A 56,718-nucleotide genomic window follows, 5' to 3' on the forward strand; every position below is an offset into this window, starting at 1 on the left:
GCCCGTGCGCATCTCGGCGATCTCGCCACGGTGAAGCACGACGCCGCCGATCATCTGGACGTCGAAATGGCGCATGCCGAGCACGCGCACCGCGGCTTCGCGCACGGTGGCAAAGGCTTCCGGAAGGAGTTGATCGAGCGTCTCCTCTGCCTCCAGTCGCTCACGGAAACGGGTCGTCTGGGCGGCGAGTTCCTCGTCGCTTAGCGCCTGCATCGCGGGCTCAAAACCGGCGATCTGGGTTACGATCTTGTCGAGCGACTTGACGTAACGGTCGTTGGACGAACCGAAAATGGCTTTGGCGATGCCACCGAGCATGGATATTCCTGTCTTTATGATCTGGGAGCGGGCGCGCCGCGAAGGGGCGACCGACCGCAAGGATGCGTACATGATCGAAGGCGGTCCGCGCGACAGCGCCGGCCCGCCTTTCAGCGAGCTATTCCAGCCTGCGCTCGTTTACGCGGCGGGGGTCCGGCGTCGGGAAGGCGACAGAGCCAAGCCCATGGGGCGGGGCCTGCGTCCGCGTCGAGACGGGCGGGCTGAGCGGCCGAATCGACGCATGAAGCGTCGGCGCCACGGCGTCGGCCGAAATCTCGGCCACGACGTTCACAGCGACTTCGGCGGCACTTCTCTGCATCTGCGCTGGCTCAGCCTTGCGCTCACCGGAAATGACTCCCGTGAGGCCGGTCAGCAGCGCAGAAAGGAAAAGCAGCAGTTCCAAAGGTCGTTCCCGTGGCGTCGAAGGCACCGACATAGTTATTGTCATGCCGTTCGTCTAATCAAAAGCAGCCCCTCATCGCGTGGGGGATGCAAATTGCCTGCTGCATGTCGCGCGATATTGCGATAACCGCGCGCCATGACGATCGCCCGTTCCCCGCTCGCGCCGCAAGGCTTTCCCGATCTGCCGGCAATCCAGGGCGTCGCGCCGCGCGTTGCGCGCGCGCGCTACAAGACATGGGACCGTTGCGACCTGACCTTTATCGAACTCACCCCCGGCACCGCGGTTGCGGGGGTAACAACGCAAAGCAAATGCCCCTCTCCCGAGGTTGAATGGTGCCGCGCTGCTCTGGCGCTGGGCCAGGCGCGCGCTCTTGTCGTCAACGCAGGCAACAGCAACGCCTTTACCGGCAATCGCGGCCGTGCGGCGGTCGAGGCGATCGCGGCGCGCGTGGCCGGGCATCTCGGCTGCCAGCCTTCGGACGTGTTCGTCGCCTCGACGGGTGTGATCGGCGTGCCACTACCCATCGACAAGGCCGAAGCGGGGCTTGATGCCGCGTTCGCAGCGCCCGCGTGCGACTGGGAAGACGCTGCTGCCACGATCATGACGACGGACACCTTTCCCAAGGCGGTACTGACGCGCGCGGTAATCGGAGAGAAGACGGTCAATCTGGTGGGCATCGTCAAGGGTTCGGGGATGATCGCGCCCGACATGGCGACGATGCTGGGCTTCATCTTCACCGACGCCGCGATCGAGCCCGCCTTCCTCCAGAAGACGCTATCGGCCGCCAACCGGACGAGCTTTTCGTGCATCACCGTCGATAGCGACACGTCTACCAGCGATACAGTGCTCGCCTTCGCCACTGGCCATGCTGGTAACGCCCCCCTCGCCTCATTTGACGACGCCGGGGCCGACGCCTTTCAAGCCGCGCTGGGTGACATGTGCCTTCAACTCGCGCACCTGGTCGTCCGCGACGGCGAAGGCGCATCGAAGTTCATCGAGATACAGGTCGAAGGCGCGGTCTCGGATGAGAGCGCGCACCGCATCGCTCTGTCGGTCGCGAATTCGCCGCTGGTGAAGACTGCGATCGCGGGCGAGGATGCCAATTGGGGCCGCGTCGTCATGGCAGTCGGTAAGGCCGGCGAACCCGCCGAGCGCGACCGGCTGGCGATTCGCTTCGGCCCGACGCAGGTCGCACGGGGCGGGCTTGCCGTTGACGGCTATGACGAAGCGCCCGTGACGGCGCACCTCAAGGGACAAGAGATCGAAGTCGGGGTGGATCTGGGCCTGGGTTCGGGCCGCGCGACCGTTTGGACGTGCGACCTGACCCACGGCTATATCTCGATCAACGCCGATTATCGAAGCTGAAGCGCGGTCACTCGGCCTTGGTTGCGCCCGGCGGGGGTGTCGTCGATTTGGCCGTCAGCACCTGCGGCGCAGGTCCGCGCGCGATCGTCGCAGAAAGCGCGACCTGCTCGGCACACCGCGCCACGCAGAGCTTTTCAATGCGCGCCAGATTTTCCTTGGCCTTTTCGACCGCGCCCTTGGCGACGAGTGCTTCGCCCTGCCCTGCAAGCGCGTTGACATCGTTAGGCTCGATCTTGAGCGCCTCGCGATAGAAGCGGATCGCCTTGCCGTTCAGTTCCTGCTTCTGCGCGACCTTGGCCAGCGCGACATAGGCGGCGCGGTTGCGGGGATCGAGCACGAGCGCGCTTTCGATGGTGTCGTTGGCGCCCTGATAATCGCCGGTGGCCGCAAGCGCTTCGCCCTTCTGCACCAGTTCGACCGAGCGCGGGTCTATCTCCGCATCGGGTTTCTGCCCGTTCACACCGCTCGAAAAACAGGCCAGAGCCAGGGCAAGCGCGCAAGTTACCGGCGTATAACGCATAATCGTCTCCAAGAGCGGGGAGCGGCTTTGGGGTGTCACGGCCGCCGGATCCTCGCGACGAAAAAGCCGTCGGTCTGATCCCTGGCGGGGGTGAGCAGAGTACCGTCTCCCCATATACGCCCAACATGGGGCAAAGCTCTTTCGGGCGTCAAGGATGAATGCCGTCTGAGCGCCGCGGCCACCTGATCCCTGCCTTCGCTGTCCAGCACCGAACAGACAGCGTAGACCAGCGCCCCGCCCGGCCGCAGGAGGGGTACGGCCAAGTCGATGATCCGCGCCTGAAGCGCGTTGAGCGCGGCCAATCGTTCTGGCGTCAACCGCCAGCGTGCCTCTGGGTTCCGTCGCCATGTTCCCGTGCCCGAACAAGGCGCATCGACCATGACGATATCGGCCTGCCCCGTCAGATCGACGAGCTTCTCCAGCTCTCGGCCGCCGTCTAGCAGGCGAAGCTCGATGCCCGACGCCCCCGCGCGTTCTGCGCGCGACGGCAGACGATCGAGCCGTGACTTGACGGTGTCGCACGCGATGAGACGTCCCTCCCCCGCCATCGCGGCTGCGAGCGCAAGTGTCTTGCCCCCTGCCCCCGCGCAGAGATCGACGACGGTCATCCCTGGCGCCGCCCCACAAATTTCGGCGATGAGTTGGCTGCCCTCGTCCTGGATCTCGATACTGCCGTCATGCCAGAGCGGGTGCGACTCGACCGCAAAACCCTCGGGCAAGCGGATGCCGTCGCGGGCATGTGCGGTGGCAGTCGCTTCAGGGAGCGCCGTCAGGACGGCGTCCCGCGTGTTCTTGATCAGGTTGACCCGAAGATCGAGTGGCGCACGCTCCAGGAGCGCCACGCCTTCTCGCTCGCCCAATGCCGCGATGGCATCGGCAAGCCATGCGGGCACGACGCTTGCCGGTGGGCCCATCTCCTCAGCGTCGATCGGCGCCGGGCCATGCGCCGAGCCATCGAACAGTGCGGCGAGCCCGTCATCCTCCAGCGCGAGCCCGACCATCGCCGCGCGGCCCGAGGCGGGACGATCTCCGCTGCGCCGGATCGCGGCATAGACATGCTCGCGTACCGCGCGCCGATCCTTCGATCCGGCATAGCGTCGCGTCTTGAAATAGCGCGCTATCAGCGTGTCGGCGGCCGCCCCACCGTCGCGCGCGGACACGATGATCTCGTCGAGCAGCTCGATCGCTGCCTGCACGCGCGCCTGCGGTGTCATCGGGCAGCCCTAGCGCGTCGGATAGTTGGGCGCCTCGCGCGTGATGGTGACGTCATGGACATGGCTTTCGCGCAGGCCCGCATTGGTGATGCGGACGAAACGGGCACGCTCCTTGAGTTCGGCGATCGTGCGCGAACCGGTATAGCCCATCGCTGCCTTCACGCCACCGACGAGCTGGTGGATGACATCCTTCGCGGGCCCCTTGTAAGGAACTTGTCCTTCAATGCCTTCGGGAACAAGCTTGAGCTGATCCTTGATATCCTGCTGGAAATAGCGATCGGCCGAACCGCGCGCCATCGCGCCGACCGAACCCATGCCGCGATAGGATTTATAGGCGCGGCCCTGATAGAGGAAGGTTTCGCCCGGTGCTTCCTCGGTGCCCGCGAGCAGCGAGCCGACCATGACCGAGCCCGCGCCTGCTGCCAGCGCCTTGGCGATGTCGCCCGAAGTCCGCAGGCCGCCGTCGGCGATTACGGGCACGCCCGACTTCGCGGCCTCCTCGGCCGATTCCATGACCGCGGTGAGCTGCGGTACGCCGACGCCTGCGACGACGCGGGTCGTGCAGATCGAGCCCGGCCCGATGCCGACCTTGATACCGTCGGCGCCCGCCCCGATCAGCGCACGCGTCGCCTCGGCGGTTGCGACATTGCCGGCCACGATCTGGACCGAGTTGGAGAGCTTCTTGATCCGCTCGACCGCAGCCGAGACCATCTTCGAATGGCCGTGCGCGGTGTCGACCACGATCAGGTCGCATTCGGCGTCGATCAGCGCCTCGGTGCGCTCGAAGCCCTTGTCGCCAACCGTGGTTGCCGCGGCAACGCGCAGCCGGCCCGAACCGTCCTTGGTCGCGTCGGGATAGTTGACCGCCTTTTCGATGTCCTTGACGGTGATCAGCCCCACGCAGTGATAGGCGTCGTCGACGACAAGCAGCTTCTCGATGCGACGCTGGTGGAGCAAGCGTCGCGCCTCTTCCTGGCTGACGCCCGTTGTCACCGTGGCGAGATTTTCATGCGTCATCAGCTCGGAGATCGGCTGAGCCGGATTTTCGGCGAAGCGGACGTCACGGTTGGTCAGGATGCCGACGAGCCTGCCGCCGGCTTCCACGACCGGTATGCCCGAGATCCTGTGCCGCGCCATCAGCGCCTGCGCCTCGGCGAGCGGCCGATCCGGCGCGATGGTGATCGGATTGACGACCATGCCCGACTCGAATCGCTTTACCGCTCGCACCGCATCGGCCTGTTCCTCGACCGACAGGTTGCGGTGAAGCACGCCGATGCCGCCAAGCTGCGCCATCACGATCGCCATGTCGGCCTCGGTGACGGTGTCCATGGCAGACGAAAGGATCGGAATGTTGAGCCCGATCTCGCGCGTCACCCTGGTGCGCGTATCAGCCTGACTGGGCAGGACTTCGGATTCGCCGGGGCGAAGCAGAACGTCGTCGAATGTGAGACCGAGGGCGATGTCCATGCGGTCTAGACTCCTTTGGCGGGGGTTTGGGCGGCTCTGTAGACAAGCTGCGCGGGGGATGAAAGTGGGTTCACCGGCTGAACTCCTTCGGATCGGCGAGCAGCCGCGCCAGCACGACGTGGAAAGTCGCGTCCTCGGCAGCACCGCCAAGCTCGGTGGTGTCGGTCAGCTCGTCATCGGGTCCATGGTAGCGGCTCGAAAGATAGGCATCGAGCCTTGGCTTGTCGCTGAAGGCGCTGACCAGCATTACGGCGGGAATGCCCTTTTCGGCAAAGACCGCGCCGTCCTGACGGCTCAGATATTCGTCGGCTTCGTTGTCAGGGTCGATGGCGCGCCCGGTTATCGCGGCGGCACGCGCGATCGGTGCATCCAACTTGCCGCCGCGCCCAATGACCGCGATCGGTGTGCCCTTGGGGGCAAGCGCGACGGTGTCGACATTGAGCACCGCCTGAATCCGGTCGAGCGGCACCGCCGGACGCTCCACGAAGGCGCGTGCGCCGAGCAGCCCGTTTTCTTCAGCGGTGGTCGCAACGAAGTAAATGTCGCGCACCGGTTGGGGGCCGAAGCGCAGCTTGCGGGCGACCTCGATCATCAGCGCGATGCCGCTCGCATTGTCGACGGCGCCATTGCAGATGCGATCGGCGGCACCCTCAGAACGGCACAGGCCCAGATGATCCCAGTGCCCGGTGACGAGCACCGCGCCCTTCTCGGGCGCGCTTCCCTCGACCTTGCCGATCACGTTGAAGCTGTCATAGCGCCTGAGCGTCATTTCAACGGAAAGATCGGCCTCGAGGCCGATTGCGCGGCCCTTGTAGTCGGGCGTGCCCGCCTCCTCCACCAGCGCCGCGACATCGATCCCGTCGCTGTGGAAAAGCGCGGACGCCGCCTCGAGCGTCATGACGCCGTCAATGCCGGGAGTGACGGCCGAGGCGAGCGCCGTGCCGCCACGCCGATAGCCGCGGCGCAGCGATTCGAATGCTGTCTCACCGCCCGCAATTCCGATGACCGCGGCGGCGCCGCCTCGGAGCAATGCATTGCGCCTCGTCGCGAAATCCGGAATTTCGCCGCTGCCCTGTGGTGTATCGCGCAACAGCAGCACGACCGCGCCTGAAGGATCAGGCAACGCGTCGGAAATGCCATAGCCGAAGAAAACCACGGACGCGGCCCTGACTGCCTGCAACGGTTGCCACCCACGCAGCGCGATCTGACCGGGGTCAAGGGCAAGTGGCTTGCCATCGCGCGTGAAAATCGCCGACGACGCTGATACGGAGCGCTCGACCAGTGTGACAGTCTGGAACCAGGGGCGATCGGTGGCGGCAGAGACAAGCCCGGCCTTGCTGAACTGGTCCGCAATATAGCCGATCGTCCGTGTCTGACCTTCGGTGCCGGGCGCGCGGCCCTGATAGGCATCGCTTGCAAGTTCGGCGATGTGCGCGCGCAGATCGGCTTCGGCGATGATGTCCCCCGGAGGGGCGCCTGCGATCAGGAGCGGCAGCAGACCCGCGAACAACAATGACTTCATCGCGGGCCATTGGCAGCGAATTGACATGCCCGCAACCCCCTGCCCCAATTCTGCTTGGCGCGCGCGCGATCTCAAGGCAGTATCCGCGCGTCATATCCGGGGGGATGGAATGAGCCTGTTCTTTATCGTTGTCGCCGTGCTCGCGATCGCGTTCGTCTTCGCCGGCGTCACGGTCGTGCGCCAGGGTTACATGTATACCATCGAGCGCTTCGGCCGCTTTACCCACACCGCCGCGCCTGGCTTCAACCTCATTGTGCCGTTCGTCGATCGCGTTGGTCGCAAGATCAACATGATGGAGCAGGTGCTCGATATCCCCGGGCAGGAAATCATCACCAAGGACAATGCGATGGTCGCGGTCGACGGCGTCGTGTTCTTCCAGGTGCTCGATCCCGCCAGGGCCGCCTACGAAGTGTCCGAGCTCTATGTCGCGATCCTCCAGCTCACCACGACCAACCTGCGCACGGTGATGGGTTCGATGGACCTCGACGAGACGCTGTCCAAGCGCGACGAGATCAACGCGCGGCTGCTCTCCGTCGTCGACCACGCAACGACAAGCTGGGGCGTAAAGATCACACGCGTAGAGGTGAAGGACATCCGCCCGCCCGCCGATATCGTCAACGCCATGGGTCGCCAGATGAAGGCCGAGCGCGAGAAGCGCGCGGTGATCCTTGAGGCCGAGGGCAGCCGGGCGTCTGAAATCCTACGCGCGGAGGGCCAGAAGCAATCGCAGATCCTCGAGGCCGAGGGCCGTCGCGAGGCGGCGTTTCGAGACGCCGAGGCGCGCGAACGCTCGGCCGAGGCCGAGGCCAAGGCGACACAAATGGTGTCAGAAGCGATCGAAAAGGGCAGCGCGCAGGCAATCAACTATTTTGTCGCGCAGAAATATGTCGACGCGGTGAGTCAGTTTGCCACGTCACCCAATGCCAAGACGATCCTCTTTCCGGTGGAAGCGACGCAGCTCATCGGCACGCTCGGCGGGATTGGCGAGCTTGCTAGAGAGGCGCTGGGCAGGGACAGTGGCGACACGCCGCCAGCCCCACCACGCGCCCGCCGCCCCGGCCCCTTCGAACAGGCCTGACGGGAGAGCGCGATGCTGGATGTGCTGCCGCTCGAAGCGCACTGGATCTGGATGATCCTCGCGGCGATCCTCGGCACCGCCGAGATATTGTTGCCCGGTTTCTTCCTGATCTGGATCGGCCTGGCCGCCCTGCTGACGGGCGTGATCACGTTGCTGACGGGTATCGGCGAACCCGCGCAATTTGCGGTTTTCGCTACGCTTTCTGTCGCCGCGGTCTATGCGGGGCGTCGCTGGTTCGCGCTCAACCCGATCGAGACGAGCGATCCGCTGCTCAATGACCGCACCGCGAGGCTGATCGGCGAAACCGTGACCGTTGTGGAGGCGATCGAGGGCGGCACAGGGCGTGTGCGCGTGGCCGACGGTGTCTGGACTGCGACCGGTGCCGATGCCCCTGTCGGCACGAGGCTGCGCGTCAAGGGCGCGACCAATGGCCGCCTGATCGTGGAACCTCTGCCGTGATCATCCTGCGCCGCTGGACCGGCCGCATTCGAACCGCTGATCGCGAGGCCTATGTCCGCTATATCGAGGGTACGGGCGGAAGCGACTATCGCAACACGCACGGCAATCTGGGCTTTCAGATGCTGATGCGCGACCTGGGTGACGAGACGAGCGAGGTCACCACGCTGAGTTGGTGGATCTCGCTCGACGCGATCAAGGGCTTTGCGGGCGAAGACATCACCCTTGCACGCTACTATCCCGAGGATGACCGCTTTCTTCTCGATCGCCCTGAGCATGTCGAGCACCACGAGGTCATGGTGGGGCGGATGATTCTGGGCGGTTCGGCAGCGGACTGAGATCGGGTTCGACGAAGCCGCGCCGCGCAGCCACCGAGAACAGTCGCTCGCGGCTGTAGAAGCGAAGCGGCCAGTCGCGGCGCCCCTTTTCCGAAGACAGCAACATATTGACCGCGTCTACAAGGGGGATTTCCTGTGGATGTGCGTCCAAATGCAGCCGCACGCCAAGCACGAAGCACTGCGTGATTGTCTCGTGATAGCCGTTGTGATCGTCGTTCACGCCCCCGACGCTCTCGTTGAAGCGCGCGATGATCGTCGGCAATGCGCGTTCGGCATCAATATCGGGTCGTTCGCGAACCAGCCAGGTGCAGGCCGCCAGATGCGCCTCATGCGTCCATTCGGGGCGCGTCAGCGTACAGGCGAGCAGCCCCTCCCCAATATGGCGGATGACGGCATCGTTCTCGAACAGTCTTGGTAAGTGGTCAGTCATTTCCGGGCTCTCATTTCTTGGCTGAGAGCCCGGAAATTTCCTCTCCGAACCCTCTCAGGCGGCCTTGGGCGCCGCCTGCCTTACGCCTTCATCGACATGGCTTTCGAATTCCTCGAAATTGTCGATGAATTGCTGCACCAGCTTTTGTGCGGTGGCGTCATATTCGTTCTTGTCCGCCCATGCCGAACGCGGATCGAGGATCGCGCTGTCCACGCCTTGAACCGCCACGGGTACCTGGAACCCGAAATTGGGATCGGTGCGGAATTCTGCGTCCTTCAGGCTGCCGTCGAGTGCGGCGTTGAGCAGCGCGCGCGTCGCCTTGATGGGCATGCGGCTGATCCCCGGCATCGTTGCCTTGCCACCCGTCCAGCCTGTGTTGACCAGCCAGCAATCGACGCTACCCTTTGCGATCCGCTCCTTGAGCAGGTTGCCGTAGACCGACGGGTGCCGTGGCATGAAAGGGGCGCCGAAGCAGGTCGAGAAGGTTGCCTCAGGCTCGGTGACCCCGATTTCGGTACCCGCAACGCGCGCCGTGTAGCCCGAAAGGAAGTGATACATCGCCTGATCGGGCGTCAGCTTCGCGATCGGGGGCAGCACGCCGTAAGCATCAGCAGTCAGCATGATCACATTCTTGGGCACGGGGCCCATATTGTGCTCCGAGGCGTTCGGAATGAAGTCGATCGGATAGGAACCGCGGCTGTTCTCGGCGAGGCTGTTGTCGTCAAGGTCGAGCTCGCGCGTTTCAGGGTCGATCACGACATTCTCGAGCACCGTCCCGAAACGCTTGGTGGTGGCATAGATTTCGGGTTCCGCTTCTGCCGAGAGACGGATCATCTTGGCGTAGCAGCCGCCTTCGAAGTTGAAGACCGCGGTGTCCGACCATCCGTGTTCGTCGTCGCCGATCAGCGTGCGGCTGGCATCGGCCGAAAGCGTCGTCTTGCCCGTGCCCGAAAGGCCGAAGAATATCGCGGTGTCGCCCTTGGGGCCAATATTGGCCGAGCAGTGCATCGGCATGATGCCCTCAACGGGCAGCTTGTAGTTGAGGATGCCGAAAACCGACTTCTTCATCTCGCCCGCATAGGCGGTGCCGCCGATCAGGATCAGCTTCTCGGTGAAATTGACCGCGATCACGGTTTCCGAACGGGTGCCATGGCGTTCCGGATCTGCGCGGAAGCTCGGCAGATCAATGATCGTAAACTCGGGAGCGAAATCCGCGAGCTCGCTTGCCTCGGGACGCACGAGCAACGTGCGAATGAACAGGTTGTGCCACGCGAACTCGTTGATCACGCGAACCTTCACGCGGTGCTCGGGCTGCGATCCGCCGAACAGATCCTGGACGAACAGCGTTTCCTTTTCGGCCACGGCTTTGAGGAAATCGGCCTTCAGCGCCGCAAAATGCGCCGGCGTCATCCCGACATTGGTTTTGCCCCACCAGACGGTGTTTTCGGTTTCAGCGTCGCGGACGATGAATTTGTCCTTGGCCGAACGGCCGGTATGCTTGCCCGTGGCAACGACCAGCGGGCCATCCTTGGCGAGAACGCCCTCGCCACGATTGAGCGCAAATTCGACGAGCGGCGCAGTACCGAGGTTCCAGTGCAGTTCGGCACCCGTTTCGATCCCCTGCTGTGCGAGCGTGAATTTGGGTGCGCGATCGGCCACCTTGTGTCTCCTGAATACCGAACTGATGCGACGCAGCGCCGGGCGCGCGCGCCTTGAACTCTTCTCGGCGCATATCGCAGCAGCGTCCCAGCGCAACAAGACAACGCTATCAGGGGGATTTGCCCCGGCTCGCATGTTGTTTTAGAGCGGCAAAGGGCAAACGGAGCACCATCATCATATGTCTGCAACCATCGCGCTCGTTGATGATGACCGCAACATCCTGACCTCGGTGTCGATCGCACTCCAGGCCGAAGGCTTTGTGACGCGGCTTTACACCGATGGAGAGAACGCGCTGAAGGCGTTGACCGAAAATCCGCCCGACCTGGCGGTTTTCGACATCAAGATGCCGCGCATGGACGGTCTCGAGCTGTTGCGAAGGTTGCGCGAGAAAAGCAATCTGCCCGTTATCTTTCTGACATCGAAGGATGACGAGCTCGACGAGGCATTGGGCCTTGCGATGGGTGCTGACGATTACATTTCAAAGCCCTTCTCACAGCGGTTGCTGATCGCGCGCATCCGCGCGATCCTCAGACGCGCCGAACTGGCCGCGCAACCCGCTGGCGAGGAAGAAGAAGAGGTCGAATTGCTGGTGCGCGGTCGCCTTGAAATGGATCCTGCGCGCCATCGCGTGATGTGGGGCGGCAATGAGGTAACGCTGACCGTTACCGAATTCCTGATCCTCGAATCGCTTGCGCGCAGGCCAGGTGTGGTCAAGTCGCGCGATCAGCTCATGGACGCGGCCTATCAGGAGGACATGTATGTCGACGACCGCACCATCGACAGCCATATCAAGCGCCTCCGCCGCAAGTTCCGCCAGGTCGATGACCAGTTCGATGCGATCGACACCCTTTACGGCCGAGGCTACCGTTTCACCGAAGAATGACGAAAGCGACCTTTCGCTCCGCTGGTCGGGGCGACTGTCGCTCACGCCCCGCATACTTGCGGTCAACATCTTTGCGCTCGCTCTGCTTGCAGGTGGCTTCTTCTATCTCGACAGTTATCGCGCGCGCCTCGTCGATGAACGCAGCCTGCAGGCGGTGCGAGAAATTGAACTGATGGCCAGGGCGATAGGAATCGCCGCGCCCGATGCCCGTGATCCGCTGATCCTGGCCTTTGCCGAGGAAAGCAACGGGCGCCTGCGCCTCTATGCACCTAGTGGTGCGCGCGTCGCGGATAGCTGGCAGCTTGGCCCGCCCAATTATTCCCTGCGCGATCCCGCGAGCGAACCGTGGCAGCGTCACGTCGCGCGCTTTCTCGATCGCCTGATCGACCGGGTCGTCTGGGCCGATCGGCTCGAGCGCTTTGCCGAGCCGCGCGTCGACAACGCCGCTGCCTGGCCCGAGATCGTCGCGACACGCGCCGAGCATCGCCCGACAACCCGGCTGCGCTACGCCCCCGACCGCACTCCGATGCTATCTGCGGCGATCGCTCTTCCAAAAAACGGCGGCTGGCTGCTGTTGACCGAGAATACGCGCGACATAACGCGGATCGTTCGCGCCGAGCGCTTTCGATTGGGCCTGGTGATCGCTGCGGTTGCGCTGGTCTCCATTCTGCTGTCGCTCTTTCTCGCGCGCACCATTGTTCGACCGCTGCGCCGACTCGCGCGCGCCGCGGTGCGCGTCCGCCTCGGCCGCGCACGCGATGTCGAGGTGCCCCGACTTCCCGAGCGTCGCGACGAGATCGGGATGCTGGCGCGCGCGCTGGCCGATATGAGCCATGCGCTCAATGTGCGGATCGACGCGATCGAACATTTTGCGGCGGACGTGACGCATGAACTCAAAAACCCCCTCGCTTCGCTTCGATCGGCCGTCGAAAGCCTGCAAGCGGTAAAGGAGCCCGCGCTTCAAGCGCAATTGCTCGACATTGTCCGCGATGACGTGTTGCGGCTCGACCGGCTGATCACCGATGTAGCGGACGCTTCGAGGCTCGATGCGCAACTGTCGCGCGCTGCATTTGAGCCCGTCGATCTCGGCCCCATGATCGAGCACCTCCTCAAATCGCGTGAACAGCGGGGCACTGACCGTGACGTCCACATCGCGTTCGCCCGGCCGCGCAAAGGCACCGCTGTGGTCCCGGGCGATGCGTCGAAGCTTGTGCGTGTTGTGGAGAACCTGCTCGACAACGCGGTTTCCTTTTCTCCCGCGGGCGGACTGGTGCGCATTGATGCCACGCGTGATGGCGACGCGATCCTGCTTGCGGTCGAGGATGAAGGACCGGGCGTGCCATCCGACATGCGCGATGCGATCTTCCGACGTTTTCACAGCGACCGTCCCGAAAGCGACGGTTTTGGGCGACATTCCGGGCTCGGTCTCGCCATAGCCAAGACCATCGTCGAGGGGCATAGTGGCACGATCACGGTTCATGACCGGCCCGATTCGCACCGGGGGGCGCGTTTCGTGGTCACTCTTCCAGTCGCGGAGCTCTAACCCATGGCGTCGCTGTCATCCGAAATGCTGCACGCGTCCACCGTCGAGATCGGCGGGCGCGCGGTGCTGATCGAGGGACTTTCGGGCTCGGGCAAGTCCGATCTGGCGCTCAGGCTGATCGACCGCGGGGCGCGGTTGATCAGCGACGACTATACGCTGGTCAAGCGCGAAAAAGGTGGATTGCTGGCCACCGCTGCGCCCAATATCGCGGGCAAGATCGAGGTGCGCGGACTCGGGATCATCGAATTGGGCAATGTCGAGGATGTGCCCGTCGGGCTCATCGTGACGCTTGGAGAGCCGGTCGCAAGAATCCCCGGCGCCGAAATGACGCGCAAGATCGCCGGGGTCGCGGTGCCGGTCGTGGCGCTCAACGGTCTCGAAGCATCGGCCCCGGTCAAGGTCGAGCTCGCGCTGCGCCAGATCGGGATGCCGGCTTCGGCATGAGCGACGACGCGCGCCCCAAACGAATTCTCCTTGTCACCGGCATGTCCGGCGCGGGCAAATCCGTTGCGATGAATTGCCTTGAGGACATGGGCTGGGAAGCCGTCGAGAACCTGCCGCTGGGCTTGCTCGACCGCCTGCTTGCAACGCCTCAGGCGCTGGGGGCCACCGACAGTGATCGGCCGCTTGCGCTTGGCATTGACAGCCGCACGCGCGGTTTCGACGCCGACCGCATCATCATGCGCATCAAGCAGTTGCGCGAAATTCATGGCCATGTGGTCGAGACGTTGTTCCTCGATTGCAGTGGTTCCGAGCTCCAGCGGCGCTTTTCGGAAACGCGTCGGCGCCACCCGATGGCGCAGGACCGGCCCGTTTCCGACGGGATCGCGCGCGAGCGTGAGTTGATGGCGCCCCTGAGACACTGGGCCGAGCATGTCATCGACACCACCGAAACCAGTTCCAACGAGCTGCAGCAACGGATCCGGGCGCGTTTCGGCGGCGCGATGGGCGAAGAGCCGACGCTGACCGTTATGTCCTTCGGCTATGCCCGCGGTGTGCCCCGCAGCGCTGACCTCGTCTTCGACATGCGCTTCCTGCGCAACCCCCATTGGGTGGAGGATTTGCGGCCGTTGAGCGGGCTCGACGAACCTGTTGGCGCCTATGTGGCGCAGGACCCGGCCTATGATCAGGCGCTCCGCCAGATCGAATCGCTGCTGTTGCTGCTGCTTCCGCGATACCGCCATGAAGGCAAATCCTATCTGACCATCGCTTTCGGCTGTACCGGCGGGAGACACCGCTCGGTCCATGTCGCCGAACGTGTGGCGGCACGGTTGCGCTATGAAGGATTTTCGCCCACGGTCGCCCACCGCGATCTGGCCTCGACTCCATCCGATGCGATGGAGGGAGGTCCGGACAATGGGTCGTAAGACAAGGATACGGGACGTTTCATGATCGGTTTGGTGTTGGTTACCCATGGCCTTCTGGCGAAGGAATTCGTGGTGGCCATGGAGCATGTGGTCGGACCGCAAGACGCCATCGCGCCGATATGCATCGGGCCCGATGACGACATGGACCTGCGCCGGCAGGACATCGCCGACGCCATCGCCAATGTCGACAGCGGCAAGGGCGTGATCCTGCTCACCGACCTCTTTGGAGGAACGCCTTCCAACCTCGCGATTTCATTGATGAAACCGGGTCATATTGAAGTGATCGCCGGTATCAACCTGCCCATGCTTATCCGGCTTGAGGGCGCGCGCCGCACGATGAACGTCAAGGATGCAGTCGCCGCCGCGCGCGAGGCGGGCCGCAAATATATCAGCGTCGCATCCGAGGTTCTGGGGGAATCGGTTTGAACGGGGTCTCGCGGACGGTCCAGATCACCAATCGGCGCGGCCTGCACGCGCGCGCCAGCGCCAAGTTCGTCACGCTCGCGGCGCAGCAGGGTGCGATGATCGAGGTCGAGAAGGACGGCTCCAGGGTAACCGGCACATCGATCATGGGGCTGATGATGCTGGGCGCGGCGATGGGCGATCATGTGACGATCAGCGCGCGCGGCGACGGCGCCGATCAGGCAGTCGCCTTGCTTGCGGAGCTCGTCGAGGCCAAATTCGGCGAGGAATGAGCGCGTGCCGCGCGAAATCACAGGCTTTTCCAATCCGCTGATCAAGCGCGTCCGGAGTCTTCGCGACAAGAAGCACCGCAGGCGCGAGGGGCTGTTCCTGGCTGAGGGGCTGCGCATCCTTGCGGAGGCCGAAGAAGCAGGCTTTCTGCCCGAAATGCTGTTCTACGCACGCGAATCGGCCGAACATCCGATCGTTCGACGCCTCGTGCGGGCGACCGAGGCGGCCGGTGGCGACGTCATCGAGACGATTCCCGATATTCTCCACAAACTGTCGGGCAAGGAAAACCCGCAGACCGTGATCGGGGTCTATCCCGAACGGATCGTTCCCCTGAGCGCCCTCGATCGCAGTTCTGCGGATATCTGGATCGTCGCGCAATCGCTGCGCGATCCCGGCAACCTCGGAACGATCCTGCGCACGGGGGACGCCGTCGGCGCGGGCGGGCTCATACTGATTGACGACTGTGTCGACCCGTTTTCGGTCGAGGCCGTGCGCGCAAGCATGGGTGCACTGTTCACCCAAACCATCGCGACCGCGCGCTGGGATGAATTCGTCTCCTGGCTGCGCGCGGGTCCGGGGCAGCTCATCGGCACTAGCCTCAATACCGATCAGGACTACCAGATGCCGACCTACCAGAGACCGTGCTTTCTGCTGGTTGGCAATGAATCCCAAGGTCTTCCGACAACATACGAGAAAGACTGCGATATCCTTGTAAAAATTCCGATGCTGGGCAAGGCGGACAGTCTCAACGCCGCGGTCGCGACCGCGGTGATGGCCTATGAATTGCTCAACCAGAGACGCGCCCGGTAAGGAACCATCGCCAGGTTTCGTTGTTGAAGCGACATGAAAACCGCGCTTCCTGTCGCAGCTCTGCTGCTCGCCGCCTGCTCCCCCACCCCGCCTGCGGGTGATGCGCCCCCGCCTGTGGTCGGAAACTATCGCGCGATTGGCACGGAGCCGGGCTGGACGGTGACGATCACGCCGGGACAGATCGAATATCTGGGCAATTATGGCGAAACGACGATCGTGACCCCACGCCCCGAGCCACGCGCGACCTTCAATGGCCATCGCTACGAGGCCAAGACCGAGGCTCACTCGCTCGTTGTCGACATCACGCACGGCCAGTGCAGCGACGGGATGAGCGACCGGACGTATCCTGATACGGTGATGGTCATCGCGGACGGCAAGACCGTGAAGGGTTGCGGTGGTCCGGCGGTGCCGCCCGCGAAGCTTGCGGGGACCAGTTGGACGATCATCAGCATCGGCGGCACAGCCGCTGCGGGCGACAGGCCTGGCACTCTCGCCTTCTCTGAGGACCGCCTGAGCGGCAGCAGTGGCTGCAACCGGTTTTCGAGCCCCTATGCGCAGACGGGCGACCGGCTCAGTATCTCGGCCGTGACGTCGACCAAAATGGCGTGTCCCGGTCCCGCGATGGAGCAGGAGAGCAAGCTTTTCGAGATTTTCGCCAGTGAGGTCAGGGTCAGCTTCCGTGACGGCGATACGCTCGTGATCACGGGAGGCAATGGCGGACAGGTCGTGCTGAAGCGCGCAATCTGACCGGCGCTATTCGGCCGCGTCCTGCTTGCGGTCCTCTATCTCTGCGGGAGAAGGCAGAAGTTCGGGCGGCTGGCGGGCGAGCGTGTCGACGCTCTCGATCGCTTCGATTTCGCGGGCGCCTGTCTCGACATTGAGGTCTCGGAATTTGCGGCCTGTGACGAGCACGCGCCCCTCGAAGCTCGCGACAAACTTGTTGTAGTTGTCGACTGCGCTGTTCAGCCCACCGCCGACGCGCTTGAGATGCCCGGCCGCGGTTGCCAGCCGCTCATACATTTCCTTGCCCAACGCACCGATCGCCTGCGCCTCTTCGGCCAGTTTTTCCTGCCGCCAGACACTTGCGACTGTACGTGCGATCGCAACGAGGTTGGTCGGGGTCGCAAGCAGCACGCGGCGCTCGAACGCCCAATCCCAGAGCGAGTCGTCCTGTTCGAGCGCGGCCGACAGGAAGTGCTCGCCCGGGATATACATCACCACATAGTCCGCGGCCTTGCCAAAGCGCTCCCAATAGCCCTTCTCACCAAGCTGGCGCGCATGGTTGCGGATCGACGCAGCATGCATTTTCAAATGGTTGAGCCGTATTGCTTCATCAACTTCTTCAGACGCATCGAGATAGGCGTTGAGCGAGCATTTGGCATCAATCACGAGTTCGCGGCCACCGGGCAACCGCACGATGACGTCAGGGCGCAGTCGTCCGTCATCGGTGTCGACCGAAACCTCGGTGCGGAAATCGGCGTGCGGCGAAAGCCCGGCCTGTTCCAGCACATTCCTGAGTGATTGCTCGCCCCAGCGCCCGCGCGCCTTGGGACTCGACCGAAGCGCGTTGACGAGCCGTGCCGCCTCGTCCTTGACCTGCCCCTGCCCCACGCGCACCTGCTCCATCTGCTCGCGCAGACCGGCGTAGCTGTCAACGCGCTCCTTCTCGACGCGCTGCAACCCTTCCTCATAGCGTTTGAGCGTCGTCTCGACGGGGTTGAGCAACGCTTTCAACTGCGCCTCGCTCTTCTCCCCCGCCTGGTGAAAGCGCTGGTCTGCCCGATCGAGAAACTGGCGCTGCGCTTCGCTGAGCAGCTTTTGTCCGACCTCGCTGAACTGAGCGGAAAGCGCATCCTTGGCTTCGAGCAGCGCCTTGATCTGGTCCTGAAGCGCCTGTTCACGCGCGGTGCGCTCGGCACGCAGCGCGGCGAGCTCGGTCCGCGCTGTCTCGCGCCCCGCCGAGACATCGGCAAGCGCTTGCTGAAGCTGAGGAACCGCCTTTGCGCGCTCCTCGGCGCCCGCCAGATCGGTGATCGCCTTTCGGAAATTGTCGAGATGATGATCGCGCTCGCTGCGAACCGTGGCAGTGCCCCGGCCTCCCAGAAACCAGCCAAGGGCCAGCCCGGCCAGCAACGCCACCACGATCGCAACCATCACCAGAGGCGTTTCCATCGCACAATCCCAAAGGAACATTATGGGAACCTTTGCCCGTTCGGCGGACGGTTGGCAACGGTTCTCGGAGCAGAATTGTGCGAGCGATACGGCTCGTCGCGCGGTCGCCCCGCCCCGGCACGGAAAAGGGTGGCACAATGGCGCTCGTCTGTGCAGGATGCCGGGATGAAGCGCATTTCCGTCGCACTCGCCACGCTGGCTCTGCTCTCCGCCTGCCAGAAATCCGAACCTTCGCAGAATGATGCGGCCGCCAATGTGTCGCCGCCTGCTGCCAACGCGACCGTCGCACCGACGCCCCCGGGATTGCCGCCGGCTGACGCCAATCTGCGCTTTATAGGAGTGTGGGCGGCCGAGCCGGGGCTATGCCAGGAAGGCGCGTGGCGCTTCAGCGAGCGCGACCTCGCCACCGCGGGTGAGGTGTCGTGTGATTTCGACCGGATCAATCCCGTGCCCGGCGGCTATGATATTGCAGCGATGTGCACTGCCGAGGGCGACGAGACCAAGAACACCCTCAGGGTGCGCTTCGCCGAGTCGGTACACGCGATGAGGCTTGAGGCCGATCGCGTCCTTCAGCCCGTGAGCCTCATCTATTGCGGGCCAGCGCCGGGCTGAGGCCCAACGATCAGGCTGCGTTCCTGCGCGCCTTGGCGATCTTCTTGAGGATCATGTCCTTCTTCAGCTTCGACAGATGGTCGATGAAGAGAATGCCCTCGAGATGGTCCATTTCGTGCTGCAGGCACGTCGCAAGCAGGCCGTCGAGGCGCTTCTCGTGCTGCTTGCCGTCACGATCGAGCCACCGCGCGGTGATCTCCGCGGGGCGTTCGACATCGGCATATTGGTCGGGAACCGACAGGCAGCCCTCGCTATAGACCGACATTTCCTCGGATGGATCGAGGATCTCCGGATTGATGAAAACCAGCGGCTCGCGGACTGCCGGGCCGCCCTCTTCCTCGGGCTCCTGCAGGTCGATCACGAGGACGCGCTTGGGCACGCCCACCTGGATCGCCGCAAGCCCGATGCCCGGCGCGTCGTACATCGTCTCGAACATGTCGTCGATGAGCGCGCGGAGTTCGTCGTCGACCGTGTCGACGGGCGTGGAAATCGTACGCAGACGCGGATCGGGCGTCTCAAGGATCGGTAATATGGCCATGGCGCCTAGCTAGGCCGTGAGCGCCAGATTTTCAACCTACCCAATGGGGCGCCGCGCCCTGAGCGCCTGCGCCAGCGTGCCCTCGTCGAGATAGTCGAGTTCGCCGCCGACAGGCAGGCCATGCGCGAGCTGGGTAAGGCGTACGGGATATTGCTCGATCCGCTCGGCGATATAGTGCGCCGTCGTCTGTCCCTCGAGCGTCGCGTTCATCGCGAGAACGACCTCGTCGATTCCGCCCGCCGCGATCCGCCGGATAAGACTGTCGATCGCCAGATCTTCGGGACGCACGCCTTCAAGGGCCGAGAGACGCCCGCCAAGAACATGGAATCGGCCGGGAAAGAGACGCGAACGATCGAGCGCCCAAAGATCGGATACCTCCTCCACCACGCAAAGCGCCCGCGAGTCGCGACGCGGATCGGTGCACACGCCACACGGGTTGCTGGTATCGACGTTGCCGCAAATGTCGCAGGTCGCGAGCCGCTCGTTGACCGCCTCAAGCGCGCGCAACAGCGGCGCCATCGCGCCCTCGCGCTTCTTGAGCAGGTGGAGCACCGCGCGGCGGGCCGAGCGCGGCCCCAAACCGGGAAGTCGTGCAAGTGCCTGGGTGAGCGTTTCGATTTCGGGAGATGCCATGCGATCAGATAAAGGCTTGCACTCCCCTCTGCCAAGCGGTTGAGAGAAATGATGCGCATAGCCTTTATGGGAACACCCGAATTCGCCGTTCCAACGCTCGACGCTCTCGTGGCCGCCGGGCATGACGTCGTGGCGGTTTACAGCCAGCCACCGCGCCGCGCAGGTCGCGGCAAGGCGCTGTCGCCCTCCCCCGTGCAACGTCGTGCCGAAGAGCTGGGCATTGCCGTCATGACGCCAGTTTCACTCAAGGGTACGGAAGAACAGGCGCAATTCCACGCCCTTGATCTGGATGTCGCGGTGGTCGCGGCCTATGGCCTGATCCTTCCGCGCGCGATCCTCGATGCGCCGCGGCTGGGCTGCCTCAACGTCCATGCCTCGCTATTGCCGCGCTGGCGCGGTGCGGCGCCGATCCACCGCGCGATCCTGGCGGGCGACACGGTGACAGGAGTCACGATCATGGACATGGAGGCCGGCCTTGATACCGGGCCGATGCGCGCGACCGTCGAGACGCCCGTCAATGGGAAAACCGCTGGCGCGCTGACCGCTGAGCTCGCCGAAAAGGGCGCTGCGCTGATGGTCGAGGTGCTGGCGCGCGCCCAGGCGTACCCGGGCATCCCCCAGCCTGAAGCAGGGGTGACCTACGCCACCAAGATCGAAAAGGCCGAAGCCCGCCTCGATTTCACCGGGGAAGCAGGCGCGGTGGAGCGCCAGATACGAGCGTTCAACCCCGCCCCGGGCGCGTTTTTTGAGATCGGCGGCGAACGCATCCGCATCCTCGAGGCGGAGATAGAAGCCAGCTCAGGCACAGCGGGAACCGTGATCGACGAGTCGCTTGCCATCGCGTGCGGATCGGGGGTGATCCGGCCGTTGCTCGTCCAGCGCGCGGGGCGCGGCGCGATGAGCCCGGCTGAGCTTCTGCGAGGTTACGCCATCCCGCCCGGAACGCGCCTCGGATGACGCGTTTCGCGCTCACGGTCGAGTTCGACGGCCAGCCTTTCATGGGCTGGCAGCGTCAGGCGCACGGGCCCAGCGTCCAGCAGGTGATCGAAGACGCGGCATTTGCCGTGACGGGCGAACGCGCCGTCGTCCACGCCGCAGGACGCACCGATGCCGGCGTCCACGGCCTTGCGATGCGCGCGCATCTCGACATCGACAAGCCGATCACGACCTTCCGATTGATCGAGGCATTGAACGCGCGGATGCGCCCTCACCCCGTCGCCATTCTGGCGTGCGAGATAGTACCCGGCGACTGGCATGCGCGCTTTTCGTGCATCGGCCGGCGCTACGAATATGACATCATCTGTCGTCGCCCGCCGCTGACGCTGGACAAGGGACGCGCCTGGCGCATCATCCACCCGCTCGATGCCGACGCAATGCATGCGGCGGCGCAAAGGCTCGTCGGGCGGCATGACTTCACCACTTTCCGCTCGGCACATTGTCAGTCGGAAAGTCCCCTGAAGACGCTCGACCGGCTGGACGTCGAACGCGCTGGCGAGCGAATCACGATCCACGCCGCTGCACGCTCGTTCCTGCACCATCAGGTGCGCTCCATGGTCGGCTGCCTTGCGCTGGTCGGCCAGGGAAAATGGAGCGCCGACGATCTGCAGGCCGCGCTGGAAGCGCGTGATCGCGCGGCGCTGGGGCTTAATGCGCCGCCGGACGGGCTTTACTTCGCCGAGGCGCTCTACCCCGATTGATGTTCAGCGGGCGGTGCCGAACAGGCGCGCCAGCGATCTGTCGAGCATCAGCAATTGCCAGAGCAGGCGACCGTGATCGCTGACGCCGCTGCGATGTGCGGCGACGATTCCTTCCAGTGCAACCATGTTGAACCAGCCCGTCTCCGCGAGTGTTGAGCCGCGCGCGATATGCTCGGCTTCATCGGCCAACGCGCCGCGAAACCACGCGCTGATCGGCGTCACAAAGCCCATCTTCGGGCGGTAGAGGATCTGTTCGGGCAGATAGCGCTCCATCGCCTTTTTCATCAGCCACTTGCCCGTCCCGCCGCGCAACCGCATCGACGCGGGCAGCGACGCTGCGAATTCGACGAGACGATGGTCTAGCAGCGGCTCGCGCGCCTCGAGGCTCACCGCCATGCTCGTGCGATCGACCTTGGTCAGGATATCGCCGGGCAGCCAGATCTTGAGATCCGCATATTGCGCGCGGTCGAGCGAGTCGCGCGCGGGTGCAGCTTTCATTGCCGCCTCGTAACGGGCTTCTGCCCGGTGGCCCTGAAGCGCTCGCATCGCTTCCGCGCTGAAGATCCGCTCGCGAATCGCTGGCGGCGTGACGCCAACCGCGAGCGCATAGGCATGCGCGCCGTCGGTCGCGAGCGCCTGAAATGTGGTCTTGGCGCGCAAAGGACGTGGGGCCCAGTCCGCCTTGGGCCAGATCCCGCCCAGCGCGCCGAACACGCTTCGGCGCAGTTCCTTGGGAACGAGTCCACGCACGCGCTCCTCCGCGGCATGGAAGCGATGGCGGCGATAGCCGGCAAATGCCTCATCCGCACCGTCGCCCGATAGCGCGACTGTTACGCTTTCGCGCGCAAGTTCGCAGACGCGATAGGTGGGCAGCGCCGAGGCATCGGCAAAGGGTTCGTCGAAGGCCGTAACAAGCGTGTCGATCAGCGCAAAATCGTCGGCCGCGACGATACGCTCGCGGTGATCGGTGGCGAAGCGTTCGGCGACGAGCCGGGCATGGTGCGTCTCGTCATGGTCGGCGCGATCGAAACCGATCGAGCAGGTCTGGACCGCACGATTGCTCGCCTCCGCCATCAGCGCGACGACGCTCGAGCTGTCGACTCCCCCCGAAAGGAACGCACCCAGCGGCACGTCAGCGACCATGCGCGAGGTGACCGCGGCGCGCATATGCTCGACCAGTTCCTCTTCCAGCGCACGCGTCGAGCCCGAGGCGCGGCGGCTGAAATCGACGTCCCACCATTGCGTCGGCTGTGGCATCGGTTTGCCACGCTCGATCAGCAGGTAATGGCCTGCGGGCAGCTTCGCGACGCCGGCCATGATGCTGGCGTCATCGGGGACATAGCCCAATCCCAGAAAATCCTCGGCAGCGCGGATATCGGGTTTGCGGCGGAACAGCGGGTGCGCCATCAGGCCTTTGAGCTCGGAAGCGAATGCGAGACTGTCGTCGGACAGTCTCGTCATATGCAGTGGCTTCACCCCAAGCCGGTCGCGCGCGAGAAACAGCGCCTGCCGCCCGGCGTCGAACAACGCGAAAGCGAACATGCCGTTGAAGCGCGTCAGGCAATCGACCCCCCATTGCCGCCAGCCATGGACGATCACCTCGGTGTCGCTGTGCGTGCGAAACACATGGCCATGCTGCTCGAGTTCGGCGCGCAGTTCGGCAAAATTATAGATCTCGCCATTATAGGTAACGGCGATCTGCCCGTCCGCGCTTGTCATGGGCTGGGCGCCGCCACCGATATCGATGATCGACAGACGCCTGTGGCCCAGGCCGACGCCCGGCGCGGTCCAGACACCCGATCCGTCGGGGCCGCGGTGGATGAGGACATCGGTCATCACCGCGATCCGGGCGGGATCGACGGGCTTCGGCGTATGAAGATGGAACAGGCCCGCGATTCCGCACATGGAAGCGCGCCCTATCCGCCGCGCGCGCTGGCGGCAATATCGTCAGCGAACCGATCGACCGGCCCAAGGCTCGTGAGGAAGGCGTCGATCGCCGGACGAGCCGACCGAGCGACGCCCTCTTCCGCCGACACGAGCACCGCCACGCCGGCCTGATCTCCGCCAATCAGGCGTGACTTCAGTGTTTCCAGCTTCACGCGTGTGGCGCTGCCGGTGAGCGTGCCGCCGACCCGGTAAAAGCTCACCACTTCACGCGTTACAGGGCCGGGCGCGACAATCCTCTCAGCGATTCCGCCGGATGGCGCGACAGCGGTTGCGGTCCACGCCCAGTCGCTCGCGGGATCGACCGCGCCCTGACCGTAGCCGACCAGTTCCTTGCCTTCTTCCTGGTACGCGAAGAGGAGGATGGCGAGATCGACCTCGTCACCCGCGGCATTGCGGTAGCGACCGATCAGCCGGTGGTCGGCCCCGACGAAGTGCGGAAACCAGGGATATCGTGTCGAAAGCTGCACGCGCTGCCAGCCCGCCACCTCTGGCAAGGATATGCCGGACGGCATCGAAGTCCGCCCCGTTGCGGCGATAGCAGCCGACCACAGCAGCGGTGCGGCAACCATCGCGACAACGGCGGCAGGTAACGCATAAGGATAGCGTTGTTCTCTCATGGGTTCGATCAGTCTTTCGGAGTCGAACCAGCAGGTATCGTTCGACCGGTCGAAAAGCGGCCAGCTAATGCCCATCACGATCGCCATCACGATCGCGAAAAACACCCAGCCATAGACGACATGGTCGAAGCTTTCGGCAAAGCTGATGCTGGTGAGTTCCGAAATATAGATCGTTCCCCATGCACGGATGCCGTTGGCCAGGATCGGCACCAACACACACAGCAGCATGAACGGCAAGCGCCGACGCCAGTTCATGAAGCACAGATTGGCCGCGAGCGCGCCATATGCGATCATCGCAATCAGGAAGTTGACCCCCGAACACGCCTCGGCGACTTCGAAATAGCCATTGGGCGTGGTGATGAAGACGCCCTCGATGCGCGCGGGAATGCCGACCAGATCGAGCAGGACCATGCACATCTTCGCCGTAATCGTCTGGAGCGGCGGCACCAGCTCTTCGCCAAAGGGCACCATGAAGATCATGTAGAATATCGGAAAGGCCAGCGCCCGCGCCACTTTGGGGCCCAACAGCGCAATCACCGCTCCCTGGAGCATCAGGACGAGCCCGAGATGCCGAGCCAGCGCCACACCCGCTGCGTCGCCCAGCAGCCAGCCCAATGCGCCCCCCGCGACGGGAACCAGTCCCCACGCCCAGCCACAGGGGACCAAAGCCAACAGATCGGGCCAGCGCTGCCATACCAGCCACGCAAGGATCGGCGGGATCAGCAGGCAATGCCCGAAGGTCGAGCTGTTCCACCAGATCGAGGCGATATCCACGGTATCGCGCGCGAACAGCGCGAGGATCAGCACGATCGCGACGGCTGTCAGAAGTCCCTGCCGCCGCCAGCTTTCGCTCACGGGCGTGGCGTCGTCGATCGTGATGGGCGTTGTGATGGTCATTCGGCTGCCTCCGCAACTTGCGCGGCGCGACCACCAACGATTGCGGGCAAGCCAGCGAGCCGAGCGTCCCAGCCGTAGCGGCGTTCGACCTGCGCGCGCGCAGCCCGTCCCACGGCGGTAGCGCGTTGCGGATTGGCGAGCAGTGCCAGAACCGCTTCGGACTCGGCAACGCTGCCGTTCGCGACGATCAGATCGCGGCCCGGTTCAGCGTCTATTCCTTCGAATGCGGCGGGCGACGCGACCACCGCGCGCGCCATCGCCATTGCTTCGAGCACCTTGTTCTGCACGCCACGCGCGATGCCGAGCGGCGCCACGACAACATCCGCAGCCGCAAGCCAGCCCCGTACATCGGGCACCTCGCCCGTTACAAGGACTCCGGGCAAGGTCGACAGCGCGGTGATCGCCGGATCGGGCTTGCGCCCGACGATCGCGAAACATGTGTCGGGGCGCGCCGCCCTGATCGCCGGGAAACTCTGTTCGGCGAACCGGATCACAGCATCGATATTGGGTCGGTAGTCCATCTGGCCGGTGAAAACGATCAGTGCGCCGGGCTTGGCGGGCAGGCTGTACGAGCCGTCGGGATCGAAGGCCGCGAGATCGACGCCGTTCTCGAGAGCGAAGACGCGCTCCTGCCCGAGGCCTGAACGCGCACGAAACAGCGATGCCTCGGCCTCGCTCACGAACAGACTGGCGTCAGCGCGCGCAGCCACGGTCTTCTCGAAGGCGGCGAGCTTGCGCCCCTCGCGCGCGTGGATCCAGCGCATCGGCGGTGTTGCGCTCTCGGCATAGCACGCGAATTTTGCGGAATCGACGTCGACGAAATCCATTACAAAGCGCGTCGTGCCCAGATTATCGGGCACGAATTGCGCCATCTGCCCGGAAAAAGCGAAGATGCAGTCGACGTCGTGCGAGGCGAGTTTGTCCGCGACAAACCGCCGGATGCCGACGCTCTCGAACAGGCTCAGCGATAGCGGCTTGCGCTCGAGCAGGCCGGCAAGCGCGCCTGCGGCGCGCGATCGGGTCCGTTTCTCGACATGGATCGACGCCAGGAGTGGCGCAAGCACGTCGCGGTGCGCGAGATCGGCGTCGTCATCCGCGAAACAGGCGAGATGGACGGGGCCGAGCGTCGTCAGTTTTCGCAGCAGATGCCACGATCGGATCTTGTCGCCACGGTTGGGCGGCCAGGGAATGCGGTGCGCGAGGAAGACGATGTCGCCCATCAACCCAGCCCGCGCGCGATGAATGGCCCGATCCGGTTGGCAAGCGCGAGCGGCATTCGCTGCCACAGCGCGATCTTGAGTCGATATCTTGGATCGAGCGGATTGATCGCGCGCGGTGCTGCACCTTCGCCAGTGCGAAGCGCATATGCGAGCGGTTCGGGCGAGAATCCCCAGTTCTTCTTGAAAGCGTAGGCCCCTGTCCCGACCTTCGACCGTCCGAAGTCGAAGCGGGTGCATCCGCGCGCCCGCGCATGCTTCATCAGCGCGTAGTACATCAGGTCATTAGCGCGCCATCGCCGCGCCTCGGCTGTGCCGCCGCCCCAATAGGGCATCACCGTGCCACCGAAATAGAGGCTGAGCACCGAGGCTATCGGGCGGCCCTGATGGCTGATCGTGAGGATATCGGCGGCATCGTCGAACTCGTCGAGCACGGCACCGAACAATGCACGCGGGAAGACGGGCGTGCCGAGATTGCGGACGCTTTCCGCATAGACGCGGTAGTGCGCATCGCGGTCGCGCTGCGCACTACCGGTCTCCACCGTCAGGTCGAAGCCGAGCGCTCGCCGCACTTCGGCGCGTTGCTTGCGTGGAATGGCGAGCAACTCGGCCTCGTCATCGCCTGAGATCGGGCGAGAGAAGCCAGCATAAACACCCTCGCTGCGTTGCCATTCCTCGCCGGGAAGCGGACCGCCCCGCAGCTCCACCGAAGCGCAGCCGAGCGTTTGCGCCAGTGCCAATGCGCTGCGTCCCAGAGCCTCCCCGGCGGCGTCATTCTCCGTCAACATCCCGCCGCCAACCGCAAATCCTGCCGAAACGAGCGCGTTGCCGAACAGCGCCGAGCGGATTTCGGTGAGCGGAAGCACGCCTTTCAATGCGCCGGTCGCGCTTTCGGCAACCAGATAGCGGGCGCGCTGTCCACAGCCGCTTTCCACCGCGCGGCTCCATGCCGTCAGATGGAAGGGCGTGGCGCATGCGTGTTCCCGCACCAGCGCATCGATCCGCGCACATTCGGCCGTATCGCGCAGATCGGCGACACGGAGGCCCGTCAACGGATGGGCGACCGCCGCGGTCATCGCGTCCGCTTGGCCTCGGCCGCGGCGACGTCGTCCATCCGTCCCCATGTGAATTCATCCAGCAGCCGCTCGAGCTTGCCTTCCATCGCGGACAGCAAGGTGTAGTGGCGGAGCTTCGAGCGCAGCGGCGCATTGGCAACGCGCGGCTGGCCCGGGTCGATGTCCCACGGATGGAAGTAAAGCACCGCGGGGCGCGCGTCGTAGCGATTGGCGCGCGTATAGGCCCAGCGCGAATAGCGATAGGGTAGCAAGCGGCAGAATCCACCGCCCGTGGGCAGGTTGCGTGAACCGAGCCGCGCCGTCGTCACCGGAATCTCGATCAGCGCGCTTCCCGCGACGGGCCGGAAGGTGAAACGCGGTGCGTCTGGCCAGCCATAATGATCGTGATGCACAGGCGCCACGCTCGACGAATAGGCATAGCCCTGCTCGGCGAGGATGGGATGCGCCCAGGGCGTGCGCGGATCGATCGAGAAGCTCGGCGCGCGGTAGCCGATCACCGGGCGACCGCTCACATCCTCGAGCGTCTTGCGCGTCCGCCCGATATCGGCGCGAAACTGCTCGGGCGTCATCGTGAAAACGCGCAGATGATCCCAGCCATGGCTCGCAATTTCATGTCCCTCCGCCACGATACGGCGGATGAGCTGAGGGTAGCGTTCGGCGACCCAACCCAGGGTGAAGAAGGTCGCCTTGGCCCCCTTGCGCTCGAACAGCTCGAGAACGGCCTCGGTATTCCGCTCCACGCGCGGCACGAGGCTGTCCCAGTCGGCGCGGTCGATCGTCTTCTCGAAGGCGCCAACCTGAAACCAATCTTCAATATCGACTGAAAGCGCGTTGCGCATCACGCCATCCCGCGGTTCAGGCCGCGCCACGCACGGCGTGCAGGTCGGGTGTTGCCGTGTCGCTCTCCACCCAGTCGATCAGCAGGCCGAGAACGCGACGGATCGCGGCCTCCTGTTCCGCGACACGGCCTTCGAGCATCTCGATCCGCGCCACCAGTGCGGGGTCGATTACCGGTTCGGGCCGGATACTGGGCGTCGCCGCGACCGGCGCGGGTGCCAGAACGATTTGAGGCTCCGGCGTCACAATCGCGGCTGCCGGTTCGGCCGATGCGACAGGGACAGATTCGGGGGCCACGTCGCCGTCCATGTCCGCGATAACTGCCGCGACGTCCTCGCCATCGATCAGGCTGCGCTGCTCAATCGCGCCGAACAGCATCACGCGGCTTGCCAGCGCGTTCAAACGACGCGGCACGCCTTCGCTGTGCGCGTACATCCGTGCGAACGCCTCAGGCGCAAAGCGGGGATTGCCCTGCCATCCCGCGAGCGTCAGGCGATGAATGAGATAGGGCTCTATCTCATTGGCCTGCATCGGTTCGAGATGATGCGTGGCGATCACGCGCTGCCGCAATTGTTCGAGCCGATCGCTGCCGTTGAGCCTGGCCCGGAATTCGGGCTGGCCGAGCAAAAAGATCTGGAGCAGCGCGTGCCCGCCCGCCTGAAAGTTGGAGAGCATGCGCAACTCTTCCAGCGCCGAGATCGGCAGGTTCTGCGCTTCGTCGACAATCAGCAGCGTGCGCTTGCCATGTTCCGCCTGCGCCATCAGAAAGCGCTCGATCCGGTCGAGGATCTGCGCCTTTTCGACACCCTCGGTCGAAACGCCCATCGCCTGCGCAGTCATTCGCAGCATGTCGTCGCCTTCGATCTGGGTGGACACGATCTTGACCGCGGTGAGGCGCTCGCGATCGACCGTCGCCATCAGGTGCCCGACGAGCGTGGTCTTGCCCGTGCCGATATCGCCAGTGATGACGATGAAGCCCTCTCCCTGCGCCAGGCCATAGCCCAGATAGGCCATCGCCTTCTTGTGCGTCGCGCTGTCGAAGTAAAAGCGCGGATCGGGCGTCAATTGGAAGGGCCGCGCCGTCAGGCCGTAGAATTCGCTGTACATCCTGCGTGCTCCTAGAACTGGTACCGCATGGCTGCGAGCGCCGATGCCGTGAGGTCGCTCGCGAACCCCTGTTGATCGAAGGAATAGAGGCCGAGCGCGGCGGTGCCCGTCAGTCTCCGGCTGAAATTGTGGAAATAGGCAAGCGTCGCGCCCGCGCTGGTCACATCGGGTGCGAAAGGGAGCCCGCTGTCATACTGGCTGAGATAGGCGCTGGCGTTGACGCCAGAGCGTTCGCTGAGTTCATAAGCCCAATAGCCTTGGGCGAACCAGCTCTCGTCCTTGAGGCCGTTCACGCTGAAGCCCGTCGCGAAGCGCGGGGCGTAATATTTGCGCTGGGCGTAACCGAGCCCAAGCCCGTATGACGTCCGCCCCTGCGTCGCAGCATAGATTGCGTTGATGCCCCGGCTGCGAAAATTGGCGGTGCTGATCGACTGGAACACGTCGTTCAAACAGCCTCCCGTCCCCTCGCTTTCGCCGAAGATGCAGCCGTTGAAGCCGCCGGCCAGCGGATTGCCGGGAACGTTGAAGCTCGTCGGCAGACGCGCGATGTTGTCGCTGAGCAGACGGCCGAAGCTCTCGACACCGTCATAGACGACCACCTGCACGCCCGCATGGCGACTGAGCTGATGGCTGAGCGAACCGATCACCGTCGTGCCGCCATAACGCCGTCCGACACGCGCCTCGAGCTGGGTGCGGCGGCCGGGCTTCCATACGACGCCGGCATCGTAAATCAGGCCGTCAATATCATAGGCGAGCTTGCGCTCGGAATTGGGATCGGTGACGAAACGGCCATCATTATCGCGGATCGGCGCGCCATTGGCGTCGCGGAGCGCATCCCGCTGGCTGACCTCGATATCCTCGTAACCAACGCCACCCACCAGTGCGAGCGTCGGCGAAACGGGCACGGTAATGTCGCCGCGAATGAATCGACCGTCGAAACGCTGGTCGAGCTGGCTCGCATCCTCGCGTTCCCATCCGGCGCCAAGGCTCCAGCCAAAGGGCAGCGCGCCCGGACGCTGCGAGACTGAGACGCTCGCCAGATGATTTGTGGCGTCGTCGTAAACGTCGAGCGGCACCTGGCCGGGCGGCAGCGCGAAATCGCTGTCGGCCTCGACCTTGGTGTAACCGAAGCGATAATTCGCGTTGACGCCAAGATCGCCCACCATCGTGTTGAGGGTCGGTCCGGCGTAAAAGGAATAGACTTGGGTGATGTTGTCGCCGCCGCTGAGCGCCGGATTGGGGGCTGCGCCCCGGATATCGACGCGCGACCGCGTTGCGAGCGCGCCGCCCTCAAGCGTGAGCACATCGGGCACGACCTGGATCGCGGCGCGCGCCAGGCCCGAATGGACGTCCTCGTCACTGCTGTTATCATCCCAGGCGAAGCGATGTTCGTAGCGATAGCTGATCTGGACTTGCGTGCGACGCTTGGTGACCACCGCGTCAATTCCCGCCGCCAGCGTCGTGTAGGTAAGGACGTCGCCACCGTCATCGAGATTGGCGTCAAGTACCTGCTGGATCTCGATATAAGGCGTGATTTCCTTTTCGGCATGTGCAGGCGCAGCCGCGACGAGCGCGGCAAGAGCTGCCAGCCATGCCGAAAAGGTGCGCACGCTCAGTCCCCATATCCGTAATAGGTACCGAAGCTGCGGGAATCGGCCTTGTAGCTCACCGCATTGAGCAACAACCTTATGGTCTCACACCCGTGGAGCAGCCCGAGCGCATCGCGCAGCTCTGCTTCGGTCGTGCGGTCGGCCTTGACCACCATCACGCACTGCCCGGCATGAAGCGCGAGCACCGAGGCTGGAGATGCCGCAAGCGCCGGCGGCGAATCGACGATCACGATCCGCGCGGGATTGCTGGTGAGCAGCGTCTCGAGCACGGCCGCAGTGTGCACGGACGCGAGTTGTTCGGTGTCACTGTTGGTCTGCTGGCCGGCTGGAAGAACATAGAGCCCCGCAACATCGGTGCGCACGATGCAGCTCTCGACGTCGAGCGTGGGGTCGGCCAGCGCATCCATGAGCCCGGGACCATCCTCCAGCCCCAACGTCGCCAGTATCTCGGGCTTGGCGAAGTCCGCATCGACCAGCAGGACCTCGACGTCCTTCTCGGCGGCCATGGAGAGCGCAAGGTTGATCGCCGAAAAGGTCTTGCCCTCATTGGGTTTGGCGGACGCTACGAGGATCATCCGGCCCTTGGGGGCAGGATTGGCCTTGGCGTCGATCAGCAACTGGCGCTTCACAAGTCGGAATTCCTCGCCCAACAGCCCGGCGGGCATATCGGGGAGGATGAATCCGGCTTCCTTCAACGCGTCACGGTCAACGCTGCCCTGCCGCCCCGCAAAGGCGCGCGGCGTGTGCAAAGGCAGGGTTTCGGTCCGCGGCGTGACCGGCGCGGCCTGGACGAAAACCGCCGGCGTCGGCAGCTCGACGACATTGTCCGCAACGGCCTTTCGCAAATCGAAGACCTGCGAAGCGCGCTCGAGAAGCGAGCCGTTCGCGCTGAGGGGTGTGTGTTTGTTCATGACCTATCCCTCAGGCGACCATGCCGCGCTGGATGAATTCGACGAGCAGGAGCAGCACCAACATGGCTGCCAGCCCGCCCGCGCCGCCTGCGAACCAGCGCAGTTTCTTGCGGCGCGCTTCCCGCTCGGCTGTGCTCAGCACCTCGCTGATCGTACCGATCACATGGAGCCCGCTCGCCTTGGCCAGCCTTTCCCCGGTGGCGTAGGTCGTCTGGAGCTGTCCCTTCGCGAACGCCGCGGCGATGCCGCCGCCGACGCCAGCCACCAGCACGAGCACCAGCAACAGCGGGCGGTTGGGCGAGACGGGTATGCGTGGGCTCGTCGGCGGATCGATCAGCTTGAAGATCACCGAATCGGTCTGGCTCTCGACCTCGTTCCTCAGGCGAATCTGCTCGCGGTCCTCGAGCAGCTTGTCATATTGCTGCTTGAGCACGTCATGGTCGCGGCTGATGCGCCCTTGCTCGGCCACCACGCCGGGGTCGGCGCTCTGTTTCGCCATCAACAGGTTCATGTCGCGCTGGAGCTGGTTCTTGCGCGCGCTCAGCGCGGCAACGATTGATTGCTTTTCAGCCTGCATCGCGCGCAGCGAAATATAGAGCGGATTGGAAGCCGCTCCCGCACCGCCGCCGATACGCGGCTCCCCGCTCGCCGCGGCGCGTGCGGCGGAAAGCTGGCGATTAAGCGCGACGACATCGGGATGCGCCTCGGTCCAGCCGCGCGCGCGTGCACCCGCGATCTGGCCTTCGATTTCCGCCAGGCGCTGCGCTGCGGGCCCGGCGGACGAGGGCATGGCGCCCGCGGTGCTGCCTGTCCCCGCCATCTGCGCGTTGACCGCGGATAACGAACTCTGCGCAGCTCCGAGGTCAGCGTCGACCTGCGACAGTTCAACGCGCGCCGCCTGCATCCGTTCGGCAAGCGATCCGACACCCGGGAGAAGCCCCGTATATTGCTGTTCGAACGCCATCCGCTTCTGTTCGGCATCCTGAAGCTGCTGCTCGCGCTCGGCGAGCTGACTGTCGAGGAAGCGCAGCGTCTGTTGCGTCTCCTCACGCCCGCCCGCCATGTTCTCGGCGACGAAGATGTCGATCAGCTTCTGCGCGATATCGCGCGCCAGCTTGGCATTCCCGGCGTCCGACATGCCGGGAAAGGACGCAGTCGCAGTGATCTCGAACAGGTTGTCCCGCTGGGCGGTGACCTTGATCGTTTCCTGAAGCACGGCGACCTTGTCCGCCACATCGCGCTCGCTCGCGACCGTCTGCCGGAGATCCGTGCCACGGACGATCTTTTCGAGATTGACCGCCGAGGTCAGCGTCTGGCGCACCCGGTCGATCTCGCGCTGGCGCTCGACCGGGGTGATACCGATCTTTTCGGGCAGGATCGACTGCATCTGTACGAAAATGCGCGCGTGCGATTCATAGCTGTTGGGAATCAGCGATACGACGAGCCAGCCGACCAGGCAGATCGCCCAGCCCACTGCGAGCGCAAGCCAGCGGCGCTGCCACAATCCGTGCAGCACGATGCGTATCTCGTCGTAAACACCATTCATAACAGATTGCGAACCTTCATGAAAATGGCGTGATCAAAACGCACTTTCGGGAATGATGATGACGTCGCCGGGCGCAAGACGAACGTTCGCGCTGGAATCACCCTGCTTGAGCAGCTTGTTGATCTTGAGCGCATATTCCTGTTGCTTGCCGCTGGCGCGGTCGAAGCGCACCAGGCGCGCACGGTTCCCCGCTGCGAATTCGGACAGACCGCCCACTGCAATCATGGCGTCAAGCAACGTCATATTGGCGCGATAGGGGAGCGAGGCAGGCTTTTCGGTCGCTCCGACGATGCGGACCTGCTGGGAGTAAGTACCCGAAAACTTGTCGACGATCACCGAAACCAGCGGATTCTCGATATACTTGGTCAGCGCGCCCTTGATGTCCTCGGCAAGCACTGCGGGCGTCTTTCCCACCGCGGGCAGATCGGCGATCAGCGGGGTCGTGATCCGCCCGTCGGGCCGGACCTGGACCTTCGCTCCAAGCTCGGGATTGCGCCAGACGAAGATGGTGAGTTCATCCAGCGGGCCGATCACATACTCCTCGCCGGGCTTCTCCTCGAGCGCGACGAACGACGCTGACGGAAGCTCAGGGCTCGCCGCGCCGCCCATGCAGCCGCCCAAAGTGCTGGCAGCCAGCCCTGCGCCAAGCAAAGATCTGGAAACACCTGAACCAAAACGCATTTTTATCACCCCTTGCGCGCCATGCGCCACCGGCGCCCGCGCTAACGGGTCAATGCGGCTGCGGCGCTGGATCAGCGTCCTGTATCGGAGAAAGAGGTGAAAATAGTGTTAGGACTGGCGTCACCCGCCCAGCAGGACCTCCTGCGCCGGGCCATGGCCGAGAAAGGCCGAAGGGCTGGCCGTCGCGCCATAGGCACCCGCCATGAACACAGCGATGACATCATCGGGGCTGGCCTGGGGGAGGCCTACCTGGTCGCCGAGCCTGTCCAGCGGGGTGCACAGACAGCCAACCACCGTTACCGCCTCTTCCGCCTCTGCACCGAAACGGTTGGCGACCGCGACGGGATAGTTGCGGCGCACCACAGTCCCGAAATTGCCGCTTGCCGCGAGCTGGTGGTGCAGTCCGCCATCAGTGACCAGGAAGGTTTCACCGTGACTCCGCTTGCGGTCGATTATCCGCGTCAGATAGACTCCTGCCTCGCCCACCAGCCAGCGCCCAAGCTCGATCGCGAATTCGGTGTCGCCGAGCAGATGTGCGTGCGTTTCAAATGCTTGCGCCAGAGCGATGCCAATCCGCTCGACGTCCAGCGGCACCTCGCCCGGGAAATAGGGAATGCCGAAGCCCCCGCCCAGATTGACCAGCGGCGGCGCCATCCCGATTTCGGTCGACAGTCTGGCAGACAGGGCCAGCGTCGCGGCCTGTGCCTCGACCAATGCGTCAGGATCAAGCGCCTGCGAGCCGCTAAAAATATGGAAGCCGCGCCATTCGGCGCCTTCGGCGATGATGTGCAATGCCAGGTCAGGCACTTCCGCCACGTCGACCCCGAAGGCGGTGGCACGCCCGCCCATGCGCATACCCGATCCTCGCAACTCGAAGTCGGGATTGATCCGGATCGCGAGCCTGGGTGCTATGCCAATCCTGCCTCCGATGTCGAGTGCGCGATCCACCTCGCTCGCCGATTCGCAATTGAGCGTCACCCCTTGGGCGAGCGCGGCCTCGATCTCGCGATCGCGTTTGCCCGGACCCGCAAAGGAAATGACGGAGGGTGCTGCACCGGCGTCGAGTGCAAGGCGCATCTCACCCTGTGAAGCAACGTCGATCCCATCGACGCGCGCCGCCATGACGCCGAGCAATGGCGGGAAGGGATTGGCCTTCATCGCATAATGGATCAGCAGCCCCGCGGGCATCGCGGCCCGCAAGCGATCGATTCGCGCCTCTATGATCGAAAGATCATAGACGAACAGCGGCGTGTCTCCCGCGGCTTCGATGATCTTCGAGACGCGTTCGCCGCCGATGATGAGTTCACCATTCTCCCCCCGATAATCGGCGGGGATGCTGCCCATGGGTTTCATGCCAAATGCTCCTGCCGGATGGCGCTTCGGTCGAGCTTGCCATTGGGATTGCGCGGTAACGCGTCACGCAGGCGGATCTCGCGCGGCTGCATATAGTTGGGCAGCTCCGCCCTGAACCATGACCTCAGCTTTTCCTGCGCGGCTTCGTGCGAACCGCCTGCCGGACGAGCGACAAGCAATATCGCCTCGCCCAACCGCGGATCAGGGACGCCCAACGCAACAGCTTCGGCCACCGCGCCGCTCGCGATCGCGGCCTCCTCGATCTCGGTTGGGCTGACACGGTTGCCCGCGGTCTTGATCATCTCGTCGTTGCGCCCTGAAAAGCGCAGCAAACCCTCCGCATCACGTACCACGGTGTCGCCCGACCAGACCGCGATGCCGCCCTGTTGCGAGGCCGGTGGGGCAGGCTTGAAGCGTTCGGCTGTCCGCGCGGGATCGCGCCAATAGCCCTGCGCCACCAACGGTCCGGCGTGCACAAGTTCGCCGGGCTCGCCGTCATCGGTCAGGCTGCCATCGGGGCGCACCACCATCACCTCGGCAAAGGGGATCGCGCGGCCTATCGAGTCGGGATGGTCATCCGTCAGCGCCGGATCGAGATAGGTCGAACGGAAAGCCTCGGTCAGCCCATACATCAGATAAAGTTCTGCGGCGGGGAACATTGCGCGGAGCTCTCGCACGAGCGGTACCGGCAGCCTGCCACCTGTGTTGGTTATCCGCCGAATCCGGGCCAGGGATTCCACGGGCCAGTCAATCTCTGCCAGTTGCACCCAAAGCGGCGGGACGCCCGCCAGACTGGTCACGCCGAAACGCTCGACCGCCTTGATCACGTCGCGCGGTGTCAGATAGTCGAGCGGCACCGCACAACCGCCCCCTGCCCATGTCGAGAGCAACTGGCTCTGTCCGTAATCGAAGCTGAAGGGTAGCGCGCCGAGCACGCGGTCGGCGGGCGTGACCTTCAGATAATGCGCGACGCTGACCGCGCCCAGCCAGAGATTGGCGTGACTCAGCATCACCCCTTTCGGACGTCCAGTGGACCCGGAGGTGTAGAGAATTTCAACAAGTTCTGTGGGGTTACGCGATGATGGCGGCATGACGTCATCGCTGATCAGTGCATCCTCGTCAGTGATCAGCGCGCAATCCGAAGGGCGATCGCCCTCGCCCAATGTCTCGGCGCGAGTCGCTTGCGTGACCAGCAAGCTTGCGCCGCTGTCGGCGAGGATATGTGCGACCTGCGCATGCTTGAGCAGCGGGTTGATCGGCACATAGACCAGCCCCGCGCGCGCCGCCGCCAGCGGCAGGACGCATGCCGCACGCGTCTTGGGCAACCATGCCGCCACCCGGTCGCCGGACCTGAGCCCCTGCGCCAGCAACCCCATGGCCATCTGCCCCGCCAATATGTCGAGCTCGCGATAGCTGATCGTCCCGAATCGGGCCGCAATTGCCAAATCTTCGGGAGAACCCTGTAGAACCAGGTGATCGAGCGGTTTTGGCGTACGGGAGGGGGCTTGCACTTTGGCTCCTTTGACGTTCAACCCGAGACGAGCGAATGGGGGATAGCGCCTTGTGGGTTAAGGGGGAATATTTCGACGACTTTGATGCGGTCGAGGCGGCGGCGCGCGGATCGCTCGACCGTGCTGCCCAACCCATCCTATTCGACCGCCTCGCCTGGTTTCGCCGGACCTGGGAACATTGCCCTCCCGGCGTTCGCCCGCTCGTCGCGCGCGCGGTGAGCGAGAAGGCGCAGTGCTGGCTGTTCCTGGCCCGGAAGGAGGACTTGTCGCTGACCGCGCTTGCGAGTTGGTACACGCTCGCCTTCCGGCCCGTCTTCAGCGGCGTCGCGGACGACGCCATGAAGCTGCGACTGCTGACCGCCATCGCCAAGCGATTACGCGGCACATTGAAGGCGCATCGCATCACGCTTTCCCCTGTGCCCGTCGAGGACGGCAGCGCCAAATTGCTGGCCGTCGCCTTCGCGCGCGCCGGCTGGAAGGTTGCACAGAGCCCCGCTACCGTAAATTGGGTGGCGCGCACTACTGGCCTGTCTTTTGCCGACTATTGGAAGCAGCGCCCGGGCGAGTTGCGCAGCACGGTGATGCGAAAGGCGGCGAAAACCGACCTCGAAATCGAAATTTTTCAATCTTTCGATGAAGCTGCATGGCAATGCTATGAAACCATATACGAACAGAGCTGGAAGCCGGAAGAAGGTGCGCCCGGCTTCTTGCGCACGATGGCAACCGACGAAGGTACTGCGGGAACGCTGCGGCTGGGGGTCGCCAAGCTCGCGGGGCGCCCGGTCGCCGCACAGCTCTGGACCGTCGAGAATGGCGCCGCGATCATCCACAAGCTGGCCTATGTCGAGGATGCCGCTGCGCATTCCCCCGGGACGCTCCTCAGCGCCGCGATGTTCGAACATGCGCTCGATCGGGATCAAGTGTCCCTGATCGATTATGGCACGGGCGATGACGGCTACAAGGCCAACTGGATGGATGACGCCCGCGCGCTCGAGCATCTCGAAATGTTCAATCCGCGAACCATCGCGGGATGGTTTGGCTGGATTCGCGCGAGGCTGCGCAATCTTGTCCGCGGGCGCAGGGTCGACTAGGGAACCGCGAAACCCGGTATGAGCGAGGATTACGCGTGAAATCTGCCGAAGCCGTCGAGATCGAGGATGCGGTGCGCGCCGTGCTCCGCGACGTGTTGGGACTGAATCCCGAGCGCGTCGCGGCCTTTGACGACAATACGCCATTGTTCGGGGCGTTGCCCGAGCTCGATTCGATGGCGGTCGCCGGATTGCTGACCGAGATCGAGGACCGACTGGGCATCATCATCGACGATGACGAAGTAGACGGCGAAATGCTCGAGAGTTTTGGCCATCTCGTCGGCTTCGCCACAGCCAAGGCGCTCGGGTGAACCCAGGCGGGCTGCACTGGCTCGCCTACCCTTGGGGCGGCGGGCGCGAACGCATCGTCCGGATTGGTGACGATGGCGCAACACCGCTCTTGTTGCTGGCGCCGCTGCTCGAAGAAGCCAATCGCACGCGTCATTTCCTGATCCAGACGATGCACGGCCTGGCCGGACGGGGATTCTGCTGCTTCCTGCCCGACCTCCCGGGAACGCTCGAAAGCAGCGTGCCGATAGAGCAGGTCTCGTGGAATGACTGGCACGACGCGCTCGCATGCGCCAGGGCAGCGATTGGGCGCCCCTTTCACCTCGCCAGCTTTCGCGGCGGCGCGCTCCTCGACGGCGCGGTAGAGGCCAGCAGTCGCTGGAGGCTGGCGCCCGCTGCAGGCGAATCGCTCGTGCGCGAACTGATCCGCACAAAAATGGCCGCAGACCGTGAGGATGGACAGACCAAGTCGGCCGCCGCGCTCGAGGTGCATGCGCGGTCGGAAGGGCTTGAGGTATCGGGGTATCGCCTGAACGCCGGATTTGTCTCGGGCTTGAAAACGGCAACATCCAGCGCCGAAGGTTCCGTGCGCTCACTGCGACTGGAATCCGACCCATTGCCCGCCGACGCGCGCATTGCCGGCACACCGCTATGGCGGCGAATCGAGCCGTCGCATGATCCTGTTCTTTCACAATATGTTGTGAACGATATCGTTGAGTGGATATCAACATGCGCCAATGGCTGAGCGTCGACTGCGCCGGTGAGAAAATCGCTGGAATACTCGATTCCGCCCAAGGCGAAACGGGCCTGTTGATCGTTTCGGGTGGCAACGAGATCGCCAGTGGATCGCATGCGGGGATGGCGCGGCTGGCGGCGCGCATCGCAGCGCGCGGCTTTCCCGTCTTCCGCTTCGATCGCCGCGGCGTTGGTGACAGTATCGCAGAGAATCGAGGCTATGCGGCCAGCGGCGACGACATGGCGGCGGCCGCCTGCGCCTTTCGAGAAGCAGCGCCGTCGCTGCGGCGGCTGGTGCTGCTTGGAAATTGCGACGCAGCGACCGCGATCGCGCTCTTCCACACCGCTCTGGGTGCGCATGCACTGATCCTCGCCAATCCCTGGGTCCTCGATGCCGAAACCGAAGTCCCGCCGGCAGCCGCGATAAGGGCGCGCTATACCCACCGGCTGCGCGATCCGCGGCAATGGTTACGCGCGATCCGCGGCGACATCGACTTCGCAAAGCTGGTCAAAGGGCTCGCGACGCTCTCGGCCGCCCCTCGGGAAAGCGAGATCGCCACGCAACTGCGTGACGCGCTGGAGGCGAGTCCCCTGCCCGCCCGCATCATCCTCGCCAGCAGGGACGCGACCGCGCTGGCATTTGCCGAACATTGGCATTCCGCGAGCTTCAGCACACTGCGCGCAAACCCGCGCATCACGATCGCCGAGATCGACACCGCATCGCACAGTTTCGCGCGACCGGCGGACGCCGCCGCGTTCGAAGCGCAGGTGATCGCCGCGCTGGAAGCCGCCTCAGGCGAGCTCTAGCTCGAAATCGGCCTCGGCAAGGAAGCGTTCGGCGTCGAGTGCTGCCATGCAACCCGTACCGGCAGCCGTCACCGCCTGGCGATAGAGCTTGTCCATGACGTCACCGCAAGCGAACACACCCGGAACGCTGGTGCGCGTCGAACCGGTTTCGACATCGATATAGCCATCGCTATCGAGCGTCAGGCTGCCGCGGAACACCCCGGTCGCGGGGGAATGACCGATCGCGACGAAGCCGCCATCGGCCTCGATGTGCGACAACTCGCCCGTCACCGTGTCCTTGAGATCGAGCCCGACCAGCCCGACCGGGTCGCCGCCACCCACGAAACGCTCGACCGACTTGTTCCATAGCACCTTGATATTGGGGTGCGCGAAAAGGCGGTCCTGCAGGATTTTCTCGGCGCGCAGCGAATCGCGGCGATGGATGAGCGTGACGTCGTGGCTGTGGTTGGTGAGGTAGATCGCCTCTTCCACCGCGGTATTGCCGCCGCCGATCACGACCACCTTTTTGCCGCGATAAAAGAAGCCGTCGCAGGTCGCGCAGGCCGACACACCCTTGCCCTGGAGCAGCACCTCGCTCTCGAGCCCAAGCCACTTGGCGGAGGCGCCTGTCGCAATTACCAGCGTGTCGCCGCTATAGACCGTGCCGCCATCGCCGATCAGGCGGAACGGACGCTGCGTCAGATCCACCTCGACGATCTGGTCGTACATCATCTGCGCGCCGACATGTTCCGCCTGCGCCCGCATTTCCTCCATCAGCCACGGCCCCTGGATGACATCGCGGAAACCCGGGTAATTCTCGACATCGGTAGTGATCGTCAACTGACCGCCCGGCTGCAATCCCTGAACGACGATCGGTGCCAGCCCCGCGCGTGCGCCATAGATGGCGGCGGTGAGGCCGGCGGGGCCGGATCCGAGGATGAGCATGCGGGTCGAATGGGTGGCGGTCATAAGTGCGATGGCCCTGTCGTCAAAATTCTGTTGGAGCCAGATAGTGACTGCCGACCGGGTTGTGCAACCGCCAACACCAGGAGATCGCGTTTGTGGTCAGAAACGAATGCTTGCACCGATCCGGATGTCGCGTCCGGCAAGCGGCGCATAATCCTTCAGGAATGAGCTATGGCGGCGTGCCGTCACGTCGAAGATGTTGTTGGCTGCCAGCCTCAGAGTCAAAAGCCCGTCCGGGCCCATGGGGCGCCATTCGATCCGCGCGTTCGCGAGCGTATAGGCAGGCGTTTCGGTCTCGAAAGCCGCGACCTTGTCCTGCATGGTCGCATGCTCGACCTCGACACGGCCGACGATCGGGTCCGATTGATATTCGAGCCCGCCCAGCAGCCTGAGCGGCGGGATGAAAGGCGCTGAGCCCAGCCCGTCGATCTTCACGCGGACATAATCGACGATGCCGTCGGCAACGATCTTGCCCGCGCCGATCTCCGCCACCGTTGCGTTCAACTCGGCCTCGAAGCCATAGTGCTTCGCGCCATTCGCGAAATAGGCGAAGACGGGAAGGTCATCCTCGATCACGCCCGTCGGCGCCTGATAGATGAAGTTGGAAAAATCATTGTAATAGGCCGAGGCTTCGAGCGAAAATCCGCCGACACGCCCGCGCAGCGTAAGCTCGGCTCCGTTGCTCTTTTCCTTGTCGAAATCGGGATTGCCGACCTCGAACGCCTGTGTCGCCAGATGCGGGCCGTTGGCGAACAGTTCCTCGGCGGTCGGCGCACGTTCGCTATGCGTCAGGTTGATTCCCAGCTTCCAGTTGTCGACGATTTCATATTGCCCGCCAATCGACGCGGAAAACGTATTGAAACTGCGCCGTGCATCGGGCGTGCCGAGCTGATCGCTGGCGGTCGCCTTGACGCTGGTATGTTCAAAGCGCCCGCCGGCTTCTGCGCGGAAGCGGCCGAAATCGAAATTCTGGACGGTGAACAGACCGCCCTGCTCGGTGCTCGTCGGCGGCAGGAAGGCTTCCTCGCCAATCGCCTCGAAATCGCGCGTTAGATATTGCGCGCCGGAGACGCTGCTCCACGCGCCCTGCTTGCGCTGCGAGAATTCGAGCCTGCCTTCCATGCCCTTGTTGTAGAACCGCGTGGCGATCTCGCCCGTGTCCTCGATCTCGAAATGGCGATAATCTCCATAGCCGCCACGGAAGCGGATCGCGTCGAGGAAGCCGCTGGCCGGCGTGATCTCGGCGCGAAGATCGGCGCGGTACTGACGCACATCGAGCGTCGGGGCTTCCGCCTCGATCGCCGGATCGAGCGAGAAGCGGATCGGCACACCATAGCGGTTATCGCTGCGCGACACCGAAAAGCCTATATTGCCGCCACCGGCGACATAGGCGACGCCGATCGCGCCCTCGCTCGATTCCGACGCGGTGTTGGGGATATCACCGCGAAGGCCGGCGAGTTGCTGGATTTCTGGATCGGGCGACGCCGCCGCCTGCTCGCGCAGTGGCCGGCTCAAAATATAACCCCCTGCCCTCAGGTCGTCGGTTTTGGCGTAGCTGCCGTCCGTGTGAAGCACAAAGCCGCCGCCCACTGGCACATCGATCGCACCCGCAACACGGCGCTCTTCGGCTGCGGTCGCGTAATCCGCATCGAGCTGGGCGTGCACTGCCTCATCGGGGATGTTGCGCGGGATGCGGTTGTCCACCACGCTCACCACGCCACCGATTGCGGAAGATCCATAAAGCAGCGCGCTCGGCCCCCGGAGAACCTCGATCCGTTCCGCGGTCAGCGGGTTGATGCTGACGGCGTGGTCCACGCTCGAACCAGAAGCGTCGAAGCTGCCGATACCGTCGATCAGCACACGGATGCGATCGGCCTGCATGCCTCGCAGGATCGGCCGTGAAGCAGAAGGGCCGAACGAGGTCGCGCTGACCCCAGGAAGCGCCGCCAGCGTCTCGCCGATCGATGTCCGCCGCGCTGCATCGAGATCGGTACCGCTCAGCACCGAGACGCCGGCAAGCAGGTCGCCACGCTCGCGCTGCAGTCCGGTGACGATAATGTCCGACGATTCCTCTTCGTGCATGACGGGCACAGAACGCGATTCGGTAGAACTGTCCTGGTTTTGCGTCTGCGCGAAAGCAGGCGTTGCGACTGAGGCGAGAAGAAGGGCGATAAGCGGACGCGACTGCATGGCAACTCCTTTACTGCCCGCGCTGATTAAGGTGACTTTATATCATGTCAACCGCTATCGCGACTTCGACACATCATTTTCGACCCACGGCGCTGGCTGCAGGATCAACGCCGGCGGCTGATCAGCCCGTGCGATGGGTCTAATCTTGATCGCTTTTGCGACGCGAAGCCGAGCGACATGGTGATGAGAAAGGAAGCGTGGTGGGCGCGGCAAGGATTGAACTTGCGACCCCACCCGTGTGAAGGGTGTGCTCTACCACTGAGCTACGCGCCCACGCTTGTCGTTGGCCACCGCGCTGGCGGGGCCGGAGCGCGTCCATAACGGGAGAATCACGCCCCCGCAATATCCCGCTCAAAAGAAAAGGCGGCGCCCGGTACGCCGCCTGCGCTTCAATCGGCCATAGGCGATCGAAGCGGTTTCTCCGGTTTCGCGCCCGGACGGAGCTTGCTCCCCGGCGGGTTTGCCCGCCGGGGAAGAGCCGATTAGTTGACCGCGTCCTTCAGGCCCTTGCCGGCCTTGAACTTCGGCTGCGTCGACGCCTTGATGGTCATCGCTTCGCCGGTGCGCGGGTTGCGGCCCGTCGAGGCCTTGCGCTTGGAAACCGAGAATGTACCGAAACCGACCAGGCGCACTTCGTCGCCCTTCTTCAGCGCACCGGTGATAGCGTCGAACACGCCCTCAACCGCCTTGCTGGCGTCGCTTTTGCTCAGGCCCGATGCATCGGCGACCGCGCCGATGAGCTCTTGCTTGTTCATGCCCTGGGAACCCCCTTGGTCTTGTTGTGGATGATTCAACTTTCGGCTTGTTTGGCCGGCGCGTAGTTAAGGCGGAGCTTTGGGGGCCTGTCAAAGCAAAACCGTCATATTCCGCCAAAAAACCCGGTGGAAACCGTGTTTTTTGAATGAAATGTGATCAGTGACGCACGGTATCCCCGTCGGACACCCCCGGAGCCCCCGGTTGCGGCGGTTGCGCAGCCAGTTCGTCGGTCTCGCTCCAGTCGATAGGCTGGAGCGAATCGGTGAGAGCGAGCGCCAGGACCTCGTCGACATGCTTGACCGGAACGATCTTGAGCCCGTCCTTGATGTTCTGCGGAATCTCGACAAGATCCTTCTCGTTTTCCGCGGGAATGAGCACTGTCTCGATGCCGCCGCGGAGCGCCGCGAGCAGCTTTTCCTTCAGGCCGCCGATCGGCAAGACACGGCCGCGCAACGTAACCTCGCCCGTCATCGCCACCTCGCGACGCACGGGGATTCCGGTCAGCGTCGAGACGATCGTCGTGACCATGCCGATACCCGCCGAGGGGCCGTCCTTCGGCACCGCGCCTTCGGGCAAGTGGATGTGGATATCCTTGCGTCCGAACAGGCTTGGCTTGATGCCGTATGCGGGCGCGCGCGCGCGGACGAAGGAAAACGCAGCCTGCACAGACTCGGTCATCACCTCGCCGAGCTTGCCCGTGGTCTTGACCAGGCCCTTGCCCGGTACCGTCACGGCCTCGATCGTTAGCAACTCGCCGCCAACCTCGGTCCATGCAAGGCCCGTGACCGCGCCGATCTCGTTCTCCTCTTCGCTGAGCCCGTGCCGGTATTTCTGCACGCCCGCATATTCGGAAAGATTTTCCGGAGTGATCACCGCGCGTTCGATCTTTTTTTCGAGTATCCTGCGCAGCGCCTTGCGTGCAAGCTTGGCGATTTCACGTTCAAGCGTACGCACGCCCGCCTCACGCGTGTATTGCTGGATCAGCGCGCGCAGGCCTTCGTCGGTCAGTTCGAACTCGCCCTTTTTCAGGCCATGTGCTTCGATCTGCTTGGTCAGCAGGTGGCGCTTCGCGATCTCGACCTTCTCGTCTTCGGTATATCCCTCGAGCCGGATGATCTCCATGCGGTCGAGCAAGGGCTGGGGCAGGTTGAGCGAGTTCGCCGTGGTCACGAACATCACGTCCGACAGATCGATATCGATCTCCAGATAATGGTCCTGGAACTTCGAATTCTGCTCGGGATCAAGCACTTCGAGCAGCGCCGAGGCCGGATCTCCGCGGAAATCCTGACCCAGCTTGTCGATTTCATCGAGCAGGAACAGCGGGTTGGACGTCCCCGCCTTTTTGAGGTTGGAAACGATCTTGCCGGGCAGCGATCCGATATAGGTGCGCCGGTGGCCGCGAATCTCGGCTTCGTCGCGCACGCCGCCCAGCGACTGACGCACGAATTCGCGCCCGCACGCCTTGGCGATGCTGCGCCCGAGCGAGGTCTTGCCGACGCCCGGCGGGCCGACGAGGCACAGGATCGGGCCCTTCAGCTTGTTGGTGCGCGCCTGGACGGCGAGATACTCGACGATCCGGTCCTTGACCTTCTCGAGTGCGTAATGATCCTCGTCGAGCACCGCCTGCGCCTGCGCGATATCTTTCTTGAGCTTGGACTTCTTGCCCCAGGGCAGGCCCAGCAACACGTCGAGATAATTGCGCACCACCGTCGCTTCAGCGGACATCGGTGCCATCGTTTTGAGTTTTTTGAGCTCCGCAGTCGCCTTGGCGCGCGCTTCCTTGGAAAGCTTGAGCGTCGCGATCTTCTGGGTCAGCTCGGCGATCTCGTCGCCCTCGCCTTCCTCGCCCTCATTGCCCAGCTCGCGCTGGATCGCCTTCAACTGCTCGTTCAGATAATATTCGCGCTGCGTCTTCTCCATCTGCCGCTTCACGCGGCTGCGGATCTTCTTCTCCACCTGGAGCACGCCGAGCTCGCCCTCCATGAAGGCGAACGCCATTTCAAGCCGGCGCGCGGGGTCGAGCTCGACGAGCAGCGCCTGCTTGTCCGCGACCTTGATCGAGATGTTGGAGGCTACCGAATCGGCGAGGCGCGAAGCGTCCTCGATCTCGCCGAGTTGGACCGCGGTCTCCGCAGGCAGCTTCTTGTTGAGCTTGGCATAGTTTTCGAACTGCTCGACAACCGAGCGCATGAGCGCCTGGATCTCGTTGCCCTCAGCGTCGCGCTCCTCGATCATCGACACCGTCGCGGTCACATGATCGTCGACTTGGGTGAGCGACTCGAGCGAGGCGCGCTGCTGTCCTTCGACAAGAACGCGGACAGTGCCATCGGGCAGCTTAAGGAGCTGGAGCACCGTCGCGATAACGCCCAGATCGTACAGATCCTCGCGACCCGGATCGTCTTCTGCCGGATCCAGTTGAGCAACAAGGAAAATTTCCTTGTTCGCTTCCATCGCCCGTTCCAGCGCCACGACCGATTTGTCGCGTCCCACGAAGAGTGGGACGATCATGTGCGGGAAGACGACGATGTCGCGAAGCGGCAATACTGGGTAGCTATTGGACATGGAGACTCCGGAAACGCTTTATCGGTATATGGGCGCGCGTGCCTTGCCGATCAATGAAGCAACGCCACACCCTGTCTTTTAGCGCATCAATTCGGACCACGTGCCGCCGTAGCGAACAAACGGAACGCGCCCGGCAGTGAAATCACCACCGTGCGCGTTCTACAGCGGGCATAAGGGCGTCGTTGACGCGCATCAATTCGGCTCAGGCGGCGTCGCCGGCCTTGGCCTTTTCCTTTTTCGAGAAGACGCGGACCGGGTCCTTGCGCCCTTCAACGACATCCTTGTCGATCATCACCTCGTCGACGCCGTCCATCGATGGCAGGTCGAACATGGTATCAAGCAAAATGCCTTCGAGGATCGAGCGGAGGCCACGCGCGCCGGTCTTGCGATCGATCGCCTTCTTGGCCACCGATATGAGCGCGTCGTCGGTGAAGCCCAGCTTCACTTCCTCCATCTCGAACAGCTTCTGGTACTGTTTGACCAGCGCATTCTTGGGTTCGGACAGGATCTTGACCAGCGCGTCGGTGTCGAGGTCCTCGAGCGTCGCGATGACGGGCAGACGACCAACGAATTCGGGGATCAGACCGAATTTCAGCAGGTCCTCGGGCTCGCCCTGGCGGAGAATCTCGCCAGTGCGGCGCTCCTCGGGCGCGGCAACATAGGCGCCGAAGCCGATCGACTTGCCCTGCAGGCGGTCCGCGATGATCTTTTCAAGGCCCGAGAAGGCGCCACCGCAGATGAAAAGGATGTTGGTCGTGTCGACCTGCAGGAACTCCTGCTGCGGGTGCTTGCGGCCGCCCTGTGGCGGGACGGAGGCGGTGGTGCCCTCCATCAGCTTGAGCAGCGCCTGCTGCACGCCCTCGCCCGACACGTCACGGGTGATCGAGGGATTTTCGGCCTTGCGGCTGATCTTGTCGATCTCGTCGATATAGACGATGCCGCGCTGCGCACGCTCGACATTGTAATCGGACGCCTGGAGCAGCTTGAGGATGATGTTCTCGACGTCCTCGCCGACATAGCCCGCCTCGGTGAGCGTCGTCGCGTCCGCCATGGTGAAGGGCACGTCGAGGATGCGCGCCAGAGTCTGCGCGAGCAGCGTCTTGCCGCAGCCCGTGGGGCCGACGAGCAGGATGTTCGACTTGGCGAGCTCGACATCGGTGCCCTTGGCGCCGTGGTTGAGTCGCTTGTAGTGGTTGTGGACCGCCACCGAGAGGACGCGCTTGGCCTGCTTCTGGCCGATCACATAATCGTCCAGCACGTCGCAGATCTCCAGCGGCGTCGGAACGCCGCCGTCCTTCTTCGAAACGAGCGCGGTCTTGGTCTCCTCGCGGATGATGTCGTTGCACAGGTCAACGCACTCATCGCAGATGAAGACGGTCGGTCCGGCGATCAGCTTGCGCACTTCGTGCTGCGACTTGCCGCAGAACGAGCAGTACAGGGTGCTCTTCGAATCGCCGCCGCTCAACTTGGTCATCTAAACATCCTTGGGCCCCATACAGGGGCCATTTGCAACGCGGTCATCCTAGACCGCGTTGCTTCTATCTCACAATGACGAATTTCCGGTAACCGCATCAAGCCGCCGCCGCGGCATCCTCGGCGGGCATCGGGCGCTTGTCGAACACCTCGTCGACGATGCCGAAAACCTTCGCCTCGTCCGACGACATGAACTTGTCGCGCTCCATCGCGTTCTCGATCGTTTCGAGCGGCTGGCCGGTATATTTCGCGTACAGCTCGTTCATCCGGTGCCGGATGCGAAGGATTTCCTTCGCCTGGATCTCGATATCGGTTGCCTGGCCCTGCGCTCCGCCCGAAGGCTGGTGGATCATGATGCGCGAATTGGTGAGCGCCATGCGCATCCCCGGCTCGCCCGCCGCGAGCAGGAAGCTGCCCATCGACGCCGCCTGGCCGATGCACACCGTGCCGACGCGCGGGCGGATATACTGCATGGTATCATGGATCGCCATGCCCGCCGTCACCACGCCACCGGGCGAGTTGATGTACATATAGATGTCCTTTTTCGGATTCTCCGACTCAAGGAACAGGAGCTGTGCGGTGATCAGCGAGGCCATGTGGTCCTCTACCTGCCCGGTCACGAAGATGATCCGCTCGCGCAGCAGCCGCGAATAAATGTCGAAGCTGCGCTCGCCGCGGTTCGATTGCTCGATGACGATGGGGACGAGAGCGTCTGTAAGAGGATGCATGTGGAGAATCTGTCCTTTGCCCGTTGACGCCCCCAACATCGGCGTTTGGCCGGGTCAGTTCAAGGGGGCGCGCGCCGATGCCGGCATCGCGCCGGCACCCGGATCGTTTATGCCTGTATCTTGGCTGTCAGGCGCACATAGCCGAATTGGCGACGCACGTCATAGATGAAATTCTCAGTTTTCCGCCGCGGGGGCCGGCAGCGCCAGATAGGCGAGCCTGCGCACCTCGCGACGGCCGCGCACGACCGTGTCCAGAATCAGCCCGCTGAACAGGCTCAAAAAGGCCAGCAGCATAAGTCCGGTCACCAGCACCGCGGTAGGCAGTCGCTCGACCAGTCCTGTCTGCACATAGGCGACCGCAAGCGGGATCGCGAGGACGATCGAGAGCGAGGCGAGCAACGCCGCAATGATCCCGAAGAACAAGGCCGGGCGCTCGTTGCGGAACAGCGTCGCGATCATGCTGAGGATACGAAAGCCGTCGCGATAGGTGGAGAGTTTGGAAACCGAGCCTTCGGGACGTGCGCCATAATGCGTGATCTCCTCCGCGACCGGCATCTTGAGTTCGAGCGCGTGGACGCTGATCTCGGTCTCGATCTCGAACCCGCCGGATAGCACGGGAAAGCTCTTCACGAAGCGTCGCGAAAATACCCGATAACCCGATAATATATCGCTGAAAGTCCGTCCGAATATCTGCGCGAGCAGGCCGGTGAGCATGGCGTTGCCGAAGCGATGCCCGCGCCGATAGGCGGCCTCGACCTCGGACCTGCGCGCCCCCACGACCATGTCCAGTTGCTCGTCCAGCAGTCGTGCGACAAGCGCCGGGGCAGCCGCGGCGTCATAGGTCGCGTCGCCATCCGCCATCACATAGATATCGGCATCGACATCCGCGAACATGCGACGGACGACATGGCCCTTGCCCTGCATCCGTTCGGTGCGGACGATCGCACCCGCGGCGCGCGCAACTTCTACGGTCCGGTCGCGACTGTTGTTGTCGTAGACATAGATCGCCGCGTCAGGAAGCGCGGCACGGAAGCCCGCGATCGTCTGCGCGATCGCGGCTTCCTCATTATAGCAGGGCAGGAGAACGGCAATCCTGAGCCCGGCGGGCAATGTGCCTGCCTTTGCGCTTTTCGGTTGTGCCATCCCCCGCCCCTGTTTGCCTTACTTCTTGGCGGCCGGCTTCTTCGCGGCGGGCTTTTTCTCCGCTGCAGGCTCGGCGTCATCCTTCTTGGCCGCAGCCTTTTTGGCAGCCGGCTTCTCGGCCCCCTCGGCCTTGCTCGGGACAGGCTTGTCGTCAGCCTTCTCGGCCTTCACCTTGGCGGGCTTTTCAGCCCCCTCGGCTTTGCTCGGGGCAGGCTTTGCCTCGGGCTCGGCTTTCTTGGCCGCGGCCTTCTTCGCCTTGGGCTTCTCGTCATGATCATGGTCGTGACCACAGCCCGGGCCGTGAACGTGACCGTCATCCTCGGCCTCGATCTCCGACTCGAGCTCTTCGCGGCTCACGGTGCGATCAGTGATCTCGGCCTTGGAGAACAGGAAGTCGACGACCTTGTCCTCATAGAGCGGCGCGCGAAGCTGCGCGGCGGCCATCGGCTCCTGCTGGATATACTGGACGAAGCGCTCGCGGTCCTCGGGGCGGTACTGCTGCGCAGCCTGCCCGATCAGTCGGTTCATCTCCTGAACGCTGACCTCGACGCCATTGGCCTGGCCGATCTCCGAGAGCAGCAGGCCGAGGCGCACGCGGCGCACCGCAATATCGCGATAGTCGTCGCGGTCGCCTTCCATTTCCTTGAGCGCGGCCTCGGGATCTTCCTCGTGGCCCGCCTCATGCTGGAGTTGCGCCCAGATCTGGTTGAACTCGGCTTCGACCATCGAGGGCGGAACCTCGAAATCATGGGCAGCGGCAAGCTGGTCGAGCAGCTTGCGCTTCATGTGCGTGCGCGTCAGGCCATTCAGCTCCTGCTCGAGCTGGCCCTTCAGCAGGCCGCGAAGCTGCTCAAGGCTCTCGAGACCGAGCGACTTGGCGAAGTCCTCGTCGGCCTTGGCTTCCTTGGGAACGCGGACCTCGTTGATCACCAGATCGAACGTCGCGGGCTTACCCTTGAGCGTGTCGACATTGTAATCCTCGGGGAAGGTCACGTTGATGGTCTTCTCGTCATTGGCTTTCACGCCGACGATCTGATCCTCGAAGCCGGGGATGAGGCGGCCCGAGCCGATTTCGACCGACATGCCCTCGCCCGTGCCGCCCTCAAAAGCGACGCCGTCGACCTTGCCGACGAAATCCATGACAACGAGGTCGCCTTCCTTCGCCTTGTGGCTCTTGGCGGCTTCCTCGAACTGCTTGTTCTGCGACGCCATGCTCTGGAGCGCTTCGTCGACCTTGGCCTCCTCGACCTCGACCGTCAGCCGCTCGAGCTTGATATTGTCGATCGAAGGCGCGGGCACTTCGGGCAGCACTTCCAGCGCGACCTTCACCTCGGCGTCCTTGCCGGGCTCGTAACCCTCGTTCAGTTCGACCGAAGGCTGCATCGCGGGGCGCAGCTTGTTGTCGGCGAGCAGCTTTTGCACGCCCTCCTGGATCGATCCGTTGAGCGCGTCCTGATGGAGCGCCTCGCCGTGCATCTTGCGGACGAGGTTCGCGGGCACCTTGCCGGGGCGGAAGCCGGGCATGCGCACCTGCGGCGCCACCGTCTTGATTTCCTTCTCCACCCGCGCGTCAATGTCCTTCGCGGTGATGGTGAGGGTGTAGGCCCGCTTCAGGCCTTCGTTCAACGTCTCGACAGTCTGCATTTTCTCTCAAACGCCTTCATTATCAGGAATCTGCTGGCTTTGGTCCTTGCGCTCACATGAGAGCGAAACTGGTGCGGGCGAAGGGACTCGAACCCCCACATCTTGCGATACCAGAACCTAAATCTGGCGCGTCTACCAGTTCCGCCACGCCCGCTTGAGGACCGCCGGTCGGCGGCGTCTATAGCAGGAGCACGTGGAGGCGCAAGGCGCGATGCACCCGCCCCTGCCCATCCCCTGCATTGTTCGTTCAGCCAAGCGCCTTTTTCAGCAGATCGTTGACGACCTTGGGATTGGCCTTGCCGCCCATAGCCTTCATCGTCTGGCCAACGAAGAAGCCGAACAAAGCTTCCTTGCCGCCCTTGTACTGTTCGACCTTGTCGCCATTGTCGGCGAGCACCTTGGCGATCACTTCCTCGATCGCGCCGGTGTCGCTGGTCTGCTTCAGACCCTTTTCCTCGACGATCACGCCGGGATCCTGCCGTGTTTCGAGCATGATTTCGAAGACCTGCTTGGCAAGCGTGCCCGAAAGCGTGCCGTCCGCGACGAGCTTGAGCAGTTCAGCGCCCTGTTTGGGGCTGACCGGGCTATGCTCGATGTCGAGGCCGAGACGGTTGAGCGCACCGAACAGGTCCGAAATCAGCCAGTTGGACGCGGCCTTCGCCATGGCCTGATCGCCGCATTCGGCGAGCAGTGCCTCGAACCAGCGCGCAGTCTCTGCCTCGGCGGTGAGCACTGCTGCGGCATAGGAAGTCAGGCCAAGATCGCCTTCATAGCGCTTGCGCTTGGCGTCGGGCAGCTCGGGCAGCGACGCGCGGCATTCCTCGAGGAATGCGTCGTCGAGTTCAAGCGGCAGCAGGTCGGGATCGGGGAAATAGCGGTAATCGTGCGCATCCTCCTTGGAACGCATCGACCGCGTCTCGTTGCGGTCCGGATCGTAAAGCCGCGTTTCCTGGACGATCTTGCCGCCCGATTCGAGCACGTCGACCTGACGGTTCGCTTCATGCTCGATCACCGCCATGACGAAGCGCACGGAGTTGACGTTCTTGGTCTCGGTCCGCGTCCCGAATTCCTCGCCGGGCTTGCGTACGCTGACATTGACGTCGGCGCGCATCGAGCCCTCTTCCATATTGCCGTCGCACGAGCCGACATAGCGGAGGATTGATCTCAGCTTCTTGACGTAAGCCCCTGCTTCCGCAGGGGAACGCATATCTGGGCGCGAGACGATTTCCATCAGCGCGACGCCCGAACGGTTAAGGTCGACATAGGAGCGCGTCGGATGCTGGTCGTGCATCAGCTTGCCCGCATCCTGCTCGACATGGATGCGTTCGATGCCGATGCGCTTCACCGCGCTGTCGGGATCCTTCTCGTCGAGCGTCACCTCGATCGCGCCCTCGCCCACCAGCGGATGATAGAGCTGCGAGATCTGGTAGCCCTGCGGCAGATCGGCGTAGAAGTAATTCTTGCGGTCGAAGCGCGACCATTTGTTGATCTGCGCGTCGATCGCCATGCCGGTGCGCACGGCCTGGCGGATGCACTCCTTGTTAGGCACGGGCAACATTCCCGGCATCGCCGCATCGATCAGCGAAACCTGGCTGTTGGGCTCCGCGCCGAACGCGGTCGCCGCGCCCGAGAAGAGCTTGGCGTTGGAGGTGACCTGCGCATGGACCTCGAGGCCGATCACGACCTCCCACTCGCCCGTTGCGCCCTGAATGCGATAGCTGCTTGTAGTTTCCATGATCCCAATACCGCTTAACAAACCGAGCTACGACCACATTTTGCGTACTGCAAAAGGTAAAACGCGATAATTATTCCGATCGCAATCACGCCATGCAACCAAAGACGATTAGCACGTTGCCGCTCAAGGCGATGGTAGCCCGTTTCAGCGGGCACTTCGTATTCGGTGTCCGTTTCAGGATCACTCACCACCACTGCTCCGGCCGCGCCGTGAAGCCCGCGCGCTCCTCGATCGCGAGGCCCGCGTTGAGCACGCCCTGCTCATCGAGCGCCTTGCCGATGATCTGGAGGCCCAGCGGCAGCCCCTGTCCGTCGAGCCCGCCGGGCACCGACATTGCGGGCAGGCCCGCAAGCGAACTCGGTACGGTGAAGACGTCGTTGAGGTACATCGCCAGCGGATCGGCCGATTTCTCGCCCAGCGCGAACGCCGCCGAGGGCGCGGTCGGCGCGAGCAGCAAGTCGCAGCGCGTCCATGCCTCGTCGAAATCGCGTGCGATCAGCGTGCGAACCTTCTGCGCCTGATTATAATAGGCGTCGTAGAAGCCCGCCGACAGCACATAGGTGCCGATCATGATGCGACGCTTGACCTCGGCGCCGAAGCCAGCGGCGCGGGTTGCGGCGTACATATCCTGCAGTCCCGCGCCGTCGGGCAGATCCCGCAAGCCGTAGCGCACGCCGTCATAGCGCGCGAGGTTGGACGAAGCCTCGGCGGGCGCGATGATGTAATAGGCAGGCAGCGCGTACTTGGTGTGCGGCAGTGAGACCTCGACGATCTCGGCGCCCGCATCCTTGAGCCATGCAATGCCCTGCTCCCAGAGCGCATCGATCTCGGCAGGCATGCCGTCGACGCGATACTCCTTGGGAATACCGATCTTCTTGCCCTTGAGATCGCTCGACAATCCGGCTTCCCAGCCGGGCACGGCGAGTTCGAGCGAGGTCGAATCCTTTGGGTCGAAACCCGCCATAGCCTCAAGCATGATCGCGCAGTCGCGCACGTCGCGCGCCATCGGGCCCGCCTGATCGAGCGAACTGGCGAAGGCGATCGTGCCCCAGCGCGAGCAGCGGCCATAGGTCGGCTTGATGCCCGAAATGCCCGTAAACGCCGCGGGCTGTCGGATCGAGCCGCCCGTGTCTGTGCCCGTCGCCGCGGGACAGAGCCGCGCCGAGATCGCCGAGGAGCTGCCGCCCGAAGAACCGCCCGGCGCGAGCGGCGCATTGCCGCCGTCCTTGCGCCGCCAGGGCGAGATCACATTGCCGAACGCGCTGGTCTCGTTGGACGAGCCCATCGCGAACTGGTCGAGGTTGAGCTTGCCGAGCATCCCAGCGCCCGCCTGCCAGAGATTGGCGGAAACCGTCGACTCATAGGTCGGCGTGAAACCGTCAAGAATGCCGCTCGCTGCGGTCGTCGGCACGCCATCGGTGCAGAACAGGTCCTTCATGCCGATTGGCACACCCGAAAGCGGCTTGAGATCGCCCGAGGCGCGCGCTGCATCGGCCGCATCGGCTGCCTTCAGCGCATGGTCGGGGGTTTCTACGAGGAACGCGTTGAGCGCTTTCGCCTGCGCCACGCGATCGTTGAACGCGGTCGCGACTTCGCGCGCGGAAAAGCTGCCGTCGCGCACACCGTCGCGGATGGCGGCAACGCCAAGATCAGTCAGTTCGGTCATGCGCCCTCTCCTGTCATTCCCGCGAAAGCGGGAATCCCGCTGCCTTCCCTTTGCCGCCGTGAACAGAAAAGCGGGATCCCCGCTTTCGCGGGGATGACGAAGAAAACAGGACGACACATTATTCGATCACCTTCGGAACCGCGAAAAAGCCGTGTTCGGCCTGGGGCGCATTGGCGAGGACCTTGTCGCGGCAATTGCCGTCGGTCACGACGTCCTCGCGCAGGCGCAGATGATTGGGGATGACCGCGGTCATGGGCTCGACCGCGCTGGTGTCGACCTCGCCCAGTTGCTCGATCCAGCCGAGGATATTGTTGAGCTCGGGCACCATCGCCTCGGCCTCGTCATCGCGCATGGCGATGCGCGCGAGGCTCGCGATCTTTTTCACGGTTGCGGTATCGACGGACATGAAAGCCTTCAATCAGGTCGGATGAACGCCTGCGCGGCTAGCACCCGCCGCGCCGCGCTTCAAGCGGCGAGGCTATTCGAAGACGTCGCCGACGGGCTTGCCATCAAGAAAGGCCTGCCGGCGCTTTACCTCACGCACCTCGATACTCGCCGAAAGCGGCGCGCCCGGCTTCACTTTCTCGACATGCTCAACCGCAAGCACACCGTCGCGATTGCTGGTCCAGACGCCTTTTTCATCCAGGCGCGCGACCTGGACGTTCAGCGGGCAATCACGACAATTTTGCCCGATCAGCACTGCGCTTCGCTCGCCCCGGCGATAGGACAGCGCGTAGCTTGCCTCGTCGTTCGCGGACAGATTGAGGGACTCTATGAGCCCTTCGGGCAACCCAACCTGTTCGGGCACCACCCGGATCGTGCGGCGCACGCGTTCCGCCCGCACTGCATTTGTCTGCCGTTCAGCTAGATCCCAACGATTTTCCGTCGCCAACGCGGTTTTGGCCGCCTTGGCGATCGCGAGAGTCTGCGATCGTGCGAGCCTGTCGACCGCGGCCTTGCCCGGTTCGCCAAAATCATAGCGCAGCGCCGCCCAGTCGAATTTTTCGGGCATGATCTTCCCGCTCTCAAGCCGCGCGACCTGATCGCGCGTCGAAATCGCGTTGAAGCTCAGGATCGGCAGCGCGAGGAACAGCGCGAGCGCGCACAGGCCAAAAGCGAGGTTGAGGTTGGCGGGACGCAGATAGGTCGCCCAGCTATGCCGCCCGCGCACCAACGAAACCAGATACGCCAGGCCAAAGGCACAGGCGACGATCACGAACACCAAAGCCCAGAGGCGATCGGGCGTGAAGCCATATTGGCCGATCCGCAGCCCGGTCGAGATTGCTGCGATGACCGCGAGCGGCAACATCGCCAGCCCCAACGCCATCGCTCCATAGCGCAGCGGCGGGAAGCGTGATTCCTGCTCCTCGCCGTTGCCGATCACCGCATTGGCAAGGATCACCGCGCCGATCACGCATGACAGCAGGATCGGCGTCGTCGCCTTCGTCGCGTCCCACAGTGCGGACAGCCCGGTAAAGGGCAGGCTCAGCAGGAACAGCAGCAGCCCCGCACCCAGCACGGGCGCAAGCACGCTCAGTACCGCGACGATGACGCGCTGGAGCACGCGCACGATCCTGTCCTGCTCGCGCAATATGCCGATCGCCGCACCGAACGAAGCGCCCATCAGCACGCGGATGAACCAGTTTTCGTCGAGCAGATCCTTGATCAGCGTGATCTTGATCAGCGCGAACAGCTCGGACAGCAGCAGCGTCAGCAGGAACACGATGCCGACGAACGCCCAGCCAGCGCACCAGATCACGACATTGGTCAGCGCATGGTCATGGACATCGACATAGGGAAAGCGGCGCGCGCCCTGATCGCGCGCCGCCTGGAACAGCGGCGCGGCGATCGCGACCGACAGGAAGATGCAAACCACGCGCCAGCCGTCGCCCCCGCTCCACTGATCGGGCGCGCCGTTCCAGTAAAGGATCAG

54 protein-coding genes and 2 tRNA genes (2 of these 56 running past the window's edge) are annotated in these 56,718 nt (G+C 63.9%); 19 read left to right on the forward strand and 37 right to left on the reverse strand.

Features of this window, described 5'->3' with window-relative positions; genetic code table 11:
• Both secA and D3876_RS14970 read right to left on the reverse strand, forming a co-directional pair.
• On the reverse strand, positions 1-315 hold the 5' portion of the coding sequence (secA, locus tag D3876_RS14965; protein ID WP_119763482.1) for a preprotein translocase subunit SecA. Its footprint begins 2,433 nt before the window's first position; only the first 315 of its 2,748 coding nucleotides appear in the window; it begins with the start codon at positions 313-315; its stop codon lies beyond the left edge, outside the window.
• A 118-nt stretch (positions 316-433) separates the two neighbouring features.
• The gene (locus D3876_RS14970; RefSeq protein WP_119763484.1) at positions 434-718 is read right to left on the reverse strand and encodes a hypothetical protein; all 285 of its coding nucleotides are present in this window, start codon (positions 716-718) and stop codon (positions 434-436) included.
• A gap of 135 nt (positions 719-853) precedes the next feature.
• Between D3876_RS14970 and argJ the strand changes: the two genes are divergently transcribed.
• Positions 854-2,083: a bifunctional glutamate N-acetyltransferase/amino-acid acetyltransferase ArgJ gene (gene argJ, locus D3876_RS14975; protein ID WP_119763486.1), complete on the forward strand. Its 1,230-nt coding sequence runs from the start codon at positions 854-856 to the stop codon at positions 2,081-2,083.
• A gap of 7 nt (positions 2,084-2,090) precedes the next feature.
• Here the strand turns inward: argJ and D3876_RS14980 are convergent, their stop codons facing one another.
• The 4 genes from D3876_RS14980 to D3876_RS14995 form a co-directional block, all read right to left on the reverse strand.
• Positions 2,091-2,603, reverse strand: a complete 513-nt coding sequence (locus D3876_RS14980) for a hypothetical protein (protein ID WP_119763488.1) — start codon at positions 2,601-2,603, stop codon at positions 2,091-2,093.
• Positions 2,604-2,638: 35 nt separating this feature from the next.
• Positions 2,639-3,817 carry an RsmB/NOP family class I SAM-dependent RNA methyltransferase gene (locus tag D3876_RS14985; RefSeq protein ID WP_119763490.1) on the reverse strand — a complete coding sequence of 393 codons (1,179 nt, stop codon included), beginning with the start codon at positions 3,815-3,817 and terminating at the stop codon, positions 2,639-2,641.
• Positions 3,818-3,826: 9 nt separating this feature from the next.
• Complete coding sequence (gene guaB, locus D3876_RS14990) at positions 3,827-5,284, reverse strand: IMP dehydrogenase (RefSeq protein ID WP_119763492.1); 1,458 nt, start codon at positions 5,282-5,284, stop codon at positions 3,827-3,829.
• A gap of 70 nt (positions 5,285-5,354) precedes the next feature.
• Positions 5,355-6,833 (reverse strand): M20/M25/M40 family metallo-hydrolase, encoded by a 1,479-nt coding sequence (locus tag D3876_RS14995; protein ID WP_119763494.1) that lies wholly within the window; start codon positions 6,831-6,833, stop codon positions 5,355-5,357.
• Between the two features lie 82 nt (positions 6,834-6,915).
• Here D3876_RS14995 and D3876_RS15000 point away from each other — a divergent pair, with 82 nt between their 5' ends.
• The 3 genes from D3876_RS15000 to D3876_RS15010 are packed head-to-tail and all read left to right on the forward strand — an operon-like array spanning position 6,916 to position 8,678.
• On the forward strand, positions 6,916-7,884 hold the full coding sequence (locus D3876_RS15000; protein WP_119763496.1) for an SPFH domain-containing protein: 969 nt from the start codon (positions 6,916-6,918) through the stop codon (positions 7,882-7,884).
• A gap of 12 nt (positions 7,885-7,896) precedes the next feature.
• Positions 7,897-8,343, forward strand: coding sequence for an NfeD family protein (locus D3876_RS15005; RefSeq protein WP_119763498.1), 447 nt, complete (start codon positions 7,897-7,899; stop codon positions 8,341-8,343).
• Complete coding sequence (locus tag D3876_RS15010; RefSeq protein ID WP_220475468.1) at positions 8,340-8,678, forward strand: hypothetical protein; 339 nt, start codon at positions 8,340-8,342, stop codon at positions 8,676-8,678. The genes D3876_RS15005 and D3876_RS15010 overlap by 4 nt, the downstream gene beginning before the upstream one ends.
• Here the strand turns inward: D3876_RS15010 and D3876_RS15015 are convergent.
• The gene (locus D3876_RS15015; RefSeq protein WP_119763500.1) at positions 8,635-9,108 is read right to left on the reverse strand and encodes a hypothetical protein; all 474 of its coding nucleotides are present in this window, start codon (positions 9,106-9,108) and stop codon (positions 8,635-8,637) included. The two genes, D3876_RS15010 and D3876_RS15015, sit on opposite strands and share 44 nt — an antisense overlap.
• A 54-nt stretch (positions 9,109-9,162) precedes the next feature.
• Positions 9,163-10,767, reverse strand: coding sequence for a phosphoenolpyruvate carboxykinase (locus D3876_RS15020; protein WP_119763502.1), 1,605 nt, complete (start codon positions 10,765-10,767; stop codon positions 9,163-9,165).
• 178 nt (positions 10,768-10,945) lie between these two features.
• Between D3876_RS15020 and D3876_RS15025 the strand changes: the two genes are divergently transcribed.
• Genes D3876_RS15025 through D3876_RS15060 form a run of 8 tightly spaced genes read left to right on the forward strand, consistent with a single transcriptional unit; the run spans position 10,946 to position 16,810 of the window.
• Entirely contained in the window at positions 10,946-11,650 is a 705-nt protein-coding gene (locus tag D3876_RS15025; RefSeq protein ID WP_119763504.1) for a response regulator transcription factor, read from the forward strand.
• Entirely contained in the window at positions 11,601-13,193 is a 1,593-nt protein-coding gene (locus D3876_RS15030; RefSeq protein WP_119763506.1) for a sensor histidine kinase, read from the forward strand. The genes D3876_RS15025 and D3876_RS15030 overlap by 50 nt, the downstream gene beginning before the upstream one ends.
• 3 nt (positions 13,194-13,196) lie before the next feature.
• Entirely contained in the window at positions 13,197-13,637 is a 441-nt protein-coding gene (locus tag D3876_RS15035; protein WP_119763508.1) for an HPr kinase/phosphorylase, read from the forward strand.
• Positions 13,634-14,560 (forward strand): RNase adapter RapZ, encoded by a 927-nt coding sequence (gene rapZ / locus D3876_RS15040; RefSeq protein WP_119763510.1) that lies wholly within the window; start codon positions 13,634-13,636, stop codon positions 14,558-14,560. Before D3876_RS15035 ends, rapZ begins: the two co-directional genes overlap by 4 nt.
• A gap of 21 nt (positions 14,561-14,581) precedes the next feature.
• Positions 14,582-14,986, forward strand: coding sequence for a PTS sugar transporter subunit IIA (locus tag D3876_RS15045; protein WP_119763512.1), 405 nt, complete (start codon positions 14,582-14,584; stop codon positions 14,984-14,986).
• Entirely contained in the window at positions 14,983-15,255 is a 273-nt protein-coding gene (locus D3876_RS15050; RefSeq protein WP_119763514.1) for an HPr family phosphocarrier protein, read from the forward strand. The genes D3876_RS15045 and D3876_RS15050 overlap by 4 nt, the downstream gene beginning before the upstream one ends.
• Before the next feature lie 4 nt (positions 15,256-15,259).
• Positions 15,260-16,063 (forward strand): TrmH family RNA methyltransferase, encoded by an 804-nt coding sequence (locus D3876_RS15055; RefSeq protein WP_119763516.1) that lies wholly within the window; start codon positions 15,260-15,262, stop codon positions 16,061-16,063.
• A gap of 33 nt (positions 16,064-16,096) precedes the next feature.
• Positions 16,097-16,810, forward strand: a complete 714-nt coding sequence (locus D3876_RS15060) for an META domain-containing protein (RefSeq protein ID WP_119763518.1) — start codon at positions 16,097-16,099, stop codon at positions 16,808-16,810.
• Positions 16,811-16,816: 6 nt separating this feature from the next.
• On the opposite strand, the gene D3876_RS15065 is transcribed toward D3876_RS15060, so the two are convergent.
• A complete protein-coding gene (locus D3876_RS15065) occupies positions 16,817-18,235 on the reverse strand; it encodes a DNA recombination protein RmuC (RefSeq protein ID WP_119763520.1) in 1,419 nt (472 codons plus the stop codon).
• A gap of 165 nt (positions 18,236-18,400) precedes the next feature.
• Between D3876_RS15065 and D3876_RS15070 the strand changes: the two genes are divergently transcribed.
• A complete protein-coding gene (locus tag D3876_RS15070; protein ID WP_119763522.1) occupies positions 18,401-18,847 on the forward strand; it encodes a hypothetical protein in 447 nt (148 codons plus the stop codon).
• Between the two features lie 10 nt (positions 18,848-18,857).
• On the opposite strand, the gene def is transcribed toward D3876_RS15070, so the two are convergent.
• Positions 18,858-19,385: a peptide deformylase gene (def, locus tag D3876_RS15075; protein WP_119763524.1), complete on the reverse strand. Its 528-nt coding sequence runs from the start codon at positions 19,383-19,385 to the stop codon at positions 18,858-18,860.
• 36 nt (positions 19,386-19,421) lie between these two features.
• Positions 19,422-20,018, reverse strand: a complete 597-nt coding sequence (gene recR, locus D3876_RS15080; RefSeq protein ID WP_119763526.1) for a recombination mediator RecR — start codon at positions 20,016-20,018, stop codon at positions 19,422-19,424.
• A 51-nt stretch (positions 20,019-20,069) separates the two neighbouring features.
• Between recR and fmt the strand changes: the two genes are divergently transcribed.
• Positions 20,070-20,975, forward strand: coding sequence for a methionyl-tRNA formyltransferase (fmt, locus tag D3876_RS15085; protein WP_119763931.1), 906 nt, complete (start codon positions 20,070-20,072; stop codon positions 20,973-20,975).
• Positions 20,972-21,715: a tRNA pseudouridine(38-40) synthase TruA gene (truA, locus tag D3876_RS15090; protein WP_119763528.1), complete on the forward strand. Its 744-nt coding sequence runs from the start codon at positions 20,972-20,974 to the stop codon at positions 21,713-21,715. Before fmt ends, truA begins: the two co-directional genes overlap by 4 nt.
• Positions 21,716-21,718: 3 nt before the next feature.
• Here the strand turns inward: truA and D3876_RS15095 are convergent, their stop codons facing one another.
• The 12 genes from D3876_RS15095 to D3876_RS15150 all read right to left on the reverse strand — a co-directional run bounded on the left by D3876_RS15095 (position 21,719) and on the right by D3876_RS15150 (position 37,025).
• A complete protein-coding gene (locus D3876_RS15095; RefSeq protein ID WP_119763530.1) occupies positions 21,719-23,620 on the reverse strand; it encodes an XrtA/PEP-CTERM system amidotransferase in 1,902 nt (633 codons plus the stop codon).
• Positions 23,621-23,631: 11 nt separating this feature from the next.
• Positions 23,632-25,176 (reverse strand): exosortase A, encoded by a 1,545-nt coding sequence (xrtA, locus tag D3876_RS15100; RefSeq protein ID WP_119763532.1) that lies wholly within the window; start codon positions 25,174-25,176, stop codon positions 23,632-23,634.
• Complete coding sequence (locus D3876_RS15105; protein ID WP_119763534.1) at positions 25,173-26,399, reverse strand: TIGR03087 family PEP-CTERM/XrtA system glycosyltransferase; 1,227 nt, start codon at positions 26,397-26,399, stop codon at positions 25,173-25,175. The genes xrtA and D3876_RS15105 overlap by 4 nt, the downstream gene beginning before the upstream one ends.
• The gene (locus D3876_RS15110) at positions 26,396-27,469 is read right to left on the reverse strand and encodes a FemAB family XrtA/PEP-CTERM system-associated protein (protein ID WP_119763933.1); all 1,074 of its coding nucleotides are present in this window, start codon (positions 27,467-27,469) and stop codon (positions 26,396-26,398) included. Before D3876_RS15110 ends, D3876_RS15105 begins: the two co-directional genes overlap by 4 nt.
• Complete coding sequence (locus D3876_RS15115) at positions 27,466-28,308, reverse strand: XrtA system polysaccharide deacetylase (RefSeq protein WP_119763536.1); 843 nt, start codon at positions 28,306-28,308, stop codon at positions 27,466-27,468. The genes D3876_RS15110 and D3876_RS15115 overlap by 4 nt, the downstream gene beginning before the upstream one ends.
• Positions 28,309-28,324: 16 nt before the next feature.
• Positions 28,325-29,413 carry an XrtA/PEP-CTERM system-associated ATPase gene (locus tag D3876_RS15120; RefSeq protein WP_119763538.1) on the reverse strand — a complete coding sequence of 363 codons (1,089 nt, stop codon included), beginning with the start codon at positions 29,411-29,413 and terminating at the stop codon, positions 28,325-28,327.
• Positions 29,414-29,424: 11 nt separating this feature from the next.
• Positions 29,425-31,023 (reverse strand): porin family protein, encoded by a 1,599-nt coding sequence (locus D3876_RS15125; RefSeq protein ID WP_238475390.1) that lies wholly within the window; start codon positions 31,021-31,023, stop codon positions 29,425-29,427.
• 2 nt (positions 31,024-31,025) lie between these two features.
• Positions 31,026-31,934, reverse strand: coding sequence for an AAA family ATPase (locus tag D3876_RS15130; protein ID WP_119763542.1), 909 nt, complete (start codon positions 31,932-31,934; stop codon positions 31,026-31,028).
• Between the two features lie 10 nt (positions 31,935-31,944).
• A complete protein-coding gene (locus D3876_RS15135) occupies positions 31,945-33,480 on the reverse strand; it encodes an XrtA system polysaccharide chain length determinant (protein ID WP_119763544.1) in 1,536 nt (511 codons plus the stop codon).
• A gap of 33 nt (positions 33,481-33,513) precedes the next feature.
• Positions 33,514-34,161: an XrtA/PEP-CTERM system exopolysaccharide export protein gene (locus D3876_RS15140; protein WP_119763546.1), complete on the reverse strand. Its 648-nt coding sequence runs from the start codon at positions 34,159-34,161 to the stop codon at positions 33,514-33,516.
• 120 nt (positions 34,162-34,281) lie between these two features.
• A complete protein-coding gene (locus D3876_RS15145) occupies positions 34,282-35,514 on the reverse strand; it encodes a pyridoxal-dependent decarboxylase, exosortase A system-associated (RefSeq protein WP_119763548.1) in 1,233 nt (410 codons plus the stop codon).
• Positions 35,511-37,025: an acyl-CoA ligase (AMP-forming), exosortase A system-associated gene (locus tag D3876_RS15150; RefSeq protein WP_119763935.1), complete on the reverse strand. Its 1,515-nt coding sequence runs from the start codon at positions 37,023-37,025 to the stop codon at positions 35,511-35,513. The genes D3876_RS15145 and D3876_RS15150 overlap by 4 nt, the downstream gene beginning before the upstream one ends.
• 50 nt (positions 37,026-37,075) lie before the next feature.
• Between D3876_RS15150 and D3876_RS15155 the strand changes: the two genes are divergently transcribed.
• Genes D3876_RS15155 through D3876_RS15170 form a run of 4 tightly spaced genes read left to right on the forward strand, consistent with a single transcriptional unit; the run spans position 37,076 to position 39,943 of the window.
• Positions 37,076-38,116 carry a GNAT family N-acetyltransferase gene (locus tag D3876_RS15155; RefSeq protein ID WP_182912025.1) on the forward strand — a complete coding sequence of 347 codons (1,041 nt, stop codon included), beginning with the start codon at positions 37,076-37,078 and terminating at the stop codon, positions 38,114-38,116.
• Between the two features lie 35 nt (positions 38,117-38,151).
• Positions 38,152-38,424: an acyl carrier protein gene (locus D3876_RS15160; protein ID WP_238475392.1), complete on the forward strand. Its 273-nt coding sequence runs from the start codon at positions 38,152-38,154 to the stop codon at positions 38,422-38,424.
• Positions 38,421-39,146: an alpha/beta hydrolase family protein gene (locus D3876_RS15165; protein ID WP_119763554.1), complete on the forward strand. Its 726-nt coding sequence runs from the start codon at positions 38,421-38,423 to the stop codon at positions 39,144-39,146. Before D3876_RS15160 ends, D3876_RS15165 begins: the two co-directional genes overlap by 4 nt.
• Positions 39,131-39,943 carry a hydrolase 1, exosortase A system-associated gene (locus tag D3876_RS15170; protein WP_119763556.1) on the forward strand — a complete coding sequence of 271 codons (813 nt, stop codon included), beginning with the start codon at positions 39,131-39,133 and terminating at the stop codon, positions 39,941-39,943. Before D3876_RS15165 ends, D3876_RS15170 begins: the two co-directional genes overlap by 16 nt.
• Here D3876_RS15170 and trxB read toward each other — a convergent pair.
• The 14 genes from trxB to D3876_RS15240 form a co-directional block, all read right to left on the reverse strand.
• Positions 39,929-40,891: a thioredoxin-disulfide reductase gene (gene trxB, locus D3876_RS15175; RefSeq protein ID WP_119763558.1), complete on the reverse strand. Its 963-nt coding sequence runs from the start codon at positions 40,889-40,891 to the stop codon at positions 39,929-39,931. The genes D3876_RS15170 and trxB overlap by 15 nt on opposite strands.
• A 96-nt stretch (positions 40,892-40,987) precedes the next feature.
• The gene (locus D3876_RS15180; RefSeq protein WP_119763560.1) at positions 40,988-43,078 is read right to left on the reverse strand and encodes a TonB-dependent receptor; all 2,091 of its coding nucleotides are present in this window, start codon (positions 43,076-43,078) and stop codon (positions 40,988-40,990) included.
• Between the two features lie 198 nt (positions 43,079-43,276).
• A tRNA-Val gene (locus D3876_RS15185) sits at positions 43,277-43,351 on the reverse strand.
• Between the two features lie 209 nt (positions 43,352-43,560).
• On the reverse strand, positions 43,561-43,833 hold the full coding sequence (locus D3876_RS15190; protein WP_119763562.1) for an HU family DNA-binding protein: 273 nt from the start codon (positions 43,831-43,833) through the stop codon (positions 43,561-43,563).
• A gap of 157 nt (positions 43,834-43,990) precedes the next feature.
• On the reverse strand, positions 43,991-46,396 hold the full coding sequence (gene lon / locus D3876_RS15195; protein WP_119763564.1) for an endopeptidase La: 2,406 nt from the start codon (positions 46,394-46,396) through the stop codon (positions 43,991-43,993).
• 202 nt (positions 46,397-46,598) lie between these two features.
• On the reverse strand, positions 46,599-47,870 hold the full coding sequence (gene clpX, locus D3876_RS15200) for an ATP-dependent Clp protease ATP-binding subunit ClpX (protein ID WP_119763566.1): 1,272 nt from the start codon (positions 47,868-47,870) through the stop codon (positions 46,599-46,601).
• A 97-nt stretch (positions 47,871-47,967) separates the two neighbouring features.
• A complete protein-coding gene (gene clpP, locus D3876_RS15205; protein WP_182912026.1) occupies positions 47,968-48,597 on the reverse strand; it encodes an ATP-dependent Clp endopeptidase proteolytic subunit ClpP in 630 nt (209 codons plus the stop codon).
• Positions 48,598-48,771: 174 nt separating this feature from the next.
• Positions 48,772-49,740, reverse strand: a complete 969-nt coding sequence (locus D3876_RS15210) for a glycosyltransferase family 2 protein (RefSeq protein ID WP_119763570.1) — start codon at positions 49,738-49,740, stop codon at positions 48,772-48,774.
• A gap of 18 nt (positions 49,741-49,758) precedes the next feature.
• Complete coding sequence (tig, locus tag D3876_RS15215) at positions 49,759-51,384, reverse strand: trigger factor (protein ID WP_119763572.1); 1,626 nt, start codon at positions 51,382-51,384, stop codon at positions 49,759-49,761.
• Positions 51,385-51,453: 69 nt separating this feature from the next.
• Positions 51,454-51,538, reverse strand: a tRNA-Leu gene (locus tag D3876_RS15220).
• Between the two features lie 93 nt (positions 51,539-51,631).
• Complete coding sequence (gene gatB, locus D3876_RS15225) at positions 51,632-53,119, reverse strand: Asp-tRNA(Asn)/Glu-tRNA(Gln) amidotransferase subunit GatB (RefSeq protein WP_119763574.1); 1,488 nt, start codon at positions 53,117-53,119, stop codon at positions 51,632-51,634.
• Between the two features lie 184 nt (positions 53,120-53,303).
• Positions 53,304-54,785, reverse strand: coding sequence for an Asp-tRNA(Asn)/Glu-tRNA(Gln) amidotransferase subunit GatA (gene gatA, locus D3876_RS15230; RefSeq protein WP_119763576.1), 1,482 nt, complete (start codon positions 54,783-54,785; stop codon positions 53,304-53,306).
• Between the two features lie 118 nt (positions 54,786-54,903).
• Entirely contained in the window at positions 54,904-55,191 is a 288-nt protein-coding gene (gene gatC / locus D3876_RS15235) for an Asp-tRNA(Asn)/Glu-tRNA(Gln) amidotransferase subunit GatC (RefSeq protein ID WP_119763578.1), read from the reverse strand.
• A 72-nt stretch (positions 55,192-55,263) separates the two neighbouring features.
• A protein-coding gene (locus tag D3876_RS15240; RefSeq protein WP_119763937.1) for a DUF4153 domain-containing protein crosses the window boundary here: on the reverse strand, positions 55,264-56,718 show its 3' portion. It continues 258 nt past the right edge of the window; only the last 1,455 of its 1,713 coding nucleotides appear in the window; its start codon lies off the right edge, out of view; it ends in the stop codon at positions 55,264-55,266.

It is taken from the genome of Sphingomonas cavernae (assembly GCF_003590775.1).
Taxonomy (GTDB): domain Bacteria; phylum Pseudomonadota; class Alphaproteobacteria; order Sphingomonadales; family Sphingomonadaceae; genus Sphingobium_A; species Sphingobium_A cavernae.

What these genes read in the sequence shown, in the direction of transcription:
- D3876_RS15115 (WP_119763536.1), bottom strand. Translation starts at nt 28,308, where the DNA reads ATGCGCAACGCGCTTTCAGTCGATATTGAAGATTGGTTTCAGGTTGGC.
- trxB (WP_119763558.1), bottom strand. Translation starts at nt 40,891, where the DNA reads ATGACCGCCACCCATTCGACCCGCATGCTCATCCTCGGATCCGGCCCC.
- D3876_RS15145 (WP_119763548.1), bottom strand. Translation starts at nt 35,514, where the DNA reads ATGAAACCCATGGGCAGCATCCCCGCCGATTATCGGGGGGAGAATGGT.
- gatC (WP_119763578.1), bottom strand. Translation starts at nt 55,191, where the DNA reads ATGTCCGTCGATACCGCAACCGTGAAAAAGATCGCGAGCCTCGCGCGC.
- clpX (WP_119763566.1), bottom strand. Translation starts at nt 47,870, where the DNA reads ATGACCAAGTTGAGCGGCGGCGATTCGAAGAGCACCCTGTACTGCTCG.
- D3876_RS15065 (WP_119763520.1), bottom strand. Translation starts at nt 18,235, where the DNA reads ATGGAAACGCCTCTGGTGATGGTTGCGATCGTGGTGGCGTTGCTGGCC.
- D3876_RS15130 (WP_119763542.1), bottom strand. Translation starts at nt 31,934, where the DNA reads ATGAACAAACACACACCCCTCAGCGCGAACGGCTCGCTTCTCGAGCGC.
- D3876_RS14995 (WP_119763494.1), bottom strand. Translation starts at nt 6,833, where the DNA reads ATGTCAATTCGCTGCCAATGGCCCGCGATGAAGTCATTGTTGTTCGCG.
- D3876_RS14980 (WP_119763488.1), bottom strand. Translation starts at nt 2,603, where the DNA reads ATGCGTTATACGCCGGTAACTTGCGCGCTTGCCCTGGCTCTGGCCTGT.
- xrtA (WP_119763532.1), bottom strand. Translation starts at nt 25,176, where the DNA reads ATGACCATCACAACGCCCATCACGATCGACGACGCCACGCCCGTGAGC.
- D3876_RS15015 (WP_119763500.1), bottom strand. Translation starts at nt 9,108, where the DNA reads ATGACTGACCACTTACCAAGACTGTTCGAGAACGATGCCGTCATCCGC.
- D3876_RS15210 (WP_119763570.1), bottom strand. Translation starts at nt 49,740, where the DNA reads ATGGCACAACCGAAAAGCGCAAAGGCAGGCACATTGCCCGCCGGGCTC.
- clpP (WP_182912026.1), bottom strand. Translation starts at nt 48,597, where the DNA reads ATGCATCCTCTTACAGACGCTCTCGTCCCCATCGTCATCGAGCAATCG.
- D3876_RS15140 (WP_119763546.1), bottom strand. Translation starts at nt 34,161, where the DNA reads ATGCGTTTTGGTTCAGGTGTTTCCAGATCTTTGCTTGGCGCAGGGCTG.
- guaB (WP_119763492.1), bottom strand. Translation starts at nt 5,284, where the DNA reads ATGGACATCGCCCTCGGTCTCACATTCGACGACGTTCTGCTTCGCCCC.
- truA (WP_119763528.1), top strand. Translation starts at nt 20,972, where the DNA reads ATGACGCGTTTCGCGCTCACGGTCGAGTTCGACGGCCAGCCTTTCATG.
- argJ (WP_119763486.1), top strand. Translation starts at nt 854, where the DNA reads ATGACGATCGCCCGTTCCCCGCTCGCGCCGCAAGGCTTTCCCGATCTG.
- rapZ (WP_119763510.1), top strand. Translation starts at nt 13,634, where the DNA reads ATGAGCGACGACGCGCGCCCCAAACGAATTCTCCTTGTCACCGGCATG.
- gatA (WP_119763576.1), bottom strand. Translation starts at nt 54,785, where the DNA reads ATGACCGAACTGACTGATCTTGGCGTTGCCGCCATCCGCGACGGTGTG.
- D3876_RS15000 (WP_119763496.1), top strand. Translation starts at nt 6,916, where the DNA reads ATGAGCCTGTTCTTTATCGTTGTCGCCGTGCTCGCGATCGCGTTCGTC.
- fmt (WP_119763931.1), top strand. Translation starts at nt 20,070, where the DNA reads ATGCGCATAGCCTTTATGGGAACACCCGAATTCGCCGTTCCAACGCTC.
- gatB (WP_119763574.1), bottom strand. Translation starts at nt 53,119, where the DNA reads ATGGAAACTACAAGCAGCTATCGCATTCAGGGCGCAACGGGCGAGTGG.
- D3876_RS15025 (WP_119763504.1), top strand. Translation starts at nt 10,946, where the DNA reads ATGTCTGCAACCATCGCGCTCGTTGATGATGACCGCAACATCCTGACC.
- D3876_RS15070 (WP_119763522.1), top strand. Translation starts at nt 18,401, where the DNA reads ATGAAGCGCATTTCCGTCGCACTCGCCACGCTGGCTCTGCTCTCCGCC.
- D3876_RS15060 (WP_119763518.1), top strand. Translation starts at nt 16,097, where the DNA reads ATGAAAACCGCGCTTCCTGTCGCAGCTCTGCTGCTCGCCGCCTGCTCC.
- D3876_RS14985 (WP_119763490.1), bottom strand. Translation starts at nt 3,817, where the DNA reads ATGACACCGCAGGCGCGCGTGCAGGCAGCGATCGAGCTGCTCGACGAG.
- D3876_RS15170 (WP_119763556.1), top strand. Translation starts at nt 39,131, where the DNA reads ATGCGCCAATGGCTGAGCGTCGACTGCGCCGGTGAGAAAATCGCTGGA.
- tig (WP_119763572.1), bottom strand. Translation starts at nt 51,384, where the DNA reads ATGCAGACTGTCGAGACGTTGAACGAAGGCCTGAAGCGGGCCTACACC.
- D3876_RS15190 (WP_119763562.1), bottom strand. Translation starts at nt 43,833, where the DNA reads ATGAACAAGCAAGAGCTCATCGGCGCGGTCGCCGATGCATCGGGCCTG.
- recR (WP_119763526.1), bottom strand. Translation starts at nt 20,018, where the DNA reads ATGGCATCTCCCGAAATCGAAACGCTCACCCAGGCACTTGCACGACTT.
- lon (WP_119763564.1), bottom strand. Translation starts at nt 46,396, where the DNA reads ATGTCCAATAGCTACCCAGTATTGCCGCTTCGCGACATCGTCGTCTTC.
- D3876_RS15135 (WP_119763544.1), bottom strand. Translation starts at nt 33,480, where the DNA reads ATGAATGGTGTTTACGACGAGATACGCATCGTGCTGCACGGATTGTGG.
- D3876_RS15030 (WP_119763506.1), top strand. Translation starts at nt 11,601, where the DNA reads ATGCGATCGACACCCTTTACGGCCGAGGCTACCGTTTCACCGAAGAAT.
- D3876_RS15005 (WP_119763498.1), top strand. Translation starts at nt 7,897, where the DNA reads ATGCTGGATGTGCTGCCGCTCGAAGCGCACTGGATCTGGATGATCCTC.
- D3876_RS15120 (WP_119763538.1), bottom strand. Translation starts at nt 29,413, where the DNA reads ATGTACAGCGAATTCTACGGCCTGACGGCGCGGCCCTTCCAATTGACG.
- D3876_RS15095 (WP_119763530.1), bottom strand. Translation starts at nt 23,620, where the DNA reads ATGTGCGGAATCGCGGGCCTGTTCCATCTTCATACGCCGAAGCCCGTC.
- D3876_RS15180 (WP_119763560.1), bottom strand. Translation starts at nt 43,078, where the DNA reads ATGCAGTCGCGTCCGCTTATCGCCCTTCTTCTCGCCTCAGTCGCAACG.
- D3876_RS15035 (WP_119763508.1), top strand. Translation starts at nt 13,197, where the DNA reads ATGGCGTCGCTGTCATCCGAAATGCTGCACGCGTCCACCGTCGAGATC.
- def (WP_119763524.1), bottom strand. Translation starts at nt 19,385, where the DNA reads ATGGCCATATTACCGATCCTTGAGACGCCCGATCCGCGTCTGCGTACG.
- D3876_RS15110 (WP_119763933.1), bottom strand. Translation starts at nt 27,469, where the DNA reads ATGACCGCGGCGGTCGCCCATCCGTTGACGGGCCTCCGTGTCGCCGAT.
- D3876_RS15045 (WP_119763512.1), top strand. Translation starts at nt 14,582, where the DNA reads ATGATCGGTTTGGTGTTGGTTACCCATGGCCTTCTGGCGAAGGAATTC.